The sequence below is a fragment of the Vibrio sp. 10N.286.52.F8 genome (assembly GCF_041468745.1).
GTDB lineage: Bacteria > Pseudomonadota > Gammaproteobacteria > Enterobacterales > Vibrionaceae > Vibrio > Vibrio crassostreae_C.
The window spans coordinates 115,344-173,014 of the sequence record NZ_JBFRJF010000019.1 but is presented as its reverse complement, the minus strand read 5'-3'; the positions used below and the strand labels follow the sequence as shown (position 1 = coordinate 173,014).

At 44.5% G+C, this 57,671-nt stretch carries 46 protein-coding genes and 2 pseudogenes (2 of these 48 cut by a window edge); 17 read left to right on the top strand and 31 right to left on the bottom strand.

Annotated elements, in window-relative coordinates; translation table 11 throughout:
- Positions 1–103, bottom strand: the 5' portion of a protein-coding gene (locus AB4133_RS11570) for an isoprenylcysteine carboxylmethyltransferase family protein (RefSeq protein WP_017066183.1). Its footprint begins 359 nt before the window's first position; 103 of the gene's 462 nt are visible here — the first part of the coding sequence; its start codon is at positions 101–103; the stop codon falls past the left edge of the window.
- A gap of 66 nt (positions 104–169) precedes the next feature.
- Positions 170–3,205 (bottom strand): FAD-binding and (Fe-S)-binding domain-containing protein, encoded by a 3,036-nt coding sequence (locus AB4133_RS11565; RefSeq protein ID WP_372224511.1) that lies wholly within the window; start codon positions 3,203–3,205, stop codon positions 170–172.
- 222 nt (positions 3,206–3,427) lie between these two features.
- Here AB4133_RS11565 and AB4133_RS11560 point away from each other — a divergent pair, with 222 nt between their 5' ends.
- From AB4133_RS11560 to AB4133_RS11530, 7 genes and pseudogenes are all read left to right on the top strand, one after another.
- Complete coding sequence (locus AB4133_RS11560) at positions 3,428–4,111, top strand: DUF3334 family protein (protein ID WP_017059770.1); 684 nt, start codon at positions 3,428–3,430, stop codon at positions 4,109–4,111.
- Between the two features lie 209 nt (positions 4,112–4,320).
- Positions 4,321–5,010: a DUF2786 domain-containing protein gene (locus AB4133_RS11555; protein WP_017059769.1), complete on the top strand. Its 690-nt coding sequence runs from the start codon at positions 4,321–4,323 to the stop codon at positions 5,008–5,010.
- Between the two features lie 118 nt (positions 5,011–5,128).
- A pseudogene (locus tag AB4133_RS11550) lies at positions 5,129–5,696 on the top strand (tetratricopeptide repeat protein); the annotation flags it as partial.
- 80 nt (positions 5,697–5,776) lie between these two features.
- Positions 5,777–6,214, top strand: a pseudogene (locus AB4133_RS11545) (hypothetical protein); the annotation flags it as partial.
- 165 nt (positions 6,215–6,379) lie between these two features.
- Positions 6,380–6,568, top strand: a complete 189-nt coding sequence (locus AB4133_RS11540) for a hypothetical protein (RefSeq protein ID WP_017059767.1) — start codon at positions 6,380–6,382, stop codon at positions 6,566–6,568.
- 350 nt (positions 6,569–6,918) lie between these two features.
- Positions 6,919–7,326 (top strand): SulA-like leucine-rich domain-containing protein, encoded by a 408-nt coding sequence (locus tag AB4133_RS11535; RefSeq protein ID WP_017055178.1) that lies wholly within the window; start codon positions 6,919–6,921, stop codon positions 7,324–7,326.
- 311 nt (positions 7,327–7,637) lie between these two features.
- The gene (locus tag AB4133_RS11530; protein WP_017055177.1) at positions 7,638–8,741 is read left to right on the top strand and encodes a phosphoribosylaminoimidazolesuccinocarboxamide synthase; all 1,104 of its coding nucleotides are present in this window, start codon (positions 7,638–7,640) and stop codon (positions 8,739–8,741) included.
- A gap of 143 nt (positions 8,742–8,884) precedes the next feature.
- Here AB4133_RS11530 and AB4133_RS11525 read toward each other — a convergent pair whose 3' ends face one another.
- Together AB4133_RS11525 and AB4133_RS11520 are read right to left on the bottom strand one after the other, a co-directional pair.
- Positions 8,885–9,262 (bottom strand): hypothetical protein, encoded by a 378-nt coding sequence (locus AB4133_RS11525; RefSeq protein WP_017059766.1) that lies wholly within the window; start codon positions 9,260–9,262, stop codon positions 8,885–8,887.
- A 203-nt stretch (positions 9,263–9,465) separates the two neighbouring features.
- The gene (locus tag AB4133_RS11520; protein ID WP_372224510.1) at positions 9,466–11,844 is read right to left on the bottom strand and encodes a helicase-related protein; all 2,379 of its coding nucleotides are present in this window, start codon (positions 11,842–11,844) and stop codon (positions 9,466–9,468) included.
- Between the two features lie 183 nt (positions 11,845–12,027).
- Between AB4133_RS11520 and AB4133_RS11515 the strand changes: the two genes are divergently transcribed.
- The 3 genes from AB4133_RS11515 to AB4133_RS11505 all read left to right on the top strand — a co-directional run bounded on the left by AB4133_RS11515 (position 12,028) and on the right by AB4133_RS11505 (position 16,256).
- Entirely contained in the window at positions 12,028–13,716 is a 1,689-nt protein-coding gene (locus AB4133_RS11515) for an NAD-dependent malic enzyme (protein ID WP_017059764.1), read from the top strand.
- Between the two features lie 172 nt (positions 13,717–13,888).
- Entirely contained in the window at positions 13,889–14,689 is an 801-nt protein-coding gene (locus tag AB4133_RS11510; protein ID WP_017063589.1) for a vancomycin high temperature exclusion protein, read from the top strand.
- A gap of 196 nt (positions 14,690–14,885) precedes the next feature.
- Positions 14,886–16,256 carry a DASS family sodium-coupled anion symporter gene (locus AB4133_RS11505; RefSeq protein WP_017059762.1) on the top strand — a complete coding sequence of 457 codons (1,371 nt, stop codon included), beginning with the start codon at positions 14,886–14,888 and terminating at the stop codon, positions 16,254–16,256.
- 254 nt (positions 16,257–16,510) lie between these two features.
- On the opposite strand, the gene AB4133_RS11500 is transcribed toward AB4133_RS11505, so the two are convergent.
- A complete protein-coding gene (locus AB4133_RS11500) occupies positions 16,511–17,806 on the bottom strand; it encodes a GGDEF domain-containing protein (RefSeq protein WP_372224508.1) in 1,296 nt (431 codons plus the stop codon).
- Positions 17,807–18,109: 303 nt separating this feature from the next.
- Here AB4133_RS11500 and AB4133_RS11495 point away from each other — a divergent pair, with 303 nt between their 5' ends.
- Positions 18,110–18,934 (top strand): DUF2797 domain-containing protein, encoded by an 825-nt coding sequence (locus tag AB4133_RS11495; RefSeq protein ID WP_029235797.1) that lies wholly within the window; start codon positions 18,110–18,112, stop codon positions 18,932–18,934.
- 132 nt (positions 18,935–19,066) lie between these two features.
- Here AB4133_RS11495 and AB4133_RS11490 read toward each other — a convergent pair whose 3' ends face one another.
- Positions 19,067–20,317 carry a sensor domain-containing diguanylate cyclase gene (locus AB4133_RS11490; protein WP_017059759.1) on the bottom strand — a complete coding sequence of 417 codons (1,251 nt, stop codon included), beginning with the start codon at positions 20,315–20,317 and terminating at the stop codon, positions 19,067–19,069.
- Positions 20,318–20,663: 346 nt separating this feature from the next.
- On the bottom strand, positions 20,664–21,548 hold the full coding sequence (locus AB4133_RS11485; protein WP_065585184.1) for a LysR family transcriptional regulator: 885 nt from the start codon (positions 21,546–21,548) through the stop codon (positions 20,664–20,666).
- Between the two features lie 213 nt (positions 21,549–21,761).
- On the opposite strand from AB4133_RS11485, the gene AB4133_RS11480 reads away from it, so the two are divergent.
- Entirely contained in the window at positions 21,762–22,433 is a 672-nt protein-coding gene (locus AB4133_RS11480; protein WP_372224505.1) for a type 1 glutamine amidotransferase domain-containing protein, read from the top strand.
- Between the two features lie 193 nt (positions 22,434–22,626).
- Here AB4133_RS11480 and AB4133_RS11475 read toward each other — a convergent pair whose 3' ends face one another.
- The 3 genes from AB4133_RS11475 to AB4133_RS11465 all read right to left on the bottom strand — a co-directional run bounded on the left by AB4133_RS11475 (position 22,627) and on the right by AB4133_RS11465 (position 26,953).
- Positions 22,627–23,862, bottom strand: coding sequence for a cysteine desulfurase-like protein (locus AB4133_RS11475; protein ID WP_372224503.1), 1,236 nt, complete (start codon positions 23,860–23,862; stop codon positions 22,627–22,629).
- Positions 23,846–24,502, bottom strand: a complete 657-nt coding sequence (locus AB4133_RS11470; protein ID WP_372073733.1) for a 2OG-Fe dioxygenase family protein — start codon at positions 24,500–24,502, stop codon at positions 23,846–23,848. The genes AB4133_RS11475 and AB4133_RS11470 overlap by 17 nt, the downstream gene beginning before the upstream one ends.
- A 783-nt stretch (positions 24,503–25,285) precedes the next feature.
- The gene (locus AB4133_RS11465; protein ID WP_017059753.1) at positions 25,286–26,953 is read right to left on the bottom strand and encodes a diguanylate cyclase; all 1,668 of its coding nucleotides are present in this window, start codon (positions 26,951–26,953) and stop codon (positions 25,286–25,288) included.
- 529 nt (positions 26,954–27,482) lie between these two features.
- Between AB4133_RS11465 and trxB the strand changes: the two genes are divergently transcribed.
- The 4 genes from trxB (at position 27,483) to azu (ending at position 32,829) form a co-directional block, all read left to right on the top strand.
- On the top strand, positions 27,483–28,442 hold the full coding sequence (gene trxB / locus AB4133_RS11460; protein ID WP_332410552.1) for a thioredoxin-disulfide reductase: 960 nt from the start codon (positions 27,483–27,485) through the stop codon (positions 28,440–28,442).
- Positions 28,443–28,603: 161 nt separating this feature from the next.
- A complete protein-coding gene (gene cydD, locus AB4133_RS11455; protein ID WP_372224501.1) occupies positions 28,604–30,388 on the top strand; it encodes a heme ABC transporter permease/ATP-binding protein CydD in 1,785 nt (594 codons plus the stop codon).
- On the top strand, positions 30,381–32,102 hold the full coding sequence (gene cydC / locus AB4133_RS11450) for a heme ABC transporter ATP-binding protein/permease CydC (RefSeq protein WP_017072487.1): 1,722 nt from the start codon (positions 30,381–30,383) through the stop codon (positions 32,100–32,102). The genes cydD and cydC overlap by 8 nt, the downstream gene beginning before the upstream one ends.
- 274 nt (positions 32,103–32,376) lie before the next feature.
- Complete coding sequence (gene azu / locus AB4133_RS11445; protein ID WP_372224499.1) at positions 32,377–32,829, top strand: azurin; 453 nt, start codon at positions 32,377–32,379, stop codon at positions 32,827–32,829.
- Positions 32,830–32,900: 71 nt separating this feature from the next.
- On the opposite strand, the gene AB4133_RS11440 is transcribed toward azu, so the two are convergent.
- The 8 genes from AB4133_RS11440 to AB4133_RS11405 all read right to left on the bottom strand — a co-directional run bounded on the left by AB4133_RS11440 (position 32,901) and on the right by AB4133_RS11405 (position 43,255).
- Positions 32,901–34,784, bottom strand: coding sequence for a methyl-accepting chemotaxis protein (locus AB4133_RS11440; protein WP_017066828.1), 1,884 nt, complete (start codon positions 34,782–34,784; stop codon positions 32,901–32,903).
- Between the two features lie 322 nt (positions 34,785–35,106).
- Complete coding sequence (locus AB4133_RS11435; protein WP_017060963.1) at positions 35,107–36,678, bottom strand: BCCT family transporter; 1,572 nt, start codon at positions 36,676–36,678, stop codon at positions 35,107–35,109.
- A 409-nt stretch (positions 36,679–37,087) separates the two neighbouring features.
- A complete protein-coding gene (locus AB4133_RS11430) occupies positions 37,088–37,726 on the bottom strand; it encodes a response regulator transcription factor (protein WP_136973607.1) in 639 nt (212 codons plus the stop codon).
- Complete coding sequence (locus AB4133_RS11425) at positions 37,719–39,074, bottom strand: cache domain-containing protein (protein WP_017063573.1); 1,356 nt, start codon at positions 39,072–39,074, stop codon at positions 37,719–37,721. Before AB4133_RS11425 ends, AB4133_RS11430 begins: the two co-directional genes overlap by 8 nt.
- A gap of 104 nt (positions 39,075–39,178) precedes the next feature.
- Positions 39,179–40,462: a TRAP transporter large permease subunit gene (locus tag AB4133_RS11420; protein WP_029235146.1), complete on the bottom strand. Its 1,284-nt coding sequence runs from the start codon at positions 40,460–40,462 to the stop codon at positions 39,179–39,181.
- Positions 40,463–40,471: 9 nt separating this feature from the next.
- Positions 40,472–41,017, bottom strand: coding sequence for a TRAP transporter small permease subunit (locus tag AB4133_RS11415; protein ID WP_017060958.1), 546 nt, complete (start codon positions 41,015–41,017; stop codon positions 40,472–40,474).
- Positions 41,018–41,214: 197 nt separating this feature from the next.
- Positions 41,215–42,309 carry a TRAP transporter substrate-binding protein gene (locus AB4133_RS11410; RefSeq protein WP_017060957.1) on the bottom strand — a complete coding sequence of 365 codons (1,095 nt, stop codon included), beginning with the start codon at positions 42,307–42,309 and terminating at the stop codon, positions 41,215–41,217.
- 553 nt (positions 42,310–42,862) lie between these two features.
- Positions 42,863–43,255 carry a hypothetical protein gene (locus AB4133_RS11405; protein ID WP_017060956.1) on the bottom strand — a complete coding sequence of 131 codons (393 nt, stop codon included), beginning with the start codon at positions 43,253–43,255 and terminating at the stop codon, positions 42,863–42,865.
- A 220-nt stretch (positions 43,256–43,475) separates the two neighbouring features.
- Between AB4133_RS11405 and AB4133_RS11400 the strand changes: the two genes are divergently transcribed.
- The gene (locus AB4133_RS11400; protein ID WP_372224496.1) at positions 43,476–44,291 is read left to right on the top strand and encodes a DUF2982 domain-containing protein; all 816 of its coding nucleotides are present in this window, start codon (positions 43,476–43,478) and stop codon (positions 44,289–44,291) included.
- A 119-nt stretch (positions 44,292–44,410) separates the two neighbouring features.
- Here the strand turns inward: AB4133_RS11400 and AB4133_RS11395 are convergent, their stop codons facing one another.
- The 13 genes from AB4133_RS11395 to nrfD form a co-directional block, all read right to left on the bottom strand.
- Positions 44,411–45,064 carry an MBL fold metallo-hydrolase gene (locus tag AB4133_RS11395; protein WP_004733386.1) on the bottom strand — a complete coding sequence of 218 codons (654 nt, stop codon included), beginning with the start codon at positions 45,062–45,064 and terminating at the stop codon, positions 44,411–44,413.
- Positions 45,065–45,164: 100 nt separating this feature from the next.
- Positions 45,165–45,713, bottom strand: a complete 549-nt coding sequence (locus AB4133_RS11390) for a YcbK family protein (protein WP_004733385.1) — start codon at positions 45,711–45,713, stop codon at positions 45,165–45,167.
- Between the two features lie 199 nt (positions 45,714–45,912).
- Positions 45,913–47,451 carry a murein L,D-transpeptidase gene (locus tag AB4133_RS11385; protein ID WP_372224494.1) on the bottom strand — a complete coding sequence of 513 codons (1,539 nt, stop codon included), beginning with the start codon at positions 47,449–47,451 and terminating at the stop codon, positions 45,913–45,915.
- 80 nt (positions 47,452–47,531) lie between these two features.
- Positions 47,532–48,620 (bottom strand): DUF1513 domain-containing protein, encoded by a 1,089-nt coding sequence (locus AB4133_RS11380; RefSeq protein WP_372224492.1) that lies wholly within the window; start codon positions 48,618–48,620, stop codon positions 47,532–47,534.
- The gene (locus AB4133_RS11375; RefSeq protein WP_372148540.1) at positions 48,610–49,671 is read right to left on the bottom strand and encodes an imelysin family protein; all 1,062 of its coding nucleotides are present in this window, start codon (positions 49,669–49,671) and stop codon (positions 48,610–48,612) included. The genes AB4133_RS11380 and AB4133_RS11375 overlap by 11 nt, the downstream gene beginning before the upstream one ends.
- 142 nt (positions 49,672–49,813) lie before the next feature.
- Positions 49,814–51,202: a di-heme oxidoredictase family protein gene (locus AB4133_RS11370; RefSeq protein ID WP_372148541.1), complete on the bottom strand. Its 1,389-nt coding sequence runs from the start codon at positions 51,200–51,202 to the stop codon at positions 49,814–49,816.
- A gap of 111 nt (positions 51,203–51,313) precedes the next feature.
- Positions 51,314–52,573: an imelysin family protein gene (locus AB4133_RS11365; RefSeq protein ID WP_372148542.1), complete on the bottom strand. Its 1,260-nt coding sequence runs from the start codon at positions 52,571–52,573 to the stop codon at positions 51,314–51,316.
- Positions 52,574–52,749: 176 nt separating this feature from the next.
- Positions 52,750–53,346: a GTP cyclohydrolase II gene (gene ribA / locus AB4133_RS11360; RefSeq protein ID WP_009848836.1), complete on the bottom strand. Its 597-nt coding sequence runs from the start codon at positions 53,344–53,346 to the stop codon at positions 52,750–52,752.
- A gap of 249 nt (positions 53,347–53,595) precedes the next feature.
- Positions 53,596–53,772: a hypothetical protein gene (locus AB4133_RS11355; protein ID WP_017060980.1), complete on the bottom strand. Its 177-nt coding sequence runs from the start codon at positions 53,770–53,772 to the stop codon at positions 53,596–53,598.
- An 89-nt stretch (positions 53,773–53,861) separates the two neighbouring features.
- Positions 53,862–54,302, bottom strand: a complete 441-nt coding sequence (gene nrfF, locus AB4133_RS11350; protein WP_372138460.1) for a heme lyase NrfEFG subunit NrfF — start codon at positions 54,300–54,302, stop codon at positions 53,862–53,864.
- Positions 54,299–54,853, bottom strand: coding sequence for a DsbE family thiol:disulfide interchange protein (locus AB4133_RS11345; protein ID WP_017063563.1), 555 nt, complete (start codon positions 54,851–54,853; stop codon positions 54,299–54,301). The genes nrfF and AB4133_RS11345 overlap by 4 nt, the downstream gene beginning before the upstream one ends.
- Positions 54,834–56,750, bottom strand: coding sequence for a heme lyase CcmF/NrfE family subunit (locus AB4133_RS11340; RefSeq protein WP_372224489.1), 1,917 nt, complete (start codon positions 56,748–56,750; stop codon positions 54,834–54,836). The genes AB4133_RS11345 and AB4133_RS11340 overlap by 20 nt, the downstream gene beginning before the upstream one ends.
- A gap of 128 nt (positions 56,751–56,878) precedes the next feature.
- Positions 56,879–57,671, bottom strand: the 3' portion of a protein-coding gene (gene nrfD, locus AB4133_RS11335) for a cytochrome c nitrite reductase subunit NrfD (protein ID WP_372224487.1). 182 nt of this gene lie beyond the right edge of the window; only the last 793 of its 975 coding nucleotides appear in the window; its start codon lies off the right edge, out of view; its stop codon occupies positions 56,879–56,881.

Below are 57,671 nucleotides of genomic sequence, written 5' to 3'. Positions count from 1 at the left end.
ATGCCAGTGTCCCTTGGCTCAACTGTTGAGCGCAGAAGTATGATGCTACGAATACAATAATGAACAGTGCAACTGGTGGTACTTTTAATTCTAGAAATTTCATACTTTTCCTTATTAACATTCCTTTGTTAGTTTAGAAAAAAGCCCAGCAATTGCTGGGCTAAATGTATTAGAGAATTTTTGCTAGCGCCTGTAATGGGTGAGCAAGCTTCTCACCTTCAAAACGCTTCACTTGGCTGCGGCAAGAATAGCCCGTCACCAAGCAACGATCTTTTGGTAAGTCCTGCATTTGAGGCTTCCAGCTTAAACCATATATGTCTTTCGACATTTGTAGCTTATCGACTTCGTGGCCGAAAGTTCCCGCCATACCACAACAGCCGACAGGAACGCTGGTTAACGCCGCCCCAAAGTGTTTGAAGATAGTACCCCACTCTTTTTCAGCGTTCGGCATTTTGGTTTTCTCAGTACAGTGAGCAAACAAGTACCACATATCTTCACTTGCTGAGCGTGCTTCGAACTCACCTAGCGATGGCATTAACCATTCATGCACAGTAAGTACATCAAAGTCGCCGCGCTTGTCACCTAAGATCTCGACGTATTCATCGCGGTAACAAAGCACAAGAGCAGGATCAACACCGACCAAAGGAATTCCGATATCCGCCACCATCGACAAGAAATCCGAAGTCGATTTCGCCTCACGTGCAAAACGATTTAAGAAGCCCTTGATGTGCAACGCTTTACCATTCGGTTTGAACGGCAGCAGTACCGGAGTTTTGCCAAGTTTTTGAGCCAGAGTGACGAAGTCTTCAATCACCTCGGCATCATAGAAGCTGGTAAACGGGTCTTGAACGATCAGCACATGCTGTTTCTTCTGTTCAGAAGACAAGCCTTCTAAATACTGTAAATCGAAGAGTTGCAGCTCTTTACTCGCTAGACGATTTTTGAGCGTAGGCACCGACATCAATGGTGCATCAACATAACCGACCGTTTTAGCTGTTGCCGTTTGGATCCACTTTTGACCCAATGCAGCGTTGACTACTTTTGGCACTTTCGCCATCAGCGGCAGCATGGTTTCAATGTTGGCAACTAGATAATCTTTTGCAGGGCGCTGGTAACGCGAGTAGTAGATGTTCAAGAATCGAGAACGGAAACTTGGTACATCGACTTTGATCGGACATTGACTCGCACACGCTTTACACGCCAAACAACCGTTCATCGCCTCATGAACTTCATGCGAGAAATCGTACTCATGGCGTTTGTTCATCGTATTGCGAACACGCTCAATCATAGTCTTAACGGGTGTGTTGTCTTTCAACGCTTCTTGCTCAAGGTCGAGAATATCAACGCCTTGTTCAGTCAGTTGACGCAACCACTCTCTTACCAAGCCTGCGCGGCCTTTGGGTGAGTGACGTCGGTCAGCCGTAACTTTCATTGAAGGACACATTGGCGAGCTAGTATCGTAGTTGAAACACAAGCCGTTACCGTTACATTCCATTGCTTGCTTGAAGCTGTCACGAACTTGTACGTCGATCTGACGGTCGTAGAAACCACGCTTGGTATCGGTGACTTTCACCAATTCAGCGTCACTTTCTAAAGGCGTACAGATCTTGCCTGGGTTCATCTTGTTGTGCGGGTCGAATGCTGCTTTAATACGTCTTAATTCGGTAAACAGCTCTTCACCAAAGAAGTCTGGGCCATACTCAGAACGGAAACCTTTACCGTGCTCGCCCCACATTAAACCGCCGTATTTCGCCACCAGCTTAACCACTTCATCAGAGACTTCATGCATCAATGCTTCTTGCATCGGGTCACACAGATCCAATGCTGGACGAACGTGTAATACGCCCGCGTCAACGTGACCAAACATGCCGTAATTCAACTCTTTTGAATCGAGTAACACTCTAAATTCAGAGATGAAATCCGCGAGGTTTTCTGGTGGTACACAAGTATCTTCAGCAAAAGCGACTGGCTTAGCTCGGCCTTTCGCCGCACCTAACAGACCCACTGCTTTCTTACGCATGTTGTAGATTCGGCCAATGCTCGCCAAATCGCTACAAACTTGAAAACCAATCACGCCGGCTTCTTCGCTTTCAACCATGGTTTCAAGGCGTGCAGTCAGCGCTTGAACTTGCTGTTCAACTTCCGCTTCATCTTGGCCTGCAAACTCAACCATGTTGATGCCAAGCATCTCTTTGTTCGGAACATCAGTCAGCAAATCGCTCACGGTGTGCCAAACGATGTCTTGCTTCGCTAGGTTCAATACTCTTGAATCTACCGTTTCAACAGACAGTGCTTTCGCTTCCACCATGAACGGCGCATTACGCAGCGCAGAATCAAACGTGTTGTATTTCACGTTAACCAGTGTGCGCGCTTTTGGAATCTTGGTTAGGTTTAACTTTGCTTCCGTGATGAATGCTAAAGAACCTTCAGCGCCACATAGAACGCGAGTTAGGTCAAAGCTGTCATCTTGTTCGTTGATTGCATTCTTTAGGTCATAGCCTGTTAAGAAGCGATTCAGCGGAGGGAATTTATCTAAGATTTGAGCGCGTTTGTCTCGACAAACCGCCTCTGTCACCGCAAGTGCATGGTGAGCGAATTCACCCTCTACAGGTAAGCCGCGTGATAAATCAGATTCTAGACATGAACCATCTGCGAACACCGCTTGCAGCGACAATACATGGTCAGACGTTTTGCCGTACTTCAATGACCCTTGGCCCGAAGCATCGGTATTGATCATGCCACCCAAGGTTGCTCGGTTACTGGTTGATAGATCAGGAGAGAAAAAGTAACCATAAGGGCGAACAGCGTCGTTCAATTGATCTTTAACGACACCAGACTGAACTCTTACCCAGCCCTCTTTCTCGTTAATCTCAAGAACCTTATTCATGTATCGCGACAGGTCAACCACGACACCTTTTGTTAAAGATTGTCCGTTGGTTCCGGTACCGCCGCCACGAGGGGAAAAAGTCACGCGTTCGTAAGCGGATTTAGAAACCACTTTACCGATAAGCACAACGTCTTGCGTTGTTTTAGGAAGGATGACCGCCTGCGGCAATTGCTGATAGACACTATTATCAGTCGCCACAGCCAAACGGCTAGAATATTGAGATTCAATGTCGCCAGTAAAGCCCGCTGTTTTTAGTTCATCTAAAAAGCGTACGACAACTGGATCGACATCAGCATTGAGTTGAAGTCTTGGTAACATTTGCTTCCTGCCCCTACTTCGCTGATCCTATCAGCATTGGGTTATCTGAGATTTATAATAATTTTCTTTGAATTTCGTCACTTTACTACTATTAAGATCATATAAAAAGGTGATCAAATCAGAATCTCAGTGCAAGAATGGAGAAATAGTCACTTTCGTCTTAATTCAGTAACAATATACTGAATAACATTTTGTTTAAGACATCTCCACGAGCACATCACAATGAAAAAAAACAAAACAGTCACAACTGAAGATATCCTTCTTAAACTATGCCAATCAGTCTCAAGCGTACTGACTTCAGCGACGGCTTCTCAGGTGTCCTATTCAGCCATGGTTCAAAAGATCAACAAGACAAGCCTAAAGCCAGATTTTGGTTGCTTCGTTCTGTTTGACGGCGGCTTTTCTGGTCTCGTTGTTATTAATTTTACGTCCAAAGCAGCGCTAGAGATCTACACCAATTACATGCGCAATATGGGCATGCCTGAAAACGAGCTTGCTGTGCTTCATACTTCAGACGAAGTGGGTGATGTATTGGGTGAGTTGATGAACCAATTAGTTGGCGATTTCACCAATAAAATCCGCAAAGAGCTGCAAACCAACATCACACAAAACCAACCGAAAATGCTGGCTCTGAACAAGCAAGTTAACCTTTCTGTTGATACCAATCTCGACCGTCCACAAGCTCGTCGTGTGACCTTCTCTACCGCTAATAACAACATCTTCTACCTTGAGCTTGCGATGGATAAGACTGAGTTCATTCAATTAGAAGAATTTGAAATCGCAGAAGACGAATGTCCAGATAGCATTCTTGAGGCGACTCAGAAAAAAATGCAAGAAGCGAACAAGCCAGCTCAAAGCTCTGGCAATGATTCTGCGGCAGATCTACTCGATGAACTGGGTATCTAGTTTACGAATGCTCTAGACATATTGAAAAAACGTGTCACTAACGCCATCAATACGCTTGATGGCGTTTTTGTTTTTACCGCCAACTGGGCTCATGCAGTTCAATGTTCACCGCCTTCCTTGTTCATCAAACCAGTTTTGCCTTTCTGTTACCCGCGAAAACATGTAAAATGTTGGACTTTTAAAAATTTGCGGTACTGATTAAATTGTCGATGGATAAGAAAAAAGCCCTAAAGAAAATTGCCAAGTGTCTTGAGCTTGGAAATTCTGCGAACGTCAATGAAGCTGCCAATGCGATAAAAATGGCGCATAACTTGATGCTGAAATATGGTCTCGAAAAAGACGATATTGAATTTATCAAGATGGGGAAAACTCAGTCCAGTCACCTGTTACCTGCAAATATCAGTTCTACACTGCTGCGTGTTATTCGCGGTATCAACACCAAATTTGGCGTAGAAGCCGTATTGCTGAATCATAAAGGCCTCAAGCGTGTTGAGTTCATTGGTGAAGCCGACCGCGCGATCTTCGCAGCGTTCGCTTTCGATATCATTTATCGTGAACTGAATGAACACACCGGCCAATTCAGAAATAGCTTTGCTGGCTCTGGCACAGGGTCCTTAGAAGTGACACGCCGCGTGAACTCGTTTGTTTCAGGCTGGGTTGAAGGTGCGCTTGAAAAGCTACCAACCATTACTCCCGACGACGAATCAAACAACAAGATCAATAACTACATTGATAAAGAATTCAAAAATATCGACCGTGAAACGTTCAAGCAGCAACTGAGAGAAGCGATGAAAAACCTCACCGCCGATTATGAAGTTGGTTTGAAGAAAGGTCGTAAACTGTCTGTTAATCGACCAGTTGGCGGTACCCAGGCAGCTAAAAAGATAACTAAATCATAGAGCCGATGCACATTGGCTTAGGGTATTGATAGTGATTACTTTAGTCGTATCACTCGCCGAAGAAGATACGACTTAATTGACAACCACATATCGTATTAGACTTAACTATGAGGTCCCATTGTTTATCGTGTCCAATTTTCCCCCCTCATCATTTCTTAGAGCTCTATTTCTAGCCCTCATCTTTTCCACGATACCGTTGTCCACCACACATTTCGTGCACGCAGCAAGCAGTGATGAATTTTCACTAGAATCACAACCTCAAGATCCAGTTTCTCAATACCAATTGGCTCAAGCTTATGAATCGGGTGTCGACGTTCCTGTTAGCACCAGTGAAGCATTGTATTGGTACACGCAGTCAGCAGAAAACGGCAACCCAAACGCGCAATTTAGACTGGGTGAATGGTACTTGGCAGGTACAGGTGTTGAACAAAGTAACAAGCTTGCTTTGGAATGGTTTATTAAAGCGGCGTTGCAAGGTAACCAGCGCGCACCTATCGAGGTAGCAAAACTCTACGAATCCTCGCTAGAACAAGACCTCCTTCAACCATTAGATAAAGCGCAGCTATGGTATGAAGCAGCCTTAAAAGATAATCCACAAGCAGAAGAGGGCTACAACCGCATTTTGGAAGCACAATTCAACCAGCAACGTGCAAAACAGATCTCTTCAATAGAACAGCTCGATGACAGCATCGACTCTGAAATAGACACCAGTCAGGGGGTATCTAAGCACGTTCAATCTAACCAAGCATCACGCTCTAACCTCTCCAGTTCTAACCTAACTAGCTCTGACTATATGATTGGTGCTGCGTTGGCCGTGTTGATTTCAATCATCAGCATTATTGCGACGCTCGTTATCTCAAGAAAAAGACAAGCTCTAAAGTCGGGTGATTCGCGACAGCAACAACAATCACTTGAAGCGCAGCTTAGCTCGAAGGACCTTACGATTAAGCAGCAAAAACGCCAGCTGAACACTATGTTCCACGAATTGAAGAAGCAGAAAAACAGCAAAGGTCTGAGTAATTTGCAGGTGGCCTGCGCGCTATTTGGCTACACACCTAGCTCAATCCCCGACCAGAAAAGCATCAAGATCCGATACAAACAGCTATCAAAGATCTACCATCCAGATGGTCACGGATGTGACGAAGAAATGAAACGTTTGAACAATGCGCTAAAAACCATTTTACAAAATGTTACGAAACCGTAAACAAACACACATCTTCATTTTCCTAGATCTCAAAGATATCGATTTTATTGGTGTTGCAATCGATCCCCCTCTCAAAAACGGGTAACAAACTATTAACTAATGGGTCTTACTTGTGTCATAATTTGCGCCGAAAATACACCTGACTTAAACAGGTGAGGAGAGAATATGTTCACAATAGAAGGCGTTTGTGATTGGTGCAAAAAGCCAAGCCTAGTTAAAAAGCACGACTACCTAGATGGTAAGTGTCATCATGCATGTAACGAGTGCAATGATATTGCAACCATTGATGTTCGCCAGTTCAATATTGGTGAAATGGAAATGAGAGCAAAACTCTCCCAAGCGACATTGAGATAAGCAACACCGTGAAATATAAGAAAGCGCCTAAGGCGCTTTTTTTGTGCCTGTGGTTTTAGATCTTCTTTCTTCTTTCTTCTTTCTTCTTTGTTCTCTCTTCTATACAGGTATATACAGTACTTTTCTGCAAAAACCAGTGTATACACCTGTATAAAGCTCACATTTATTCAACTTATGATACAAAACAGCAGATTCATTCAAATTTAATTTATCGAATACTTTCAATGATTTAATCATTTACCATCCATAACCTCAGACGAAATCGTCCAATAATCCCGCAAAAAACGCTTGATCTTATAAGCAACTAAAACTACTGTATACACATACAGCATGTATATAAGGACAGCAAAATGATTCAAGCACACGTTAAAGCACAACACTCTAGCCCGCTAGTTCACTGCGCATTTACATCAGTTTCTCGTAAAAGCAAAAATTCAAACGAGGAAGCGTTGTTTGCAAGAATGGCGTTGCTGTCCAATCAACATCAGTGGTTACTGTTTACGGCTCAAACACCAAGACCATCGGCTAAGCAGCTTAAGCAACATAATGTTTGCTGCGACCGCGTTATTCATATGAAAGCCTCTCATCAAATGACTGAGGTAGAGACTGTCGAGAAAGCAATCCGCTCTAAGAATGCGAGCGCGATTGTTGCAAGTGCATCGATTGATCAGTTCAGCCAACAGTACCTAAGAACATTAGGGTTACGCTTTCAATGTGAAGTCTTCTTTATGGATGCAAATTCAGAGCGTATTCACTAAGCCACCTTACTTAATAACATGTTGGCTCAAAAACATGGTCCACAAACATAGCTTAATCTTTTAGCTAACAAACTTAATTTAACTTAAGAAACAATTCGCCAAAACACAGTCCAAACATACTGCCTTCCCCTGCCCTACAATTCGCCCATTTTTTAGCGGATTGTTAGGCGGGGGTTTTTATTTAAACAACAGATTTAGCAATCGTTTGCTTTTTCTCTGGAAGCAAATAGTAGATTGGGTATAATGCCCGTCTAATCATGTGCACACCGCACTTCTCTGTATGACGTTTGATAAAAGATAGGAATGTCTAAATGAGCCTTGCTGATCAAGTTCTTGCCGTAAATGATGACCTACCAATCCGTACTGATAAACCTGTCCACAGTGGCAAGGTTCGTTCGGTCTACTGGTTAACTGAAGAAGATAGCCAACGACTAATTAAAGAGAAAGGCTACGATGTAGCACCAGATGCGCCTTTAGCAATCATGGTGATCAGTGACCGTATCTCTGCATTTGATTGTATCTGGCGTGGTGAAGGGAATCTTAAAGGTGTTCCAGGTAAGGGAGCGGCTCTGAATGCTATCTCTAACCACTGGTTCAAATTGTTTAAAGACAACGGACTTGCTGACAGTCATATTCTTGATATCCCTCACCCGTTCGTATGGATTGTACAAAAAGCTCGCCCAGTCATGATCGAAGCGATTTGTCGTCAATACATCACTGGTTCAATGTGGCGTGCATACGCAAACGGCGAACGTGAATTCTGTGGTATCGAGATGCCTGAAGGCCTTGAGAAAGACAAGAAGTTGCCTGAGCTACTGATCACGCCTTCAACAAAAGGGATTCTGAAAGGTATTCCTGGCGTTCCAGAAGCTGACGATGTGAACATCACACGCAACAACATCGAAGATAACTTCGCAGCATTCAACTTTACTCAAGCAAGCGACATCGCGCATTACGAAAAACTTCTTAAAGAAGGCTTCAACGTAATCAGCCAAGCGCTAGCAAAAGTAGACCAAACCTTTGTTGATACCAAATTTGAGTTTGGCTACGTCAACGATGCTCAAGGCAAAGAAAAGCTTATCTACATGGACGAAGTCGGTACTCCAGATTCATCTCGCATTTGGGATACTCAGGAATATAACAACGGCAACATCGTTGAGAATTCAAAAGAAGGCTTCCGTCAGTTCTTGCTTAACTACTTCCCTGATGCCGACATTCTTTTGAATAAAGAGCGTATGCCAGAACGTGAAGCATTGGCTCGTGACAATGAACTTCCACTGGATTCTCTAATGTCTCTGTCTCGCACTTACCTTGATATCGCAGCGAAAATCACAGGTGCGGAGATCGTACTGAGCGAAAATCCTAAGCAAGAGATCATCGATGTACTGCGCGCTGACTATGGTCTAATCGACTAGTCGCTTAATCTCAAAATAAAAAGCTCGAAAGCTAATAAGCTCGTAGACTCAAGTTTTAGATACTAAAAGGGCCTCAATATTTGAGGCCCTTTTTACGTGTACGTTTTTACTATTCCTCGAGAGAGATTATAGGCGAGCTGAAGTTACAGCTTAATCGTGAACTCTTCTCCAGAATTACCCGCAATCACTAAATGACTGCGCGATTCAATATACTCGATCTGCTCTTCTTCAAGTGAATATGGCATCACCACTTTGAGCTCATTGATCCCTTCCAGCTTAGCGAGCTTGAGTAAGGTAACAATGTTCGACTCATCACTTTTACGCGTCGACATTGATTTCAATGCCATCTGCCATAAACGATCCTCTGGGGTGCCCAACTCTTTAATGCTATCTCGCCAGACGGTACTGAACACTGGCGCAATTGTGGTGAGTGCTTCCAGAAAAGTCCATTTTTTACTGCATGAGGCGCCAAGAAATGTTGTGTAATCGAACTCTACACGCGTCTCTTCCTGTTTATCCATGATGTCCCCCGACACTTTGGCAACACAATATACTCAATATCTATCAACTCTTTCTTTATAGCAATAGGATATAGAAGAATAGTCTTTTATGACCTTTTGATTGGTTAAAAAGGAATATAAAAATCAAACTTGTAACAAAATAAGCACTGAAAAATCATATATGCATCTATTTGATTAATATTTTAGAGATAAAACTTATCCATCTATTTGATATCAATTATTCGACTCGCTTTTTTGAACTGAATACGCCAACCAGACCATGTCGGTAGCTCCCAACGTTTTGGCGATAACTTTCGGCTACCCGACTGATAATGGACGTAAATCAGCTTTCTTGCGGGCAAGTATTCAACATCGAGTTGCAAGTCGGCAAGGCTCAATACAAACGGGTATTTTTCCGAAAATTCTGAGTAGAGCCAAGTTGGAATGCCATCGAACGGTATGTCTGCATGATCGAACATTTCCAATTCGCTGACATCAGTAACACCTAGTACTTCAAGCTGCTCTATAAACCATAGCTCAAAGTTAATGTCCTCAATTTCTGGTGTGTATTTAGTTTGTTCATCGAGACCAAGTTTCACATACAACTGCCAGTGTTTGATTTCTTGAGTGCGAGCCTTTGCAAAACCGGGAAGCTGCTCTCCATTTAACACAAGGTCGACGATAGGTTTTAACGATAGTTGCCCTTCAGCGGCGACGAGTTTGGTTGTAATCGTGCGGCCTGCGTACACCAATGCCATCTCGGTAAAAACACCATCATCATTCACAACGGTTTCGCCTTGATCCCACTCTCCTAGTTCAGCATCAATGAGAAGCTCAAGAGGAATGGGTGTCGTGACCGTCGCTAAGGTCAGTGTTTGCTTAACGCCTCTTCCCGGCAAGCTGTGAGTATCCAACACCAACATCGCTTGTGCATTATCAGGGAAACGGTTCTGACGACCGAGCACCACTTCTAAAACACCATTGGCAAAGGCTTCTTTCCTTTTCAGTCGGCGCACAAACACCAGTTCAGGATGCAGATTCACAATGGTCTTGAGCAATTCAATGCGTTGGAAACGTGACGCGACTTCTAGCTGAGGAAGTTCAAATACCTCCCGCATTTGCTTCGCCAATCCTTGAGCTTCATTCAGAGCCTGTTGGTCGATGTCTAAATGCGGATATTCTCGACCGCGCACAATCTGAATCAACAGGCTTAAATCACACCCTTCCTTCTCTTGTTGCGCGAGCGCTTCAAGATGTTCTGCATTGTTTGGTAACTGATACAAGCGAGCAGGAACGGACAGCGCCGCAGTGAGATCAACCATCGCCTCTTTTAATGCTTTGGTTTTGATTCGAGTAACGATATCGGCATACAAAGCATCAATCGGCAACGGATACAGCTTTTTACCATGCTCGGTAACTTGATGGTCGGCGTTAATCGCTTCCATCGTCAGCAAGGTTTGAGTTGCACTGTTGAGTGATTTCTCTGGAATAGGGTCAAGGAAGGACAAGCTCTCAAGCGGAGATCCACAACATGCTGCGGCCAACATAGGTTCAGTCAGCTCTTCACGCTGCAATTCAGGCGGTGTGACTAACTCTAACGCCGCATGTTCACCATATAGACGCACGCAAACGCCGTCCATTACCCTACCCGCGCGGCCAGCTCGTTGTTTGGCACTCGCTCGTGATATGGATTTAAGCATCAGTGTGGTTCTGCCATTACGCTGAACGGTGCGTCTCTCTAATCCTGAATCTATCACCACGCCAATGTCAGGAATGGTTAATGAGGTTTCTGCAACGTTGGTCGCAAGGATGACCTTTCTCAAACCATTACCTTCAGTATGGATATTCCGACCCGATAACGCTGAATCTCGCTCTGTATCACTGACCGACGCATGCAATTTAACAACTTGGATATCTGGATTTTTCGCTAAGGCTTGTTCGCATTGCACGATCTCTTTTTTACCCGGTAGAAAAACCAACATATCGCCAGAAGAAGCGATCAACTGATGATTAACTTCTTCCACGATACGCTGCTCTAGATGTCGGATATCAGGCAGTGTTCTGGATTCATTCGCTCTGTGCTCAATCTCAACTTGATAGGTTCGCCCTTCACAGCTTATGCGATTCGCATCCAAATAATGAGCAAGGCGTTCACCCTCAATGGTTGCTGAAGTGATCACCAAACGATGGCTCGCTTTTTGTTTCAGAATCGCCACCAGCAGATCAATGTCCCAGCGCCTCTCGTGAAACTCATCCACCACGATCACATCAAAACTAGCTAATCCATCTTCTGATAACCAACGCAGCGCGATACCGGGCGTCACAAAAACAACGTTAGTTTGCTCGTTGTATTCCGACTCAAGCTTAATCGCATAGCCCACTTTGCTACCCAACTTCTCGCCTGATCGCTGCGCGAGATATTTAGCCAGTGATGTACACGCGATGCGTCTTGGCTCCACCACTAACACTCGTCCATGTTGAGAGGCCCAAAGTGGCAGGCGCGTTGATTTACCTGATCCGGTTTCCGCCTCTACGACAAGGTGAGAATTAGCGATTTGTTCGTGGAATACGTTTTGATAAGCATCGATGGGAAGTAATGACATAAAATGGCGAGTAGCGAAAAAGTGTGAGCAAAGTATAACGAATTATCGTGTTGAAATTCGATAAGTGTGGGACAGAGGTAAGAATATCATTTTGTTTGCTCAGATCGCGGAGAAACTATTTACAATTGAATAACTAAACCGTTATCATTTTTTAGTTACCCTTTCTCCCATATTAGGCATCCAATGAACAACGATAAACGCCCTCTATATATCCCTTATGCTGGTCCTGCTCTACTAAGTACACCTCTTCTAAACAAAGGCAGCGCATTCTCTGCTGAAGAGCGCAGTTCTTTCAACCTTGAAGGTTTGTTACCGGAAACAACCGAAACAATCCAAGAGCAAGTAGGACGTGCATACAAACAATATTGTAACTTCGAAAGTGATATGGATAAGCATATCTACCTTCGTAACATCCAAGACACTAATGAAACGCTTTTTTATCGTTTAGTTCAAAACCACATCTCTGAAATGATGCCTATCATTTATACGCCAACAGTTGGCGCAGCATGTGAGAACTTCTCAAATATTTACCGTCGTGGCCGTGGTCTGTTTATCTCATACCCGAACCGCGATCGTATCGATGACCTACTGAATAATGCGACAAACCACAACGTTAAAGTTATCGTGGTTACGGATGGTGAGCGTATTCTTGGTTTGGGAGACCAAGGCATCGGTGGTATGGGTATTCCAATTGGTAAGCTAGCACTTTATACAGCTTGTGGCGGTATCAGCCCAGCTTACATGCTACCAATCGTGCTCGATGTGGGTACTAACAACCCTCAACGTCTTGCTGACCCAATGTACATGGGCTGGCGTCATCCTCGTATTACGGGTGCTGACTACGATGCATTCGTTGAAGAGTTCATCCAAGCGGTTCAACGCCGTTGGCCTGATGCATTAGTTCAGTTCGAAGATTTCGCACAAAAGAACGCAATGCCACTGCTTGAGCGCTACAAAGATCGCATCTGTTGTTTCAACGATGATATCCAAGGCACAGCAGCCGTAACGGTTGGTTCTCTACTTGCAGCATGTAAAGCAGCAAACAGCAAACTTTCAGATCAACGCATCACCTTCTTAGGTGCGGGTTCTGCAGGTTGTGGTATTGCTGAAGCTATCATTGCCCAAATGGTGTCTGAAGGTATCAGCGATGCACAAGCTCGCTCTCAAGTTTACATGGTTGACCGTTGGGGTCTGCTACAAGAAGGCATGCAAAACCTGCTTGATTTCCAACAGCGTCTGGTTCAAACCAACGAAAACACCAAAGACTGGGAAAGCGATGGCACTGGTTTCTCTCTACTAGACGTAGTTCGCCACGCGAAACCAACCGTATTGGTTGGTGTGTCTGGTGCTCCAGGTCTATTCAGCAAAGAAGTCATCAAAGAGATGAACCTACACAGTGAACGCCCTATCGTGTTCCCACTGTCGAACCCAACAAGCCGTGTTGAAGCGACGCCAAACGACATTATTCGTTGGACTGATGGCCAAGCACTTGTTGCGACAGGTAGCCCATTTGAGCCAGTCGTTCACAACGGCACAACTTACCCAATCGCTCAGTGTAACAACAGCTACATCTTCCCAGGTATTGGCCTTGGTGTATTGGCTGTGAATGCTTCACGCATCACTGACGAAATGCTAATGGAATCAAGCCGTGCACTTGCTACGTGTTCTCCACTAGCAATCAATGGCACAGGTGCTCTACTTCCACCATTGGAAGAGATCCACACGGTATCTAAGAAAATTGCTCTTGCGGTAGGTAAAAAGGCGATTGAACAGGGCGTTGCTCTAGAGATCACTGAAGAAGCACTGCAACAAGCGATTGACCAGCACTTCTGGCAGCCAGTTTACCGTCGCTACAAGCGCACGGCATTCTAATAAAGCGTACTGCGCTTGGAATAAAGAGCGTTAACGACTCTTATATGAGCCTCTGCAATTGCAGGGGCTTTTTTCTTTAAACTGTCTTGTCTTTTTAACTGATTTTTCTCATTTTTATTTGGTATTATCGAGCACTCAAAAATTAATGCTCAGTGAAAGGACCATACCGAGAGTGAAATTTGATTCTCACATTATCCGTAGCTACATAAAAAAAGCTTACAAAAAACTGCAAGGTTTTCTGTTTGGCGCTTTCCTCGTGTTCTTAGTAGGCAGCGCTGCGGTTATTGCGATCGATTATTGGGTTTCATGGCAAGCGGAAGATCGCATCATCTACGATATAGATGAAGTGCCCGAGCTTGAGGTCGCCGTTGTGCTTGGCACGAGCAAATATTTGGGTCGAACACTCAACGACTATTATAAGCACCGAATCGAAGCCGCGATTGAGCTGTTCGACCGTGAAAAAGTCGACCAGTTTCTGTTAAGTGGTGATAACGCTCATCGCTCTTACAATGAGCCGTGGACGATGAAACGCGACTTGCTGAAAGCGGGTGTACCCGATGAACGCATTAACCTCGATTACGCAGGCTTTAGAACCTTAGACTCGATTGTTCGCGCTAAAAAGATCTTCGACACCGACAACTTCCTGATCATTACTCAGAAATTCCACTGTGAAAGAGCACTATTTATCGCTAATTCTTACGATATTCATGCACAATGTTTAGCGGTTTCAGGCCCTACTCATCATTCAGGCACCTCTATCCGTTTGCGTGAAGTTTTTGCGCGTACCAAAGCCTTCTTAGATTTGTATATTATGGGGACAACGCCAAAGTTCCTTGGACCTAAAGAGCCCATTCAATCGAGTCCAAAACCGGAATCATTTCCGATTCCAAACCCTATGACTGACCCCTCTGTAAACCCTGTTGTAGATCCTACAACAAACCCTATTGCAGACCCAGCAGAGACAGATGTGTAGAAAACTACACATTTTGAATTTGTTGCCTCACATTTCCCCACTGTTACACAAAAACACACCAACACACCTTTATTAACTTAAGTAACATTCTCCCAACAAAGTCTGACCCTACATCAAGCTATATACCTCGAAAATAATAAGCACGACTCAATGAAGTCGTGCACCAATAAAACGAGGATAACAAAAGGAGCGTCTTATGACGGCACTTGTTACTACACTGAAACACTGGTTGTTCACCCGCAACAGCATGATATTAATTGGTAATTTCACGCTATTCGCACTCTTGCTCAACACCCTTCCTTTCGAATCACAAGTCAATACTGGTTTGAGTATTCTCGTGTTCGTTGCGGTTCTATGGTTAACCGAAGCTATTCATGTCAGCATCACCGCTCTGCTCGTTCCACTCTTGGCTGTCTTGTTTGGTGTGTTCAATACGCCCGCTGCATTAGCGAACTTCTCGAACCCAATCATCTTCCTATTCATGGGTGGTTTTGCCCTTGCTGCTGCGCTCAACAAGCAAGAGCTCGATAAGGCGATTGCCGACAAAGTTCTGCTGATTGCAAAAGGCAGAATGTCGGTGGCGGTGTTCATGCTATTCGGTGTGAGTGCAGGCTTGTCGATGTGGATTTCGAACACAGCAACGACTGCAATGATGCTTCCCCTTGTTCTTGGCATCATGAACAAGGTTGACCAAAGTGAAGACCGCAACACCTACGTGTTCGTGCTACTGGGTATTGCTTACTGTGCTTCAATCGGTGGCATCGCAACCTTAGTTGGTAGCCCACCAAACGCAATTGCGGCGGCAGAAGTTGGCTTAAGCTTCACAGAGTGGATGGCACTTGGCCTACCTATCTCAATGATCTTACTTCCAATCGCGATGATTATTCTTTACGTGATGACTAAGCCGAAGCTTGACCACAAATTCGAGCTAGACCATGCCCCAGTTGAGTGGACAAACAGCAAGAAAATCACACTGTCTATCTTCCTTCTAACCGTAACGCTTTGGATATTCGGTAAACCAATCAACGCAATGATTGGCGGATTCTCTAAATTTGATAGCTTAGTAGCGATTGGCGCAATTGTACTGCTTGGCGCTTCTAGAGCGGTGGAATGGAAAGACGTTGAGAAGACAACGGACTGGGGTGTGCTTATCCTATTCGGTGGTGGTATCTGCTTAAGTAACATTCTAAAAGCGACAGGAACCAGCGTATTCTTAGCACACTCACTAAGCGGATTTTTAGAAACAGCTGGCGTACTGCTTACGATTCTAGCCGTGGTAGCGTTCGTGGTATTCCTAACGGAATTTGCGAGTAACACAGCGAGTGCAGCACTTCTGGTGCCAGTATTCGCAACCATCGCTGAAGCACTTGGTATGTCGCCAGTTATTTTGTCTGCACTGATCGCTGTTGCTGCGTCTTGTGCCTTCATGCTTCCTGTTGCAACACCACCAAACGCAATCGTGTTTGGCTCGGGTCACATCAAGCAGAAAGAGATGATGCGAATCGGTATGGTGTTGAACCTAGTTTGTATCCTAGTTCTGACTCTGTTCGCTTGGATCTTCTGGTAAACACTAACGTTCTATAAGCGCATGCTTACAGGAATGCTCCCCTAAACTGGTTGAACTTCCCCCGGTTTAACCAAGACAAAAATGCCCGTTCAGCGTAAGCAAGCACTGAACGGGCATATAAAAACAAGAAACGCTTTCCCTTTTGGTGGCCCCGCGCCACCTTTTTTGTTTTGGCTTTTGGGAGAAGAACCATAAAAACGCCACACGTCACATATGCACGTGTGGCTTATAAACTCATCAAAACAATTTTCAGATTAGTGACTCAAGATCACCTGGTTTCGACCTGAATGCTTTGCTTGATATAAAGCTTCATCAGCGCGAGCAATGGTCTCTGTCACTCGCTCTTGCTTCATCTCGGCAACACCGATACTGCATGTCAGCGGATCGCCATGAACCCAAAGGTGCTGGCTAACCAATAATCGAATGCGTTCAGCTTTTATCTGCGCCTCTCCGGCTTCGGTCTCAGGGCAAAAAACAATGAACTCTTCACCACCCCATCTCACCAACTTGTCGGTAGCGCTGATCGAACTGCCCACCACCATGCTGAACTCGCGTAAAATATGGTCACCCATTTGATGTCCGTACTTGTCATTTACACTCTTGAAGTAGTCGATATCGAGATACAACATACCCAGCTTGCCATGTCCTTGCTTCACATGTTGTGACTGCATTTTCAACCAATCACGAATCGCGTGGCGGTTTAGTATTCCGGTTAACTCATCACGATGGGCCATCTCTGAAAATTCAAAATTCTGTTCTCTCAGTGCGCGATTGACGTTCTTTAAGTGGTGATGTCTTTTCTCTGCGATCACCATGCGTTTTCTTGAACGGTTTAACTCTGACAGCAAGAATACGGTGCCCGTCCCCACCCACACAAACAGTAGGATCATGAACAAGCTTTCTGCGGTGATATACGAACCTTCGAACTCAATACTGCGGATGACGATTCTGTGGTGACCGAGTTTCGCTCCAGACGCAGTAGCAAACTCAACCATATTCACATTCGAAAATTCAGGGGCCGAATGCTCTAACGCAATGTCGTTGTCAGCCAGCCACCATGTCATCACCTGTAGATTGGCGATTGGGATTTCAATCACACCGCCATCGATTCCTGGAGAAAACTCCATGCCGTTGTACTTGTGCGTGTACTCGTCATCAGGAGCTGAATAAGCAGGGTTGTAGTTACGTAGATAGGTTCTCAAACGGCCACTAGAGTCAGCCTCCGCATGGTAATCAATGTTCACTCTAAAGGTGTGGTACTGAGAAAGGTCAAGGCCCGAGGTGATGTCAGGGTTGATACGAATCGACAGCCCACAGTAAGGCCACGGATACTCCGACTCTTTAAGTTCACAGTCGAGAATATACTGCCCATTTTCGTAGGATAACTGGGACGTACTGACTCCCCTATCAACTTGATCACTGGTCGCGATAAATTCATATTTATCAGGGGTAATTGCCGTTATCACACGATTTCCGCTCACACGGTAATACTGCACAATGGCAAGTGTTGCGATAACTAAAAAGATAACAATCTTATGGATCCACTTCACGTCTAAGCTTCCTGCTTAATATCCCTATAGTTGGGATTTCACGATAAAAAACAAGTTAGATAAATTAGTGATCTTAATACCAATAAATCACTAAAAAACGTTATATCACGCCCGAACAAAATGTCATACTATATTTTAATGCATGTATTTGCTGTTGATTATTCACGGCGAGAATCAAGTAATATTGCGTATAAAAACAGGCTCTATTTGTTATACTCATCGCATAATCATCGTTAACCGTACTGCCTGCTCACAGCGCAATCGAGTCGACGAAATAATAATCAAAATACAACGAGTAATGTCATGTCTTTATTAGCAAAAGGAACACTCAAAAAGATGAGTGCTTCCCTTGATGGCGCGGTTACCTACCGTTTGCCTGTAGGCGAAGAGTTTGTAGAGCTAAACCCTCTGATTGGTAAAACCATCAACCTTACCCATACCGGCAATATTTTTTGTTGTTCGTGTGGTAAGAAAACCAAGAAAAGCTACTCTCAAGGCCACTGCTTTGTGTGCATGAAAAAGCTAGCAAGCTGCGACATGTGCATCATGAAGCCAGAGACTTGTCACTACGATGAAGGCACGTGTCGCGAGCCTCAATGGGGTGAAGAGAACTGCATGGTTGATCACTTCGTTTACCTATCGAACACGTCTAGCCTTAAGGTTGGTATCACGCGTCACACTCAAATCCCAACACGTTGGATTGACCAAGGTGCGACTCAAGGCCTACCTATATTGAAAGTAAAAACTCGTCAGATTTCTGGCCTGATTGAAGTTGAATTGGCAAAACATATCGCCGACAAAACCAACTGGCGCACGCTGCTAAAAGGCGATGGCGACGATATGGAGTTGGTAGAAAAAGCCAAAGAACTATTGCCATTGGTTGAAGATAAGATCCAAGAGATCAGAGCGAAGTTTGGTGACGATGCAATCGAGATTCTGAGCGAAAACATCACTTCACTGAGCTACCCGGTTGAGCAGCACCCAGTGAAGATTGTGTCGCACAACTTTGACAAGAACCCTGAAGTATCTGGTGTGCTGCAAGGTATTAAAGGCCAATACCTAATCTTAGATACGGGCGTGATTAACATCCGTAAATTTGGCTCTTACGAAGTGGAAGTGTCTGCATAACTTGTAGAACTTAAACGTTTCTTATAGTTGGAAGCGCTTAGTGAATAGCCAAAAAATAAAATGCCCTCAAGTGATGACTTGAGGGCATTTTTCGTTGTCGATCCTATTCGCTTTCGATGACGATTTTAGGCGTTAGAGCGCAACCACATCTCCGTCTACACAATTCTTGCCGTTGGCTTTCGCGCGATAGAGAGATTGATCGGTTAAATTCACGAGTGCATCAATCGTGACACCGTCTTCACAGGCTTGGCTATCACTGATTCCGATACTGACACTCGAATTAAATCGTAACTGTTCATCAATCTTAAATTCGGTTTGATTAAACTGCTCTCGGATCTGATCAGACACTTGACGCGAAATCTGAGGCGACGCATTAGGGATAAATACAATGAACTCTTCACCGCCCCATCGACCTGCGACACCGCCCACAGCCTCAACATTACGCTTAGTAATATCAGCCAATGCGCAAATTACCTCGTCACCCACCATGTGCCCGTAGGTATCATTGATCGATTTGAAGTCATCGATATCAAGCAGCATACACACTAAGTGAGTCTCAGAGACAAGGTGCTCTCTCAGCCACTCATAAATCGCCCTACGGTTAAGCAAATCCGTCATTTCATCGTAATTCGCTTGGTGTACCAACTGCTTTTCCAGCATCACCTTTTGAGTCACATCTTCGAGCACAACCTGAACGGCTGGCTGACCTTTCCAAGTAATCGCATTGTCGTAAATATTGAAGAACCGATGAACGCCGTCAAAGCCAATGTTTTCAACCACGGTACTAGTACCTGACAACTCCCCTGATACGATCGCGTGATAGTGCTTGCTGATGCCATCGGCATTCTGTTTTGGTACCAGTTCAAGGATAGAGTCCAGCTCTAATACTTGCTCGATGGAAGCCGCGCCTTGCATGTTGACCCAAGATTGATTAACCATCAGCGGCTTGAAATCTCGGTGAACCAAGATGCCCTGCCCAGATTGCATGATCATGTCGTGATACATCTTATCTTGCTCACGCACCGCATTTTGCAGCTGAATCGCAGGGGAAAGATCGATCACTGTGACTTGCAGTGCAGGTCTTCCCTGCCACTCCGTCACATGGTCGATAGAAAACACGGTGAACTCTCTGCCATTGCGATCAACATTGGTATAGGTGTGAACCTGAGGGTCGCGTTGACCACTGACCGTTTCAAGGTAATTTTGATAGGCGAGAACATGATAATCTTCTGAGATTAGATCTAGAAAGCTATCGATATTAGAAAGTAGTTCTTCGGGCGATTGGTATCCATAGATGCGAGCATAGTTAGCGTCAACACTCACTACATTCATATCTTGAATAGTTATTACACCGTACGTGGATTCGAAATTTATTGAAGACATTGCCAACTCCGCACTCTAGCTACACTTCATAAACTGGAGCATAACAACACATCCTGCCAACGCTTCCACACAATCTATCACGCGCTAGGGACATTAATATGCCATCTAGTATATCGTACTGTTGCGACCTTCTCTACAACTCAATTGCTAACACGAGTTAGTAAAAGTAGACAAGCATCTCAATCCCATTATTCGCGTCAAAAAACAGAAATAGATAACCTATACCAATGTAACCATTATCTTTTTCTACTTTTGGCCTTGAACTGATGAAAGAATCCGCTCCCAACCACTTCAAATCCTGTTCGCTATTCTTTTAAACCTGCGCACTATTCTTTAAACCTACGAACTATTCATTCCAATCAGAGAAATATGAGACTAAGAAGTCGATAGCTAACCGTGCTCTCTGTGGAAGAAAACGACGGTTCTGATAAACAATCCAACTGCTTGTGCCCGCTCCCCAATACTCTTCTAACACAGGGACGAGTTTTCCATTGCTAAGACTGCCATTGAAACTGCTTTTAGGAAGATAAACGATGCCAAGCCCCTCTTCACATGCTTTCAGTACTGCGCTCGAATTGTTACTGCGCCAGCGTCCATGTATTCGTACTGCATTTAACGATTTTCCCTCTTTCTCAAATAACCACTGATCACTGTTAGCGATAATACAGCTATGCATTTTCAACTGCTCTGGATGAGTAGGCGAACCAAATTGCTCTATATAGTCTTTACTGGCTGCAGCCGCCATTGGACGATCGACCAACTTTCTTGCCACCAGCCCTGAATCGTCTAATCGACCATAACGAATGGCAAAGTCGATACCATCTTCGATGAAGTTCACCATCTTAGTATTGAAGTTCATTTCTATGGTGAGTTCAGGATGATCTTTGGCAAATTCCATCAGCGCTGTCGCAACATGATTTTCTGCAAATGCACCCGCAGCACTAACACGTAATGTACCGCTAAGCTGAGTTTGTTGAGACGTGACTTGTTCATTCGCTTGTTGCAGCCCAATCACCAAGTCTTTGCACTGCTGATAATAGGTATGACCCGATTCGGTCAGGCTCACCATCCGTGTTGAACGCGCAAGCAACGCCACGCCAACTCTCTCTTCCAACCTTGAAACTTGGCGACTGACATGACTGGTACTGCAACCCAACTGTTTTGCTGCTGCAGAAAAGCCGTGACACTCGGCTACCGCAACAAACTCATTAATACCTTCAAAGCTGTCCATACTTAATCTACCCGTATCTTATCTTTGCTATATAGCAACAATGTTTTGCCTGTTTAGTATATTATCACCTAATTGGTTTGGAACTAGTATTAGATACAACAAGACGGCGATAGCTAAGTAACAACACGATACCTAGCGCTTAACGAAAAGCGTCAGCATCTAATTACAGGCATCGTTTCTAAATAAAAAAACAGCAGCTCAAAGGGATGAATCATGAAAAAAATACTAATTCCAGTAACTAACCACGCAACACTTGGCGATACAGATCAAGCGAATGGTACTTATGCGCCTGAACTGACTCATGCTCTCAAAGAGATCATTGCTGCGGGTTTTGAGTACGACATCGCTTCTATCAAGGGTGGTAAAGGCCCGTTGTATGGAACCGATATTGAAGGGGATTCAGTAAACGCGGAGATCTTGGCTGATGATGACTTCCAAAACCGCATCAACAATACGATTCCTGTAAACCAAATTAATGCAGAAAGCTACGATGCTATCTTCTACCCAGGTGGTTTCGGTTTGCTTTCAGACCTAGCAACCAACGAGCAATTCGCTGCTATTGCGGCTAAGCATTACGAAGATGGTGGTATTGTCGCGGCAGTATGTCACGGCCCTGCGGCGCTGCTTCCGATTGTTTTAAGCAACGGCGAGAAGCTATTGAGTTCTAAATCGGTGACTGGCTTTACTCGTGAAGAAGAGATCGACTTTGGCACCATCAACGACATTCCATTCCTATTGGAAGAGTCTCTTGCTCGCAGCGCAGCGCGTTTCAACAAGGTTCAACCTTGGCAAGAGCTTGTGATTGTTGATGAGCGAGTGATTACTGGCCAAAACCCAACCAGCGCGCACGCAGTAGGTGCAACTCTGGTTAAGCAGCTGTCTTAGTTAAATCAGAAACTTAACCGAGCAACGGTTTTAGTCTTAGTAACCGTCCTAATAGAATAACTGTCCTTAAGCAGATATAAGCTCAATCAAATAAAAAGAGCATGCTTCCTACTCAATATTCTTGAGAGAAGCATGCTCTTTTCTAATTCTGTAGCTATTAATGTGCTAGTGACTTCTTGCTAGTCGCTTCTTACTAGTTACTTCGCAAGATCCCTTCAAGCACATTGAACAGCAAGTCGATCTCTTCAATCGAGTTGTAATGCATACAACCAATACGCACCACGCCCTGCTCTTCAATACCCAACTGTTTCACCAAACCTAATGCGTAGAAATGTCCGTTCCACACACAGATATTATGTTCACCCAACTTCTTGGCGATGAACTCTGGAGAGTGATTATCAAAGGTAATCGCAAACGTTGGGGTTCTTAGGTTCGAATCAAATTCGGTTTTCCCGTAAAGCTTTGCCCCTTCAAGATCGGACAAGCGTTTAAGGAAGTACTCACTGAGTTGGCTTTCATGCTTATTATAAAGCGCGTAGCTTTGCTCTAAACGAGAACGTAATGAATCGGCGGGATCACCCAACTGCGCCAAGTAATCCACCGCCGCAATCACACCGGCAAGGCCTTCAAAACTTTGCGTTCCTGTCTCAAAACGACCTGGGCCGATATTAGTCGCAGGCTCAACCTTGTAAGGCTTTAAAGTATGCAGCCATTGAGGCGCAACATAAGCAATGCCCACATGCGGGCCGAAGAACTTATACGCTGAACACGCTAAGAAATCACAATTCAGTTGCTGAACATCGATCAAGTGATGCGGTGCGTAATGAACGGCATCGACATAAACCTGCGCGCCATGCTGATGTGCAAGCTCAATGACTTTCGCCATATCAACAATCGAACCTGTGGTGTTCGAAGCAAACGTCACCGCGACAAGCTTAGTCTTCTCATTTAACAGAGACTCAAAGTGCGCCATGTCTAGGCTGCAATCCGATTCGTCGACACGTACTTGGTGAACAATCGCGCCTTTGTCGTCGGCCGCTTGCTGCCAGCTTGATACATTTGAGTAATGGTCTAACGCAGTGACGATAACTTCATCGCCCTCTTTCCAATCGCGGCTGATCGCTCGGCTCAGTTGGAAGGTCAGCGAAGTCATGTTCGCACCGAACACAACGTTGCCAGAAGACTCAGCATTGAGTAGCGCTTGTGCTGCTTCTCTTGCTTGCTGCATTAAGCTCGTGGTCTTTTGGCTAGAAAAATAGTGGCCACCTAGGTTTGAATTGAAATGCCCTAGGTATTCGGTCATTGAAGCTAAAACATTCTCAGGCACCTGAGATCCGCCTGGCCCATCAAAAAAGGTCACAGGCTTACCGTTATGGTATTGGCCTAACGCGCTAAACTGTTGGCGTACATCATTAAGAGTGAAGGACATTACGCGCATCCTTAGCCGTTAGCACAAACAAATCCATGTAACCCATCTCATCGTGGTCTATAGTGCGAATTGGTTGTGCGTTGTGCCACAACTTGCTGTCTGCAAGCATCGTAACATCGCCGTTTTCAAGCACTTTTCTAAAGAATGGCGCTTCATGAGAATCTTGGTATAGCATGATTTCGCCACCCACAATGTTATGACGGTTCACACCAATTAACGCGATGTGGTCGAAGCCATCTTGGTGCACGCCTTCTGGCGCAACCTGCGTCTCTTCATAAATGGCAGCGATACGAATTTGGTGGATTTCGATTTCTTGTCCGTCTTCAAGCCCGTTGGTTTCAATAAACAGTTCACACATCTCTTGCATGCCTTGGCTGCTTAGAATTGGTGCTTCAATCGGCTCGAATTGGCGAACAACGTCACCTTGAAAGTGATTAATGTTTTCAGACTGAACAAAGTTATGTTTGTCTAGCTCAACGACTTGTCCATTACTGAATTGAACCACCGAGTACCTTCTCAATCGAAACTGGCCATCCGCATGCTCTGTACTTGGTAGCTTAGAGAATGAAGGTGACAACTCCTCAACTGCGTGGTTACTGAGGTGGGTAATATGTAGGGTATTTTCGTGAGCATGTAACATCATCGACTCCTTAATGATTGTTAATTTACTTTCGATATTTAACGTTTTGTTTACATAAAGGATACTTGAAGATCTTGTCAAATCAACATTAAACAATCATTTATCCCGTCAGAAATAATAATTCAGATAGTAAAACTAACTTTAAATTCAAAAGCAGTGCATAACACCAGAATAAAAGATGACCAACTCTTAAAACTAGCACACTCCACTAGCTAGTTATAAATCCCTGCAAATTTAAATTTAACGATATTATAAACTAGCAAGCTATGTTTCATATTGTGTCAGCCCTTTCCCTTTAATACGCCAGCCTCCTTGCCTGAGTTCAGGCATCACACTCGCCATCATTCATTTCTATGCTTTTGCACCGCGAAATACGACCTACCTATCAATTGCCAAACTATTGATTATTTACACAACAAACTGAAATTGGTTAATTTATGAGTACGCCAGAAACCAAACGCCTTTGCTTGCGCGTCTGGAACAGGTCGAGTTCGGGGGGAACTCGGCCGCCCTCAAATAGAGTGCTTTCTAATAAAACCTACAATTATAAATGATGCGTTTATTTGGAATATGATGGTCTGCCTTTATGTCCTAACTTAGAATTCGTTAAAAATAGGCGACTATAAAGATTGGGAATGTTCTACACAAAACAGATGAGAGGGTAAGCAAGCTTGAAAGGTTGGTTGCTAAAAGAGCCACCTTTGGTGACATTTACACCAAAAGTCAAAACGAAAATAAGTTAACTAGACTTAAAACGATTCACTTAGAAAATAGGGAATTTAGCTAACACTCAATTTCACTGGACTGATTTTTAAAACCGTTCTTCGAGCGCTTCTGCTGGTACATTCGCTGGTCAGCTAAGCTCAAACACTCAGAAAAATTGACACATTCAAAACTAGATGCGCTTCCAAAACTGAGGCCAGACTGAGGCCAATCAGCACTGCGAATTTGCTCTTCCACCTGAGTCACTCTAAGCTCAATCTGAGAATAGAGAGCCTCAACTTGTTTCTCTTTATCCACTTTCAACAACCAGATAAATTCGTCGCCACCAGCTCGATAAACCATTCCAAGGTCTGTAAATTTTTCTCGCATCATGCGGCTGGTGTATTCTAAAAAGCGATCCCCTTCATCATGACCATAAGTATCATTAATCGATTTAAGGCCATCACAATCGATGAAGACGATACAATAGGAATGATGTACTAATTGTTTACTCGCATCATTAAAATCCAGCCGGTTTCCAAGCCCCGTTAAACTATCCACCCTCGACTGGATATAGGTTTTCTGATGTTGATGTTGTTGAATCCGCAACCATTCAGTCAGTGACAATAAAATGCAGGTACAATCTATTGCTAATGCAACAACAACGATGACTTCTGTCGATCTCTGAGTCGGCAATGGTGCAAAATGCGCAAAAATGTAATATACCAAAGCCGTGCCATAACAAAGACCACCGATCAAATAATATTTAGCGACAAAGTTTCGTTGATAAACCATCAATACGCCAGTCACTATCATTGTCGGCACCCAGATTGCCGCAATTAAATGGGACATAACAAAAGTCAACGAAAACGGGGCAAAGACATTAATAAACCCGATAATGACACACAGCCAACTAAAGGCCTGAAAGGTAAGATTAATACGAATAAAATGCTGCGGAAATCCAAACAATAATCTTGTGTAATAGCAAGAAAAAGCAACCGCAAACGGAAACAATACCATTCCAAAATAAACTGGGTTCCAGCTTTGGCTTGATAATAAGTACCCCCAAGCGCCTGAAGCGGCGAACCATCCCAGGCCATGTAGCCCAACATAACCAGCACAAGCCAGTGTGACTGGATGTTTAGTTTGAAAGTAACAAAAAAGAGCGAAAACTCCCAACGTTAGCATGACAGTAATAGAAGCTAATGTGAGCGTATTGTTGCGGAAAACGTGAATATAAAATGGATATTCAGGTTGAAGAGTGAAGTTAACTGCCTTTGGAAATTTCTTTGCTTCCAAGTAGAGCCAAAGTGTTCCAGATTCCTCCGCATTCAATATTAACGGGAAGCTTTGCCTATGCAGATGCAAGATACTCTTGTTACTTAATTGGCCAAAATCAAGTATTCGCCTTACTTGACCATTTGTTGATTGCCAGTACCCCCAACCTTGATCCAAATAGTTTGCACGGAGTGTAACTATTTGTTGTGACGACTTGATATCGGAGTTGGCCAAATCAACTCTCAACCCAAACGCCCCTTCACCACCAAATATCGTTTCAATCCTTGGAGAGGATTCAATGTGTTTTTTTAATATGGGAAAATCGACTGGATCAGATAACAAAGGCATTTCATACCATCTTACAGCTTCATTAGCTAACACAGATTGTTCCCCGCTGACCTGCAGCGGAGAAGCAAAAACCGAATTCAGGCACACAATAAACACATTGATAAAAAGGATTAGAATCTGCATAGAGTTCAAATGATTCCGCGCAATATATAAATATCAATAATAACACATACAAAAAAATAACAACTGAGAAACACTCAACAGTTCAAGTATTAACCAACATTACACCTGTTTGTAATCATGCCGTTCATACTAAAAGTGCGTCTTGTGGTCGCTTATCTGCACGCTAATTTTGATGAATTCTTGCAGCGTCTTTTAACGCAAACTTTTTAAAATAAAACATAGGATTCAGGTTCTCTTGTTTTTCTACTCATCAATGTATACGCAAAAAAGTAAATACTGCTATAGAAACACCATGATCAAGAAGGCCCTAAAAGTGAGCAATATGCATAGCTGTTTGCAAGAGCACTTTCCTTGACTTATCGCTATTGATCTAAGACACAGGATTACAAGACCATCATTTAGTTCGGTTATGTTCTAACGTATAACGATTAATTACACTTCAGCCCTTGTTTAACCTTTTATTGCCTCCATATTTTCCATACAATCCTAAGCGATTATAAATAAAAACAATTTCAATTTCGGAGTCCTCATGAGCGACGTAAAGCACTGTAATTTATTGATTCTTGGTTCTGGCCCTGCTGGCTATACAGCTGCAGTTTACGCTGCTCGTGCAAACCTAAACCCAGTACTTGTTACGGGTATGCAGCAAGGTGGTCAGCTTACAACCACAACAGAAGTGGAAAACTGGCCGGGTGATGCTGAAGGTTTAACGGGTCCAGCTCTAATGGATCGCATGAAAGAGCACGCAGAGCGCTTTGAAACAGAGATCCTGTTCGACCACATTAACGAAGTCGACCTTTCTAACCGCCCTTTCCGTCTTAAAGGCGATTCTGGCGAGTACACGTGTGATGCATTGATCATCTCAACAGGCGCATCGGCTAAGTACCTAGGTTTAGAGTCTGAAGAAGCATTCAAAGGCCGCGGCGTTTCTGCTTGTGCAACGTGTGATGGTTTCTTCTACCGCAACCAGAAAGTTGCAGTTGTGGGTGGTGGTAACACGGCTGTTGAAGAAGCACTTTACCTATCTAACATCGCGTCTGAAGTTCACCTGATTCACCGTCGTGACACGTTCCGCGCTGAAAAGATTCTAGTGAAGCGTTTAATGGACAAAGTAGAGAACGGCAACATTGTTCTTCACACTGACCGCACGCTAGACGAAGTTCTAGGCGACGACATGGGCGTAACGGGCGTTCGCATTAAAGATACTCAGTCTGATAAGACAGAAGACATCGAAGTAATGGGCGCATTCATTGCTATCGGTCACCAACCAAACACTGAAATCTTCAAAGGCCAAGTCGACATGAAAGATGACTACATCATCGTTCAGTCTGGTCTTGAAGGTAACGCAACACAAACCAGCATCCCAGGCGTGTTCGCTGCTGGTGATGTCATGGACCACAACTACCGCCAAGCAATCACTTCTGCTGGTACAGGTTGTATGGCTGCACTGGATGCTGAACGCTTCCTAGATGGCCTTAACGATAAGTAAATCTGAGATTGCAGATTTAAATATCGAAGCCCTCACCTCAGTAGATGCAGGGCGTCATCACATTTTGTTGTAAATCCCTAGAGCCCAGTGGTATATCCACTGGGCTTTCTTTTGTATACTAGCCGCCCTCAACAAATAATAATTATCATTAAGCCTTCATAATGGATAAGAAAAAACAACGCAGCTTGAACAAGTGGCTTAAGCAACAGAGTAAGTTAGCGAAACGCTGGCTTATGATTGCGATTAGCCTTGGCGTACTTTCAAGCGTGTTCTTAATTGCTCAAGCAGCTCTTCTCGCCTCTATTCTTCACCAGCTGATCATCGAGAATGTCGATAAATCTGAACTGGTTGGTCATTTCGCAGGCTTGGCATTATCGGTCGTTGGCCGTGCTGGCTGTACATGGGGACGTGAAATCGCAGGTTATCGCTGTGGTGAACAGATCCGGGTCTACATAAGGCAACTCATCCTAGATAAATTACGTGAGTTAGGCCCTGCTTACATTAAAGGTAAACCTGCCGGTACGTGGGCAACGCTGTTGCTAGAACAAGTAGAAGACATGCAAGACTTCTTCTCTCGTTACTTACCTCAGATGTCTTTATCGGTAATGATTCCATTCATTATTTTAGTTGTGGTGTTCCCAGTCAACTGGGCAGCAGGACTGATCTTCTTGATTACTGCTCCACTGGTACCGATGTTCATGGCACTTGTGGGTATGAAAGCGGCCGATGCGAACCGTAAAAACTTCAAAGCGCTGCAGCGTCTTTCTGGTCACTTTTACGACCGTTTGCAGTCAATGACAACCATCCGTCTATTTGACCGCACCAACGCTGAAACAGAAGTATTGAAAGGTGCATCTGAAGTGTTCAGAACGCGCACCATGGATGTGTTGAAAATCGCTTTCTTGTCTTCTGCGGTACTTGAGTTCTTCACGTCGATCTCTATCGCGATGACGGCGGTTTACTTTGGTTTCACCTACATCGGTGAACTTAACTTCGGCCACTACGGTGCAGGCATTACGCTATTCGCTGGTTTGTTTATCCTTATCTTAGCGCCAGAGTTTTACCAACCTCTGCGTGATTTAGGTACTTTCTACCATGCGAAACAACAAGCGGTTGGCGCAGCGGAAAGTATTGTCGAGTTCCTAGAAACAGACATCACTAAAGTTAAATCAGGCGACACTCAGTTAGACCCGGCTCAAGGCATCAATATTGAAGCTCAAGATCTGAAAGTATTGAGCCCTGAAGGTGTTCAACTGGTTGGTCCTATCTCGTTCGCGCTTAACACTCGCCAATCGACTGCGTTAGTTGGCCCAAGTGGTGCAGGTAAAACAAGTTTGATCAACGCTATTCTTGGTTTCATGCCTTATGAAGGAAGCTTGAAAATCAATGGCATTGAATTGCGTGACCTCGACTTAACCTCTTGGCGTAAAACCATTAGCTGGGTTGGTCAAAATCCGTTGCTACTGCACGGCAGCATTCGTGACAACGTCACTCTAGGTAAGCATGATATCGCTGACCAAGTTGTCGAGAATGCACTTGAGCAATCATTTGCTAGCGAGTTTGTAAACGAGCACGGCTTGGATTACATGATTTCTGATCGCTCTGGCGGCCTGTCTGTTGGTCAATCTCAGCGTTTGGCTCTGGCTCGCGCAATGATTCAAGACGGTCAGTTCTGGTTGTTAGATGAACCAACAGCCAGCCTAGATACTCGTAGCGAACAGTTGGTAATGAAAGGCATCAATAGCAACATTGAAAGCCGCACTGCCCTGCTTGTGACGCACCAACTCGCTCCTCTTAAATCAGTCGATAATATTCTGGTTATGCGCGATGGTGGTCTGGTTGAACAAGGTCATTACTCTCAGCTTTCGACTGCGGGTGGTTTGTTTGAAGAGATGCTGAACGCGAACTTAGCTCAACAAGATAATAAGGGTAATTTAGATGCGTGATTTACTGCCTTACCTGAAACTCTATAAAAAGCATTGGTTTGGCCTATCGCTAGGCATGCTATTGGCTTTTGCTACTCTGTCGGCTTCTATTGGCTTGTTAACGCTATCAGGCTGGTTCATTTCAGCTTCTGCGGTTGCAGGCCTTACGATTGCACGTGAAACCTTCAACTACATGCTACCGGGTGGTGGTGTACGTGGTTTGGCAATGAGCCGTACTGCGGGTCGTTGGGGTGAACGTGTTGTCAGCCACAATGCAACATTCAAATTGTTAACTGATCTGCGTATCTTCTTCTTCAAGAAGCTGGCTCCGCTGATCCCAGGTCGTATTTCAAACCTTCGTGATGCTGATCTTCTGAACCGCTTGGTTGCTGATGTCGACGCGATGGATCACGTGTACTTGCGCTTAGTAAGCCCTGTGACGGTGGGTGTATTTGGGATTTTCTTCCTGACTCTGTTCTTAATGTGGTTCGATAGCTCACTAGGTTTAATCTTAGGTTCTATCCTTCTGATCATGCTGTTGGTTTGGCCAATCTTGTTCTACAAATTGGGTAAACGTAACGGTGGTGAGCTGACACAGAACAAAGCGGATCTTCGTGTGACAACGCTAGATTGGATTGAAGGCTACAGCGAGCTAACTCTGTTCGGTGCTGAAGAGCGTTACCGTAATGCTATTCTAGAAACGCAACGAAAGCTGATGGCGAATCAGTTTGTGAATGCTAACCTAACCGGTATGGCTTCAGCTGCGCTAATGCTGTTCAACGGTTTAACGTTGGTTCTTATGCTTTGGCTTGCGGCTGACGGTGTGGGTGGTAATGCACCAGACCCGTTCATCGCGCTAATGGCGTTCGCAACCATGGCAAGTTTTGAACTGCTGATGCCTATCGCAGGCGCGTTCCAGCATTTAGGTCAAACTCTGTCTTCTGCTCGTCGCTTGAATGAAGTTATTCTGTCAGAGCCTGAAGTTCAGTTTGCTGAAGAGAAACTCGACATCAACAAGCCGCTTGATATTACGTTCTCAAACGTGACGTTCAACTACCCTGACTCTGAGCGCAGTGTTCTGAACGCTGTTGACCTAACGATCCCTGCCACGCACAAGGTTGCGATTGTTGGTCAAACGGGTTCTGGTAAATCGACTCTGATCCAGCTTCTGACTCGCTACTGGGATCCTAAAAAGGGCTACATATCAATCGCGGGTATTGAACTGACGCAGTGGAACGAATCGCAGCTTCGTGAATCAATCAGTGTAGTAAGCCAACGTGTCGACATTCTAAATGGTACTTTGCGTGACAACTTGTTGATTGCAAGACCAGAAGCGACCGATGATCACTTAGCGAATATCCTAAAAGACGTTGGTCTAGAAAAGCTGCTTGAGAATAACGCACTTGATAGCTGGTTAGGTGACGGTGGTCGTCAACTATCTGGTGGTGAGAAGCGCCGTATTGGTATTGCACGTGCGATTCTTCATGATGCCCCTATCCTGCTTCTCGATGAGCCAACAGAAGGCTTAGATAAGCAAACAGAACACAGCATCATGACGCTGTTCGAGAAGCACTTTGAAGGCAAGACGGTTATCTTCATCACCCACCGTTTGATTGGTCTAGAGTCGATGGATTCTATCGTTCTGATTGAACAAGGCGAGATTGTTGAAAACGGCTCTCACGAGAAGCTGTTAAACGAAGAAGGACGTTACTTCCAACTTCGTCAGGCAATCTAGCTTCCCCTTAAGCTATAAAGAAAACTATTCAAGGCCCGAGTTTATACTCGGGCTTTTTGTTGTCTGCGATTCTAGTCTCGAGCAACCATTCCCCCCTAAACGGTTGTTCATGCGCTGATTAGTTTTGCCCTTTCCTACAAAAACTTACCATTTACAAAGCAACGAGTTGCACACAATTCAAGTCGTAGCACATTACTATGATCATCTTTCTAGGATAATACGTATCAATCAACCTCATGGAATAACCTCCCCCTAAAATAATGGAGAACAGTGTATGTCTTTACGATTAATCGCAACAACGATAGCGCTTGTAGGTGCTAGCTTTACCGCTCAAGCGAGCTCGGAATGTGAAGTATCGATTGATGCTAGTGATCAAATGAAATTTTCAACTGAAACATTAAGCGTTCCAGCGAGCTGTAAAGAAGTGAAGCTGACGCTAAACCATACTGGTTCTATGCCAGCCCAATCAATGGGTCACAACGTCGTTATAACAGACACTGCGTCGCTACAAGCAGTAGGCATCGATGGTATGTCGGCAGGTATCGACAATAACTACGTAAAACCTGACGACAGCCGCGTTTACGCCTTCACTCGTGTTATCGGTGGTGGCGAGTCAACCTCAATCACTTTCAGCACAGAGAAAATGACAGCCGGTGGCGACTACTCTTTCCTATGTTCATTCCCGGGCCACTGGGCAATCATGAAGGGCAAGTTTGAGTTTAAATAACTCGTTAGTCTAGATTGTACAGATACATCAAAGCCCCAACCTAAGTCGGGGCTTTGTTATATTGGCTTCGATTACAGCTTGAAGCGGCTGATTTCGCTTTCTAGCTCGTGAGACAGTTCAGAAAGCTGCGCAGCTTGCTCTGCAGCTTGGTGTGCTTCGTCTGCTAGCTCGTTAGATACGTCACGGATTCCTTCAGTGTTACGAGTAATCTCAGACGTTACTGACGCTTGCTCTTCTGCAGCAGAAGCAATCTGTGTTGCCATGTCGCTGATGCGTTCAACAGCAGCATGGATTTGCGTTAGGCTTGCAGCCGCTGAGTTCGCGTCATCAACACTGGTTTCAGCAAGTGTACGGCTATCGTTCATGATGTTAACCGCTTTGCCTGTTGTACCTTGCAGCAACTCAATCGTTTGTTGAATTTCTTGCGTTGAACCGTGTGTACGTTGGCTCAGAACTCGAACTTCATCCGCTACTACTGCGAAACCACGACCTTGCTCACCGGCACGTGCTGCTTCAATAGCGGCGTTAAGTGCAAGTAGGTTTGTTTGTTCTGCAATACCTTGAATGTTAGACAAGATAGCGTTGATGCTGTTGCCGTGCTCTTCAAGTTCTAGAATCACGTTGGTTGCGATTTGAACTTCTTGAGCCAGGTTTTGGATAGAGCTTTGAGTCTGTGTCACTTGACCAGTACCGTGCTCACACGCGCCAACCGCTTCAGATGAGTTCTGTGCAGTATGGTCTGCGTTACCTGCGATCTCTTGTGTTGCTGCAGCCATTTCGTTAACGGCTGTTGCTACCATGTTGATCTCGTCTTGTTGCATTTGGATACGAGCACTACGTTCTTCAGCTTGAGAAGCCGTTTGACGCGCTTGGTTGCCCAGCGCAGCAGATACTTCGCTTAGCTTGATCACCATGGTGTGCATGTTGCCCACAAAACGGTTGAAGTTTGCTGCAAGCTGACCAATTTCGTCGTCGCTCTTAGGCTCAAGGCGTTGAGTAAGATCGCCCTCACCTGAAGCAATTTCTTCAAGTGCTGCTGAAACGCGGTTTAGGTCGCGGAATAGGAAGCTTACTAACCAAGACACAAGTACGATTACGATGAGCGTAATAATGACAGCAGTGATGATCAGCTGAGTAAGTAGCGTTGAGTGGTTCGCTTCTTCTGTTGCTTTGTCCATCTGAACCGCGAAGATCCAGTTAGTGTTAGGCACCTTCGTGAAGTAAAGCAGCTTGTCTGCGCCGCGCTCTTTGATGATCTCGATGCTACCCGTACGCACTGCGTTTTCGATGATAGGCATAGAGATATCGTTTGAAAGTTGGCTTACCGGCTTCAAGCTTAGTGCTGAATCTGGGTGTGCTAGGAATGTGCCGTCAGAGGCATCAATTAGCATTGCGTAAGCGTTGTCACCAACATCAAGGCTGATTACATCGTTAACCAACTGGTCGATCAGTACGTCTGCACCAACAACACCAACAAGTTGGCCGTTGTGGCGAACAGGTTCTGCGATCGTTACTAGAAGTGCTTTGGTGATTGCATCTTGGTAAGCCGTAGTAATGATTTGCTTACCTGCAGCGTTTGCTTCTTGGTACCAAGGACGTTGACGAGGATCGTAATCTGCACGATTACGTTCAGGATGTGAACGGTACATTCCACCTTCTGGAGTACCTAAAAAGATATCGTCAAAGCCACCCGCTACACGAGCTTGTCTAAGGAAAGGAACAACATCATCCTCTCGTGAAAAGTCATTAAATGCTGATGCGATATCAGTACGGATATCAATCCAGTTTTTAATACCTTCAGATGCTGCTTCAGATACGCTTTCAGCTCGTAGGTATACGCCATTACGAGTCTGTTCAAATAATTGGTTTGCTGACAACCAAGTCAACGCTGTAGCCATAACGACAACAGCAGATAGGCTAGCGCCTATCAACTTCTGCTTTAGTGTTAGTTTCATGTCAAAGTTTCACGAGTGGTGGGAAATCCCGCGCATACTACCCAATATCAGTATTAAATTCGAGCAATTTTATAATTTAATATCGGAATATAATTTTAAGCAAACCATAAGCTTACCTAATGTCAATTCCTTGGCTTGTCGCCAAATTTAAGGCGGCATTATCTCTACGGTTATTAGTATTTTTATCGCACTTCACATGTTAAAAAGAGACAAGAAAACACGGTAAAGAAGAAACAAAAAAGGCAGAAGAGTTTCCTCTTCTGCCTTCATATTATTTACCACTCTACTGCGTATAAATTGCAGTAGATTTCAGCTTAAAAGCCTAGCGCTTTTCTGTACGCATACCCATTAGCAAGCTCACACACATCAGTAATAGAATGATGGTGAATGGCAATGCTGTAGAGATTGCACCCGCTTGTAGAGCTTGTACTGCTTCAGTACCACCAACCCACAATAGAGCAACAGCAATAGCACCTTCAAGGAACGCCCAGAACACACGTTGAGGCACAGGCGTATCAACTTTACCACCCGCGGTGATGCTGTCGATTACTAGAGAGCCTGAGTCAGACGATGTAATGAAGAATACTAGAACCAATACAACCGCAATGATTGAAAGCAGAGTCCCGAACGGCAGTGCATCAAACATTTGGAACATTGCTAGTGATACATCTGTTAGGCCGTCTTGACCAAGAATACCAACGTTATTCACGATTTGGTCAATCGCCATGCCACCGAATACTGACATCCAAATGATAGTCACTGTAGTCGGTACAATCAGTACTGCTGTGATGAACTCACGAACGGTACGACCTTTAGAAACACGTGCGATAAACATACCTACGAATGGAGACCATGAGATCCACCAAGCCCAGTAGAATACAGTCCAACCGTGCATCCACGTTTCATCTTCACGACCGTGAGGGTTACTCAACGGAATGATGTTTTCAATGTATGCCATCAATGTCGTTGGGATAGAACCTAAAGTCACCGCGTAGCCGATTAGAGCCACTAAGATAAGCAGTAGGAAAGCCACCAACATGTTGATGTTACTGATAACTTTAACGCCACCATCAATACCACGAAGTACTGATACTACCGCCAATAAAGTCACCGCTGTAATCACAATAACTTGCAGACCTAAGCCCGCTTCAATGCCGAATACATGCTGAATACCACTTGCCGCTTGTTGTGCACCAAGACCTAACGATGTCGCCAGACCAAATAGCGTTGCAAGTACAGCAAGAATATCAACAATGTGACCTGCCCAGCCCCAAGCTCTATCACCTAAAATTGGGTAAAAGATAGAACGGATAGAAAGAGGCAATCCCTTGTTGTAAGAGAAAAACGCAAGTGACAGTGCTACTACGCCATAAATCGCCCAAGGGTGTAGACCCCAGTGATACATGGTTGCGCCCAATGCCAGTTTTGCAGCTTCTGGTGTGTTTGGTTCAACACCTAACGGAGTTTCAAACCAACCCGTGAAGTAAGCCGCTGGCTCTGCCACACTCCAGAACATCAAGCCGATACCCATACCTGCGGCAAACAGCATCGATAGCCAAGAGAAGAATGAGTAATCTGCCGTCGCATCAACACCACCAAGGCGGATTTTGCCGTACGGAGAAACAATCAAACCTAAGCAGAAAATTACGAAAATATTACCCGACCAGATGAAAAGCCAATCAAACGAATTGATAATCTGGCCTTTAACGCCATCTAGCGCAGCCTTTGCTGAAGCGGTATCTGTAATAAGAACACCGATCAGGAACAAAGCGATAAGTCCCGCACTAATACCAAATACTGGGTTATGAACATCAAAACCCCATTTTTGGACGTTATCTTGACCGACAGTGTAATCCGTACTGTCGATACTGTATTTATCTATACCTTTAGTCATTATCCCTCTCTACGGAATACTACTAATATCCCTTACTTACCTGTGACCTAATCACAAACCCGAACCTACAATCCAAGTAGCACAAGCTGTTGTCACATTAATTCAAATATTTGGATGTCTGAAGTTTAGCAGGTTAACTTATTGTTTTCAGTAAACCTGAAGCGGTTCGTTTGGTTTTCATCCAATATTCACGTAAATACTCAAATTAATGTCGAAAAAAAAGCCGAACATGTCGGCCTTTAATTCAATATTACTTTCAACTCAAAGCATTTCGGTGTTTAACCAATTGATTTTCTGTTCGTAAACCTAGCAATAAGCTTAGGCACATAAGCAATCATAATCACCTAACCTATGCACCATTAAGACTCATAGGCTTGCTTTGAGCTGACTATTTACTTCAAAGGAAAGATCAATCCACAAGCCCACAATTGACAGCGTACTTGGCAAGCTCTGCGGTAGAGTGAATATCGAGCTTATGCTTAATATTTTGCCTATGGGTTTCTACCGTTCGATAGCTGATATTCAGCGCCTTTGCGACCTCTTTACTGCTCTCCCCTTTTGCGACTAATTTCAGCACAGCCTCTTCACGTCTGCTCAATGGATTCTTGACAGATGGCGTGGGAGTAATCGGCTGAGTAAACAAATTCTGCGTGACTTTTTCACAGAAATAGGTCGATCCTTGATTGACCGTTTTGATTGCCTGTACCATTTTTTCAGCCGAAATCTCTTTCAACATGTAACCGACAGCACCCGACTGCATCACCTTCATGATGTATTCACGGTTGTTATGCATGGTCAGCATCAGGACCTTGGCTTCTGGGTCTTCTTCTTTAATCAGATGGGTGGCATCAATGCCATTCATGATAGGCATGCTGATATCCATCAACACCACATCAGGGCGCAGAGACTTAACGACCTCTACCGCTTCTAGTCCATTGCTGGCCGTACCTATCACGCTAATATCTGGCTCGAGTTCCAATCTCGCCATAAAGCCATCCAGTACCACTTGGTGATCATCAGCAATCACAACTCGAATAACTTCACTCATTCATTAATCCCTCTAGTGTCAGTAACACTGTAATTTCCGTTCCGAGGCCAATCTCACTCATCAATTCAAAGTCACCACCGATGAACTCCACTCGCTCTCTCATGTTACGCAGCCCGATCCCTCGTTTTTCCATCGCTTTATAGGTGTTGAAACCGACACCGTTATCTTGAATCAGTAGTTGCAACACATTACCAATTTGCTGAGCGATAACCGTTACTTTGGTCGCTTGTGCATGTTTTTCTATATTATTCAGCGACTCTTGCACGACTCGATATAGGGTCGTCGCCGCCTCTGATTTTAACTTACCAGGTTGAGTAGCAAACATGGTCTCGACTTCTATGCCCGAGTGCGCCTGAAAATCTAACAGTAATGAAGACAATGCCGCTTCTAAGCCTATGTCATCCAATGAACTTGGACGAAGTTGATGCGAGATGTGCCTCACTTCTTCGATCGCTCGCATCAGTGAATGCTGCGACTTATTCAAATGTGCTTTAAGGTCTTCATTTTGTAGCTTATTACCGAGCAGTTCCAAATGGCAACGACTCGACACTAATAATTGGTTAATACCATCATGCAACTCACGCGCTAGATGCTTCTTCTCGTCTTCTTGGAACATCACCGTCTTATGCGCCAGCTCCTTTAAGTTGTTATCAGCAATCCGATGTTCATGCATGTTAATAGCCAAGGTCAGCACGATGATGACCGCGACCGTTACGCTCAAAATCACCACAATCGAAAAGAACGTGGTTTCAATATTCTTATTTATCGCAGCCTGCATCGAAGCCACTTCTTGGTGTACGTCTTCAATATACAAGCCGGTGCCAATCATCCAGTCCCAACGCTCTAACCAAGCGGCGTAGCTCAGCTTAGACACCACCTCACCCGTCGACGGTTTTTGCCACAAATACTGGTGAAACCCGCCTCCGGTTTGCGCTTCTCTTAACAGAGCCTCTATCAGAAAATCGCCATCTTCATCTTGCAGTTGGAGTAGGTTTTGGCCTATCAATTCTGGCTGAATTGGATGAACCAAGTTGGTCCCGAGGCGATCGTATGCGAAGAAGTACCCATCAGAGCCATATCTAAGTTTAGACAATATGGTTCGAACTTTTTTTTTGGCTTGGGCTTCTTGGATATTTGGATCGTTATAGACGTGTTCTATGGCGTCGAACGCGAGATCAACCGTGTCTTTGAGGGCGTTTTCACGCGACTTGATTAGGCTGTCTCTAAAGATCTCGACTTCTTTAGCGCCTAACGTCTTAGTCTGGTGCAGCGAGATCCAACTAATACTCGCCGTTACCAGCAGCAACGGGAGCAACGTCAGCAAAATCAGCTTGGCTTTTAGAGGCATTCCTTTCCCTCACAAAAAACGGCTTACTGAACATCAATAAGCCGTTTTACTTTAGCAATTTATAGATAGCCGTTGAAACATATCATTCACATTCTTGGCTTCACTCACATTCCATAGAAAGATGGGAAAGCGAGAAGTGATCCAAGTACGAGGATTTGAATCAGAATGAACGGCATCACACCTCGGTAGATGTCCTTAGTCGTCACGCCTTTAGGTGCTACGCCTTTTAAATAGAACAAACTAAAACCAAATGGCGGCGTTAAGAAGGAAGTTTGTAGGTTCATCGCAATAAGGATAGCGAACCATGTCATGTTGATGCCCATCAGTTCAGCAACTGGCGCAATGATCGGCACGATGATGAAACAGATCTCTACGAAGTCGATGAAGAAACCCAGAATCAGAATCACCAGCATGGTAATGATCAGGAAGCCCCATTTTTCACCTGGCAGTTGTAGCATCCACTCTTCAACCAGATAGTCGCCACCAGTGTAGGTAAACGCCATTGAGAATGCCGTTGCACCCAACAAGATAGCAAATACCATCGCCGTTACTTTCACCGTCTCTTTCGACGCCTCGTACACCATCGACCAACTAAATTGACCGTAAAGCAGTGCAAGTATCATCGCACCCGCGCCACCTAATGCGGCTGACTCTGTTGGCGTAGCAACACCTGCGAAGATAGAGCCCAGTACAACAATGATTAACGCTAGAGGCGGAAGAATCGCTTTCAGTGCATTAAACACTTCCTGCTTACGGCTGATGGAGTCATCACGTTCAATAGGTTGAGCCGCTTCAGGGTGTAGCTTTGCGTATATCAAGATATAAACGATGTACGCGCCGACCAGCATCACGCCCGGCCAAATCGCCGCTTGGAACAAGTCGCCTACAGGAACACCTAGAACATCACCCAATAGAATCAATACGATGGAGGGTGGAATGATCTGCCCTAGCGTACCAGACGCACAAATAGTGCCGCAGGCTAAGCCTTTGTCGTAATTGTACTTGAGCATTACAGGTAGGGAGATAAGTCCCATAGCAACAACAGAAGCACCAACCACGCCAGTAGAAGCCGCAAGTAGTGAACCTACTAATACGGTTGAAATCGCGATACCACCACGAACGCCGCCAAACAGTCGCCCCATAGACTCAAGCAACTGCTCAGCAAGCTTGGTCTTTTGTAGAACGAGCCCCATAAAAACAAACAATGGAACGGCCATCAGAACCGTGTTTTCCATAATGGATTGAATTCGATATGGCATGAAGGCAAACATTTCAATGCCCTCAGCCCAAACACCAAAGATTAACGCGATACCACCAAAGGTAAACGCCACTGGGAAGCCAAGTAAAAGCGCAAACAAGGCTACGAAAAACATTACTATTCCAATCATGTTCAGCCTCTACTTGTTTTTTGTATGAATATTGTTTGCATGGATAAGATGCGGATTAAAAATCTTATTCAGTGAATGCAGGATCAAACCTACGCCACTGAGTGCCATCAAAAAGAATGACAGCGGGATCATAGCTTTGATGATCCAGCGATACGGCAGGCCACCCGGGTCACCTGAGGTTTCACCCAGTTCATAACTCTCTTTGGCAACATCGATACCAAACCAAGCCACCAGCAGGCAAAACGGAAGTAGAAAGATAAGCGTGCCAAGCAGGTCAATAATCGCTTGTGCTTTAAAGCTCAGTTGCTCATAGAACACGTCAACTCGAACATGGCCACCAGCCTTGATGGCATAAGGAACACCGAGTAGGAAAACGGCGGAGAAAAGGTGCCATTCCATCTCTTGGAAGGCGATAGAGACATCGTTGAAGGCATATCTCATGACAACGTCATACACGACGTTGGCGATAAGTAAAATAAACAACATACTGGAAAGCCATCCCAGTGCGTCACCGATACGATTAAACAGGCGTTCAATATAAATTAGACTTCGCATTCCCGACTCCATGGAATTTGAAAAGACATCGCGCAGCTGAGGTAACGAGCTGTAGGACGTAGAAAAGGTTCTTGAGCGTAATACAGGATTTATCCTGCTTAGTTATTATGTTTTAAATGAACCCTCGGCTTATTCACTCTTAAATACTCAATAAGAAAAGCTTCGGGTTCATTTAGATTCAGTTCAACAACTGTCGATTATTTCGCTTGGCTATTTAGATAAGCTCTATGTGAAATATCCGTCCATGAACGTACTTGCTCTAGGTAGCTTGCTTGTGAAGCTTGAATCTCTTTTGCTAGCTCATCTTTCTCAGCATGTGCAGCCAGTAGGCGATCGTTCGCTTCTTTCAGAGCAGACATAACCTCTGGTGGGAAATCTTTCACTTGTACATCTGGGTATTCTGTCTTCATTGAAACCCAGTTCTTACCACTTTCGTGCGTTGCTTGTGTGTACATGTCGTAAGCCGCAGTACGCATTGCAACACGTAAGATTTCTTGTAGGTCTTCAGGCAGCTTGTTCCATGTACGCTTGTTCACTAGGAATTGAAGCTCTGAACCCGGCTCGTGCCAACCTGTGTAGTAGTAAGGCGCGATTTTGTGGAAGCCCATTCGTAAATCCAGCGATGGACCTACCCACTCTAGTGCATCAATCGTGCGACGCTCTAGAGACGTGTAAAGTTCACCTGGGGCAATGTTCGTCGGTTTAGCACCTAGCTCAGCAAGAATCTCGCCTGCAAAGCCCGGGATTCGCATTTTCAGACCTTGTAGATCTTCAACGCTGTTGATCTCTTTTTGAAACCAACCCCCCATCTGGATATCCGTGTTACCACCAGGGAAAGACATCAAGTTATGTGGAGAGTAAACCTGCTCCATTAACTCCATACCACCACCGTGATAGAACCACGCGTATTGTTCTGCTGGCGTCATACCGAAAGGCATAGAAGTGAAGTAAAGAGTGTTTGGAACTTTACCTTTCCAGTAGTAAGAGCCTGAGTGACCCATGTCGTATTGACCAGACTTAACCATGTCAAAAACGCCAAGAGGTGCTTTGTGTTTGTTTGCTGAATCGATTCTGATTTGCAGTCGACCATTCGACATCTTCTCAGCCATCGCCGCCATGTTTTTGGTTGCATCACCGAAAACTGGGAAGTTTGGTCCCCAAGTTTCCGCAAGTTTTAAACGGTAAACCTTATCAGCGGCTGTAGCACCAGTAGCGACCAAAGCTAAACAAGCCGCAGCAGTTACTGCAACGTTTTTAAAAACTCGTGTGAGGGAGTTAGAAATGAGACTCATGTTCACGTCCTTTGTTGGGTTAACACTCTTTCTATGAGCATTTTTTATGATTCAACATAAGAGTGCACCGTGATGAGGCAACAAGATATCAGGGAGAGCACGCACGCATGGCGTTAACAAAGTTACGTATTAGACCAAAGGATTAAGTAGAACTACGTAGGAGATGATTGAATAGTGTCGATTTCAAAGGAGTTTGGATATTCACCAAGGCAATGCGTATTGATAAATACCTAAGTATTAATAATTAAATACTCTTAACAATTGATTGCCATTTCGTGATGAAGCTCTATTCATTGCTGTATTTTAGGGGAAAAAATCAAGGCTTTGCTCTCTTGATCTACCTAGCTAACGCCCTAATTTAGTGCTTGCTGATTCGAAGCTCTGACACGAGACAACACTAATCAGTTAAGCCGTATATCGAATTGGAATTGAGATTATAGAGCCTAGGTTTAGGCTTGGATTTGGGCTCGGACTTGGCATAATGTGCCAGATTCAAAAAAGCCTCGAAAATCGAGGCTTAAAAACTTAACGAAGCGAATGTAATCCCACAGGATTAGATAGCTTTGTAGATAACCTTGTTACCTGCTAGCTGCTCTTTCGCTACTAGGTTTTCTTCAAGAAGTTTTTTCAATGCGCCTGTTGCCCATGAAGCTGCTTTCGCGTCTTCTTGACCAGCTTCTAGGCCGATACCTTTAGGGTTAATGCCTTCAGCATTGCTAACAACGATGTCTAGAACTTGTTGTTGCTTAGGAGTCAGTGCTACTGCAACTTCTTTAGTTGCTGCTACTGCTTTCTCTACCGCTGGTTTTGCTGCTACAGTTTTTTCTGCTACAACTTTCTCTGCGACAGGCTTCGCTTTTTTCGGCGTTGCCACTGCTTTAACTACAGCCGCTTTAGTGCGTTTCTGCAGTTTAGCCTGCACCTTACGCTTATGAGCAAGTCTCATTGAATATTTCTCCAGTTCACTGCTCTTTTCGCAGTGGTGAAAATTTGAAGCGCGATTTATACCAAAAAACAGGAGCTATTTGTAGAGTGAAGCGCCGAAAGTCGACGAAAAATACCGATATTGTCTACTAGCGTCTATTATTTAATCATCGACTTATCAATTCAGGGTCATATACACTGGTTATCCATCCAGACAAAAATATGAAAACTTGGTGTTGCCTATGGACACTCGTCACCTTACAAATTTCTCTTTGCCTTCGTTCACACGTTCGTACCGTATTCTGGCCGTTGTTTTAGGCTTCGTTTGCTTGATCGTTGCTCTGCACAGTGACAATCCAAAGTTACTGATCGTGGGTGCATTTTGCATTATTGCCCTACTCGGAACTGGCTATTATTTAATGTTGCGCAGCAGAGTGATGTTCACTCTCACACCGACTCATTTTCAGCAGCATTTTTATAAAGGTGGGTGGGTTTTAAAGTGGAGCAATATTGAAAAGATTGGCCTATGTACTTACGAACAAGATGGGTGGCATCAACCTCTTCCTTGGGTTGGTATCAAGGTTAAAGATTACTCGCCCTACCTCGATTCAATTTGCCCTAAAATCACTTGCGAGTTATTGCTGAGCCAGCGAGCACTTTTGTATCTGGGCGCCAAGCAAGCAGGTAAAGAGTCAAACTTTGAAGATATGGTTCTCGACTCATCGCATTACCATGCGCGCTGCACTGAGAGCGGTTGTGTGGAACTGAACAGATATAAAGAGTCACAAAATACTGACGAGGTTATCTTCAACGATAGCCAAACACAGACTAGCCCAGGTTCATCCCATGAATCGAAATCCCATAAATCGAATGCGCAAAACGAAGTGATTAAAGACTATTCAGGATTGCAGGCGATGCTTGCGAACAGGATGAAATATCAGAGGGGTTTCCACGGTTACGATATTTTCATATCAACTCAAGATTTGAATATGAGTGGAGAAGAGTTTATTGGACTTGCTCGACGCTACTTGGCGGCTGCCGAGCGTCTTTCTGATTAAAATTAAACAGGTTTAAAAATAAACTCGCACGCTAATCCACGATGAACCATAAAAAAAGCTTAGCTTTCATAGGAAAAGCTAAGCTTCATTTTCAATCGTTCTTCTATTAAATCAGAGACCTAGTACAGAGGCATTTCATCCGCTACGAATGGGTTTGATGCGCGCTCACGGCCAAATGTAGACTCAGGGCCATGACCCGGAACGAATGTTACGTCGCTTCCTAGTGGCCAAAGCTTAGTCTTGATTGAAGCAATCAGCGTGTTGAAATCGCCTTGTGGGAAATCCGTACGACCAATAGCACCGTTAAATAAAACATCACCAACAAACGCCATGCGCGCTTGCTCGCTGAACAGTACAACGTGACCTGGCGTATGACCCGGAGTATGAATCACATCAATCACTTGGTTACCAAAAGTCACTTTGTCGCCCTCTTCCAACCATGTGTTTGGTTCAAAAGCTTTGCACAGTGGGAAACCAAACATCTGGCTTTGGTTCTCTAAGCCTTGAAGCCAAAAGTTATCGGCTTTATGCGGGCCAACAATATTCACGTTCAAGATCTCAGCAAGCGGTACAGTGCCGCCCACATGGTCTAGGTGACCGTGCGTCAGTACCAAGTTCACCACTTTAACACCTAGCTCTTCAATGATCGCAGCCAACTGTTGAACGTCACCGCCCGGATCGACAACGATGCCTTCCATTGTCTCATCACACCACACAATTGAGCAGTTTTGAGAGAAAGAGGTAACAGGGACAACTTGATACTTGAGAGACATATACAAACCTTAAAGGGCAAACTGAAATTTGGGCAAACTATGACATTGGATGTCTACTTTGACAAGTCCCTACCGTTTCGCTCGCAATCTAAGCCTAGCGCTACCAGCTGCGAACTGGGCCAGTATCGATATGGATAAAGTTGCTACGTGCATAATAACCTACACCACCCGCGTTCAGGCTTTTGGCTACGTCTCTTAATTCTTTTAGGTTGACGCCATCAATACGGAAATCAATCGCTTTACCCAACATGTGGTAGCTCTTCTTAGCTACGCCACTCGACTTAGAGCGCAATGCTTCATTGGTCGCAGGAGAACGGTAACCAGAGATGATTTGAACTTCTTTTTGAATACCTAAGACATTTTGAATCTGAGTGATCTGATCAAACAGGTTCTTATCCATTGGGTGAATTTCATTGCGGCGGAAATCGCGACATAATTTGCTGAGGCGTGCCATCTCGTCACCAACATAGTTAGTGCCATCGAAATAACAGGTCTCTAATCGTTCACCAGTGTGAAGATTGTTCATGCTAATCGTTCTTGGTTGATCAGGGTATGAAGCAAAAGCGATAGAAGGAGTAATTGAGGCGACAACAGCGGTACCACCAGCGTAAGTCAGAAACTGACGGCGTGAAAATAAACTTTGAGACATACAGCAAAAAAACCAATTAGATCGAACGAAAAATGCACGATACATAATGGTAATTGCTGCGTCAACGTACAAAAACCGCCCAAAAGGTTAGTATTTGTAACCTTTGCACGGTTAGTTATTGATCCACATTATAATTTTATCAATAGAAGCTTAGTTGTCATTTTTTGGTCAAGATCACCCTTATTGGCTTCATTGATAATTAACCACCCTCTTTATCATATTGATAGATGTCACCACGATATTGTATGCCCCCTTCTTCAAACAATACGGTTTGATAAATGATATGTACGGGGATTCGCTTCTTGAGACGAACCTTAGTATTGGGCGCAAGTTCATCATCCTGATTCGGCACTTTCTTTACCTTAGTCGCAAATAACAACTCCGCGAGTTCCTCGGCATGCTCAACACGAATACAACCAGAGCTATAGGCGCGGAAGTCATCGTTAAACAAGCTTTTACTTGGGGTGTCATGGAGATAAATGGCTCGCTTGTTGGGCGTATTGAACTTATACAAACCCAATGCGTTACTAGAGCCTGCTTGCTGGCGCATTCGATAAGGAAAAGAGTTAAAGTTAATCGTTTGCCAATCTATCTCGGTAGTATCGACAGTTTCCATCGAACGCCAACCATCGATCACTTGAAAATTGTGTGTTTCAAGATAACTCTCGTCGGCTTTTACTTTAGGCAAGATATCTTTAACCATGATTTTCCATGGCACGTTCCAAGTCGGATTTAAGATAACCGAATCAAGCTTTATCTCTAAGAGTGGTGTTTTTCTCGATTTTCTCCCAACCACAACTTTAGATTCAAAAACCTCTTCCCCATCTTCCCAATACTTCATATCAAAACTAGGTACATTCACCACAATCAGTGAGTCTCTATTTCTTGGCCATAAGCGGGCACGCTCGGCGTTCAATGCCAGGGAAGTAAGTCGATCATCAAAGCCCATATTGATCCATTTGATCGTGTCTGGCCCGATGACCCCATCATCCGTAAGACCGTGCATGCGTTGGAAAGATTTAATCGCCTTTTGCAGATCTCGATCGAACTTGGGAAAATCGACCGCGATCATCGAGGTATCAACACCAACCAAAGCAATGCGCTCAACAAGAACCGTCTTGTCTGAAAGCTCGTCACCCAAGCGCTTCAAACCTTTCTGTCTATATCGTTCAATATTGAGTTCAGAGGCGGTTTCTAACACCGAATAGGTTGCTTTGAATTGGTCAAAATCCCCAACAGGCGGCGCGTAAGACAACACCATCTCCAATAAGTAATCATTGGCAACGCTGCTTTTTAAGCTCATCAGAATATGCGGAGAAGGCGCAGGTAATTTGGAATGCAACTTGCCCGAGAAGTACCAATCTTTACCGGCAAGCGGCGCATTTTCAACGTAGCTCAGGTAGTAGATAAAAGTATCGGTAAGTAATATGTCCAACTCTTGCCATTGAGCATGGGATTGATAGTGACGGATTTGCTTGAGTTGTCGCTCGAAGAGTGGTGCCATTTGCGCTTGTTCAAGAAGCGACAATTGGAACTCAAACGCTTTAACCAGCTCAGGAGAATCCCAAAGGATAGGCAGAGAAGTGTCTTGATAGATACTCTGTGTGAGCTCTGGATATATAAGCATGAAAGAGAGTTCTGATTCCGCCGGAATGAAACGGCTCTCGTCAGAACTCGCATAGCTCCATGCGTGCACAGAAACTAGAACTAATAATCCACAGAAGTATTTTGCGAACATGCTTAACTCCATCACCAACCATCTCATAAGTATGGCAAAGAAATCGGAGTAAGCATGTTATTTTTAAGAGGCTTTATAAATCAGATTGAACTCCAATGGTTATCCCACTGGACCGATGATTGCTGAGTTGATTTCTCATAAGGCTTGCGCTGGCTAACCACACTGCCCGCCCCAGAGCTTAATCGAAACTCACCATCAAACAGCACAGCACCAGAAGCGTCAGATAATGCAGACAGTTCTACTAATTCTTTGGTCTCTTTCGACCAAATACCGTAGCAATTGCCTCTTGGCGAAGTCGCAATAATCCAATCGTCTGACGCCGCAATACTGGCGATATAGTGATTGAACCTTGCCCATTGCTCAGGCTCTGCGTTCAGTGATTCAAACTGGCCACCTTTAGTGTGCATCGCCAACAGCGAAGGATACTCGTCTGGCTCACCGCGATATTGCTGACCACAAAGCACGGTTTCAGCACCATCATGGGCTAAGTGTCGAATACTCAGCTTCTTGTCTAGCAGTTCAACCTGATCAAGCAACACACCTTCAGGGGAAACATAACTCAAGCTCGGCAGCATCGAATCGAGGTTTTTCGGTGTTCTACCATCAGTATGAACGCCACCAACGCCGATCGCGAGATTATCATCCGGCATGATGATCACTTCATGTGGGCCGATACCGAAACCAGTGAACTCTTCGACCTTACGATAGCCTTGCGCGACATCGTAAACGCCAATCACGCCTTGGCTGGTGTCCGTTTTCCCTTCGGTGGCATACAGTAACTTGCCATCTAATGAGTAAACCCCATGACCATAGAAGTGGCGGTTGTTACCTTTGACGACCATTTTGATCTGCTGACCGTTTTTATAGTCAAACACCATAAAATAGTCACCAGGACGACGAGCAAAAACCACCGCATGCGATGAGGTTGGGCAAATCGCGACGCCATGGCCACGATTGGGGATGGGAAGTTGGCTCAGTGGCATGCCAAATTCGTCAGCCACAACTGCAGAATATTGACCACGACCATTAAGCGCACAGCCAATCAGTTGGGGATCGTTCGACGCACTCACCCCATCCTTTCGAGTCGCACACCCAAACGGAAGCAATGGAACAGCTGCACAACCCAGTGCAGCCTTGAGTAACGATCTTCTCGTATTATCAGTCACCATCGGTAGCATTAAATCCTATTACCACGCCAAGCTCTATCGCTACTTCTTCATGAATCAGGTACTTCAAACGTTCTAGTTTGTTGTATTGAGTCAGCACCTCTCGGTAGCCCTCTTTGCTCTGTAATAGAGTAAACAAGCTAGAGTCTGTAGGCCAAGTATCTAAGGTTAGCGTGAACTGGGCAGCTACACGATCGGCAAGGTCATTTAAGCCCTTTTCTCTCAATAAACCATCAAGACCATTACCATCTGCTAAGTACAATTTCTCTAGCGCCGCTACGTTCGATTTCAGCTGAGTCATTGAGGTTTGAGCGCGCCATGATTCCGAGAAGTAAGGGCGTGGATGACCAATTTTAGCCATCGGACGACTCAGTTTTTTCATGCTGTAATCAAGTTGATTGGTCAACAAAGCGATGTACTCCGATTCCCAACGCATCTCGTCCAGTGCTAACCACGGGTTAACCTGCCAAGCTTCAGCAATAGAGGCCGATTTCATCGCCAGGTTTTGTGCGATAGCTTGTGAAGATAGACAACCTGAAGCTTTGTCTTGAAGCAATGGAGATTGCTCGTCGTACAGAGACCACTCCAAGGCGCCAAGCCCTTGAACAGTCACACTCTGCTGTGCGATTTCATCTTGTGACCAAGCTTTATCTTGCTGAGTCAGTTGACGCATTTTTAGACCTGTAGTGTTCTTTTTGTCTGGCCAAAACTGAACATTCCAGCTCTGTTCCAATGCCGCTGTTGGGCCTCTTTCTTGACCTTGTAGTGCCATCCAACTGTTCATTGTAAGCTGCCACTGAGCTTTCAACGTATCAAGCTCAACACTATTGGTTTGGCAGTAACCCTGCATCAAGACTTCTAGTTCACTGGCTTGCTTGGCAAATAGAACTGCAGAATCAAACTCTTGTTGATAGACACTGCGACTAATATGACTTGCCGTGTCGGCTTGATAGGACACACCGTTAACCTCAGATGAAGCAGTCTGCTCACCCGATGATTGACAGCCTGTCATGATTAATACCGACAAAGGCATTAACAAAAATTTATGTGTCATGCTGTTACCTTACTTCCTAATTTTTCTTTTAATTATATGAGTTCACTAAATATGAAACGACCGCTGAGCTCGTATTCCTACAAGTTCAGCGGTTGTGTTCTTTAGGTTAACTGAGTAGTTAAACCGCTAAATCTCAGTCCGACTACAGCGAGTTCAAAAACGCCAGCAGTGCTTCACGCTCAGTCGCATTCAAAGACAGTACGTTTTGTTTTGCCATTTCTGCTTCACCACCATGCCAAAGTACCGCTTCCATAACGTTTCTTGCGCGACCGTCATGAAGTAAGAACGTATGACCGTTCACTTCTTTGGTATAACCTAATCCCCAAAGTGGTGTGGTACGCCACTCTTGACCATTGGCAAGATACTCAGGGCGATTGTCCGCTAAGCCTTCACCCATGTCGTGTAGCAACATGTCGGTATATGGGCTAATTAACTGATTAGATAATGCAGACAGACCTTCTCGCTCTGCCGTGCGAATTTCAGCTTGGTGACAGCTTTGACAACCAATCTCTTTGAACAGATTTTTACCTTGAACAACCGCTGGGTTATCGACATTACGACGAACAGGTACCGCGAGATGCTGCGAATAGAACTCAACAAAATCTAAGATGTTGTCACTGACTTCTGGCTCGCCACCATTTGGAAAATCATCACAGGTTGATTGCGCTGATGTGCAGTTTTCATTCGGAAATAAGCTGCTTGTCAGGCCTAAGTCACCGTTAAATGCCGCCGCGTTTTGCTGCATTAAGTTTGGCTGCCCGGCTTTCCAACCGAAACGACCTAGCGCCATTTCATTGGTTTGAACATCAAGAACATAGTTGGCTTTACCCGACACGCCCTGTTTGTCTGCCAATTGCTGCTCTGCAAATCCAAGAATCGTTTCTTGTGGGATACTTTCAAGCAAACCAAGACCAATCATTGGCGGCGCCACTCGAGCTGAAAACTCGGTCTTAGGATGCATCTCGCCGAAAGCAAGTTCAGTAATATTTAAAGTGGGTTTACGCAGAGTAACGACGGTGCCGTCTTTGAATTCAACAGGAACATCCGTGTAGCTAATGTTCACTTTGCCCTCTGGTTTTACACCTTGAAGCGCAAAATCTTGTAGCTGACCGCCGTACGTCGGCTCTGGAATTCCACCATCTCGAATGAAGGCTTGTCGCTGCTCAGGCGTTTCAGCCGGAATGCTTAAACGAACCAACATGGATACTGCGTTCTCATCTCCTTCTTCTGGCGCGTGACCACGACCATCTTTGATGTGGCAGTTTTGACAGCCGTTAGTATTAAATAGTGGTCCTAACCCATCACGAGCATCGGTTGATGACGGTGCAGGAACCCAAGGGTTTCTAAAGAAGCTATTACCTACGCTGAAATCCAAGCGCTTACTCATTGGTAGATTGGCTGCGGGAAGGGAAAAAGCGTTCGCTCCTTCTTTCTTCACGGTCGTTTTGCCGCCAGAGTAGGTTTCATGAGCGTGTAATGGAGATACGAAAAACAGTGCGGTTAATAGTGAGGCTGAGAGATACGACTTCATACATTGCCTTGCTGTGTTTTTGATTTTAGTTTTTATGTGGGTGTGGCTTTCTTGAGGATCAAACAATTAAGGGCTCAATCAGAGCCCTTACATTTGTGTCGGCTCGGGTTCTTAGAACTCGTGATCCGCTGTGTCTGGGTTTAGGCTATCAATGCCAATCACACCCGCAGCACGCTCAATAGCCGCTGTTTGAGACACTAGCGCAACAATTGTTTTGTTTACTAGTGCATTACCCGCAGCGTTGTCAGCAGCGATTAGCTGATCGAAGTGCTGGTTGTTTTTCTCTGCAGACGTTACTAATTCGCCTACTTGTGCACGTGCTAGGTCAAACTGCTTTTGAATCTCTTTCGCAGCTTGCTCATTTTTTTGCTCTACTAGGTCGAACAAGCTTGGGCCGGAAAGCAGAGTACCGTCTTCACGCTTGTATAGACCCGTGTAAACGTTGTAGATGCCTTGCTCGTTGTAGTAGTGAGAGTTGTGCGTGTTATCAGAGAAACAATCGTGCTCGTCTTCAGTAGAGTTTGCTTCTAGTGCAACCTTCATACGCTCACCCGCTAGCTCACCTAGAGACAGTGAACCCATGCCAAACAGCATTTTACGAAGACCATTCTCGCTAGATTCAGAAAGAAGCTCTTGACGGTAGTTGCCTTTCTCGCCTTCAGCCCACTGCTTTTCCATCCATTCTAGGTCTTGGATAAGTAGCTCAGCAGATGCTTTTAGGTATGCGCCACGACGGTCACAGTTGCCGTTAGTACACTCAGCGCCAACAACGAAATCAGTGTAAGCACGCTCACCTGCACCGCTGTTTGTACCGTTTAAATCTTGGCCCCAAAGTAGGAATTCAATTGCGTGGTAGCCAGACGCTACGTTCGCTTCAGAACCACCGATCTCGTTCAAGTCTGCGATTAGCTCAGGGGTGATGTTGGTTGCATCAACGGTAGTCTGACCAATTTGGAAAGTCTTGTTAGCCACGATGTTTGCGCTAGCGCCTTCGTTACCAAGTTCATATTGGTAATCAGTCGAAACATAATCAATCAGGCCTTCATCTAGTGGCCATGCGTTCAGTTGGCCTTCCCAATCATCAACAACAGCGTTGCCGAAGCGGAAAACTTCTGACTGTTGGTATGGTACGCGAGACTCAAGCCAAGCTTGTTTTACTTGTTCGAAGTTGCCAGCAGAAGGAGAAGCTAAGAAGGTATCAATAGAAGAGTTCAACGCTTTTGCTGTAATTACTGAATCTGCAAACACTGCATGCGCAATATCTGCGTAATGTTCTACAACTTGATCTTGAGTTACTGCTGCGAAAGAAGAAGCAGAGGCAAAAATGAGTGACGAAGTTACGGCTTTTGTCACTAAAGATTTAATGGTCATGAAGCATCCTTGTTGAGCTTTAAATTATTATTCGTAGTAATAGTGCAAACCATTATCATTTGCACTACGGATTGAAATAATACAAACTTACAATTTTATTGCAAGATAAATACAAAAAAACCTCACATATGTGAGGTCTTTAAACATTTTTATGTTAAGCGTAACAAAGAGGCTAATCAGATATCCAGATTATGCTTACCGTGTGAGACTTTTGCCTTCAGGTAGCTTTCATTACCCGATTTGATATGAGCAGAGGTATTCACCACTTCTTCAATCTCAATACCAAAAGATTTTAGCTCATTGATCTTCTTAGGGTTGTTGGTGACTAAGCGGATTTTTGTAGTACCTAAGGCGCGTAGCATTTCAGCAGCTTCAGTAAAATCGCGTAGGTCATCGCCAAAACCTAGGTGGTTGTTGGCTTCATAGGTGTTCATGCCTTCGCTTTGCAGACGGTACGCATCGATTTTGTTGTACAAGCCAATACCACGACCTTCTTGGCGAAGATAAAGGATCACCCCACCCGTCTCACCCATAATTCTAATGGTTTCGTCTAACTGCTCGCCACAGTCACAGCGAGAAGAATGGAAAACATCACCAGTCAGGCACTCAGAGTGCATACGAACAAGAGGTATGTCTTGTGTCTTGTCTGCTGATTTAAATATCACAGCAACATGCTCTTTATCTGTTTTCAATCCATGAAAAGACAGAAGTTCAGCATCTATACTGCTTGTTACCCCTACTTTGAAATCTATTCTGGCACGCACTTCCGCCATAGCTATACTCACTTGAAAATTCGATGTATTTAACGACGCTACATTATATGTCTAGGCAATATTTTGTAGCTAACTATCTAATGATAGACACTATGAGGCTGTTAACAATTTTTTTCAAGGTCGACCTTGTACAAATTGTTATAATATAACAATTATTTTTCAAGTAAGAAAAAACCCCACATTGGGATGACCAACATGGGGTTATAAATTAAACAGTTGCGGCTAAAACTACACTTTTTTACAGAACGCTCAACTTACTTGAGTTTGCTTCCAGATGACAAGTTGCACCCAAGCATTCTCTAATTCGGTTAGCTCTTCTTGCGTAAGCGTAGAAATGCTCGACTTAGCACTGTATCTCTCTGCCCATTTATCTGACTGGACATGAGTATGGAACTCTTTCTTTAAATTTGAGATTACGTTATCCACAGATACATCCTTATATAGCAGTGCTTAGCCTTTATAATCGGTTAATGTTACAAAATACAGGTCAGTTGGTAAACAGTAATACACAATTTTTATGAGCTCTTCCTAACACTTTTTACTGATAAATATATAAATAAGAGAAGTAATAGGCTCGGTAGCAACCAAAGTAATAGATTTGAAGCCGTCATTGCCGGTTTATAAAGTACAAACTCACCAAATCTTTCCGTCATATATTGAGTAATTTCACTATTACTCTTCCCTGCTTTCACCATATTGAACACAACAAGACGTAAGTCTTTTGCTATTGGTGAGTTGGATTCAATCAGATTTTGGTTTTGACATTGTGGGCAGCGTAACGTTTTCGCCAAGCTGATAGCACGTTGCTGTTGTTCTGGATTATCAAACTCAAACAGTTCAACTTGAATACTCGTCTCTGTATTACTGGCAGTAAACAGATCTTCAGCCATGGTTGAAAGGCTAATCACTAAAAGCGCTGACAGCATAAACAAGGTTTGTATTAGAGACTTCATCATCCATTCACACCATCAAAATACATCGCAAGCTCATCTTTCCATACCATTTCATTAATCACGCCCAATAGCTTTTTAATGATCTGGCCATTGGCATCAACCAAATACGTTTCAGGTGTGCCGATTACGCCCAACTCTAATGCTAACTTGCCTTGAGGGTCACTGATCACGGTTGAGTACGGGTTGCCATCGTTCGATAACACGTTAATCGCAGCCCCAGAGTTATCTCGATAATTAAGCCCAACGATGGGAATGCCTTTATCGTGAAGTTGAAGCAAAAATGAATGTTCGGTTTTACATATCCCGCACCAAGATGCCCATACATTAACCAGTTGATAAGGGTGCTGCGTGACATCAGTAAGCGTAATTTTCTGCTGACCATTGACGCCTTCACTATTCACTAACGCAGTCGATGTAAATTCTGGAAATGCCCTTTGTTGTTCAGACACAATGGTCGACTGCTGCTTATTATCAAGCGCAAAGACAAATCCCAGCACCACAATCAATGCTAAGGCAATTAGAGTAATTAGCTTGTTACGAACGCTGGTATGCATACTGTGACGCCTTAACGGTTTTCTTTTTACGATGAGTCAATGAGAGCAAAGCGCCGATAATGGAGAACAGCCCACCAAACCAGATCCAGCGCGCATACGCCTTATACTGAACACGAAATGCGTAAGCGGTGGAATCGACTTTCTCGCCCATGGTGATATAAACATCGCCATGCCAGAACCACTTCATTGCAGGCTCACTCATGTTCATAACACGAACTTGGTAGTGTCTTCTTTCTGGCGCGATGGAAAAGCTTTGCTCGCTAGCATCTAATTCGAGTATCGCTTTTTCTGCAGTAAAGTTGGAGGCGACATAGAGCTCGGTATCACGATGAGAGAGCGTCCAGCCCATAAACTCAACCTCTTCACCTGGGCTCAATTTGTAACTTCGCTCAAATGAATGGTAACTGTTCATCGCGGCACCTATCGCTAATACTGCGACACCCACATGCGCCAACGTCATCACCCATACTTTGCGTTGAAACTTAGAGTTGCGCGTTACCGCTAAGCCGTAAACATGAGTCAGGGCTACCCAAAACGCAAGTGACCATGTCATTAGCACCATCACTTGGATCGCTTCAACTTGCAAAACATAAGTTACAAAGCCAAGACAGAGAGACAATAAGGCAATAATTCCAATCACACCTTTCGACGCTTGAGGTTTGATACTGAGCAATGGCGCTAACCCTATCACTCCCATCGCAAGCAGAGCCAATGGCGCAATAAGAAGATTAAAGTAAGGTGCGCCCACAGAGATATTTCCAAGGCCAAGTAATTCAAAAACCATTGGGTAGAAGGTACCAAACACCACCACCGCCGTACCCAGTACAAATATAAGTACCGCCACTAAACTCAAAAAACTTTTACTCGCAAAGCTAGTGATTGGATTCGACTCGAAAGATTCACCACGAACAATAAGAAGAGAAAACGAACTCACTAACACCAAAACCAGTATCAGCAACAGCGCGATACCTTTGGTTGGGTCAACAGCAAAAGCATGAACGGAAGTGAGGACGCCAGATCGAACAATAAAAGTACCGAGGATACTTAAACAAAACGTAATGAAAGCAAGGCTAAGTGACCACTTCAGCAACTGTTGCTTGCCTTTAGCAACACCCAAACTGTGCAATAGAGCGGTTGATGTTAGCCAAGGTAATAGGCTGGCATTTTCTACCGGGTCCCAGAACCACCAACCACCCCACCCTAACTCGTAGTATGCCCACCAAGAACCAAGAATGATCCCTGCGGTTAAAAAGATCCAAGCGACCAAACAACAACTGCGACAATGAGCGACCCAATCGAACTCAATCGGATCCACCAGCAAAGCGGCCACAGCAAATGCCAAGACCACAGAGAAACCAACATAACCCAAATACAACAGAGGCGGATGGAATATCAAACCAACGTCTTGCAGCATTGGGTTAAGGTCGCGCCCTTCTAGCTGTAATGTCGCGTTCATTTCAAATGGGTTTGATGCGAATAAGGTGAACCAAGCAAATATCGCGAGCAGTAGATTCATTACCCACAACACACGACTTTGGTATTCATCCGAATAGTGTTTTTGTAAGGCGATAACGCCAGACCAGACGCTGATCGTCAGTACCCAAAATAACAAGGAACCTTCATGACCTGCCCATACGGCTGCGAGCTTAAAAAATGAGGGTAATTGAGTATTTGAATGATCAGCGACGTATAAGATAGAGAAGTCATCACTGACAAAGGCATAGCCAAGCAATGCGACAGAAGTGAGAGAAAACAGCGCACTTAAAAGAGAGAAACTGCGGATTAAACCTAGATTTTGCGTCCGTTTATTTAGCATTTGGTAAAACGAATGCACACCAATAACGCTGCTGAGTACAGCAACAAAAACCAAACTAAACAGCCCCAAAGAACCGACCATATCACCTCAATAAGGCTCTACCTGAGCAGAGCCGATCTAAACACGCATCTCATGTTTATTAAGAACATGTTCATTAATAAGCAGATATTTAGTATCCAACATCTGCTCACTAATAAACTTGAGCGAAATTAAGCTATCGTTAACTGCCCTGCATAAAGGACAAAAGTTCGCAGCATTAATACGCCCATCAGACTCAATGAAGTAACAGAGAAAATATACACAGTACTATGGCGAACCGATGCTGGTGTCACGGCGTTAAGCAACAAGGGTAAAACCATACCCACACCAATTACGCCATACCAGAACCAACTTGCCCAGAAACCACCGCCAATCGCGTTCCATACTGCCTGCTCACTTTGACCACCAGCAAATATCAACCCAGTGAAGAAAGTAACAAGGACAAACAGTTCAAACATAACAACAGGACGTTCGAAGCCGTGGATCCAAGAAATACTCGCACTATGCGGAGACTCCTTAAAGACCAACACACCAAATAAAATACATGCCGCCGCTCCCGAGGATAAACTCGAGAATAAGAACAATATCGGCAACACTGGGTTATTCAGCATTGGGAAGGTATTTAGCGCAGAGAGTAAGAAGCCAGTGTAAGCCGCAAGTAATAGCGCAAGCACAGCTAAGAATATTTCAAAAACATTCTCAAAAGATTCTAATTTGCCAATCCAGTTACTGACAAAATCGAGTCGCCCTTTTAACCATGCTTGATCACTCAAGAATACGGCAATCTGATTTCGGAATATAATGCCGATCCAAACAAATAGGATCACCATATACACTTGGAATAAGATCACACCCATCGACATCACTGACGTCGGATTATAAAAGATCATGATCTTCCAAAATGATAGTGGTTTCGTCAGGTGGAAAACCAAGATCAATAAACCTGAGATGATCCCGAATGGT

What these genes read in the sequence shown, in the direction of transcription:
- trxB (WP_332410552.1), top strand. Translation starts at nt 27,483, where the DNA reads ATGAGCGACGTAAAGCACTGTAATTTATTGATTCTTGGTTCTGGCCCT.
- AB4133_RS11475 (WP_372224503.1), bottom strand. Translation starts at nt 23,862, where the DNA reads ATGTCCTTCACTCTTAATGATGTACGCCAACAGTTTAGCGCGTTAGGC.
- AB4133_RS11465 (WP_017059753.1), bottom strand. Translation starts at nt 26,953, where the DNA reads ATGCAGATTCTAATCCTTTTTATCAATGTGTTTATTGTGTGCCTGAAT.
- AB4133_RS11425 (WP_017063573.1), bottom strand. Translation starts at nt 39,074, where the DNA reads ATGCCTCTAAAAGCCAAGCTGATTTTGCTGACGTTGCTCCCGTTGCTG.
- AB4133_RS11415 (WP_017060958.1), bottom strand. Translation starts at nt 41,017, where the DNA reads ATGCGAAGTCTAATTTATATTGAACGCCTGTTTAATCGTATCGGTGAC.
- AB4133_RS11395 (WP_004733386.1), bottom strand. Translation starts at nt 45,064, where the DNA reads ATGTCTCTCAAGTATCAAGTTGTCCCTGTTACCTCTTTCTCTCAAAAC.
- AB4133_RS11365 (WP_372148542.1), bottom strand. Translation starts at nt 52,573, where the DNA reads ATGACCATTAAATCTTTAGTGACAAAAGCCGTAACTTCGTCACTCATT.
- AB4133_RS11370 (WP_372148541.1), bottom strand. Translation starts at nt 51,202, where the DNA reads ATGAAGTCGTATCTCTCAGCCTCACTATTAACCGCACTGTTTTTCGTA.
- azu (WP_372224499.1), top strand. Translation starts at nt 32,377, where the DNA reads ATGTCTTTACGATTAATCGCAACAACGATAGCGCTTGTAGGTGCTAGC.
- AB4133_RS11385 (WP_372224494.1), bottom strand. Translation starts at nt 47,451, where the DNA reads ATGTTCGCAAAATACTTCTGTGGATTATTAGTTCTAGTTTCTGTGCAC.
- AB4133_RS11430 (WP_136973607.1), bottom strand. Translation starts at nt 37,726, where the DNA reads ATGAGTGAAGTTATTCGAGTTGTGATTGCTGATGATCACCAAGTGGTA.
- AB4133_RS11505 (WP_017059762.1), top strand. Translation starts at nt 14,886, where the DNA reads ATGACGGCACTTGTTACTACACTGAAACACTGGTTGTTCACCCGCAAC.
- AB4133_RS11380 (WP_372224492.1), bottom strand. Translation starts at nt 48,620, where the DNA reads ATGGTGACTGATAATACGAGAAGATCGTTACTCAAGGCTGCACTGGGT.
- AB4133_RS11520 (WP_372224510.1), bottom strand. Translation starts at nt 11,844, where the DNA reads ATGTCATTACTTCCCATCGATGCTTATCAAAACGTATTCCACGAACAA.
- AB4133_RS11535 (WP_017055178.1), top strand. Translation starts at nt 6,919, where the DNA reads ATGATTCAAGCACACGTTAAAGCACAACACTCTAGCCCGCTAGTTCAC.
- AB4133_RS11390 (WP_004733385.1), bottom strand. Translation starts at nt 45,713, where the DNA reads ATGTCTCAAAGTTTATTTTCACGCCGTCAGTTTCTGACTTACGCTGGT.
- AB4133_RS11340 (WP_372224489.1), bottom strand. Translation starts at nt 56,750, where the DNA reads ATGGTCGGTTCTTTGGGGCTGTTTAGTTTGGTTTTTGTTGCTGTACTC.
- AB4133_RS11485 (WP_065585184.1), bottom strand. Translation starts at nt 21,548, where the DNA reads ATGGACAGCTTTGAAGGTATTAATGAGTTTGTTGCGGTAGCCGAGTGT.
- AB4133_RS11420 (WP_029235146.1), bottom strand. Translation starts at nt 40,462, where the DNA reads ATGATTGGAATAGTAATGTTTTTCGTAGCCTTGTTTGCGCTTTTACTT.
- AB4133_RS11480 (WP_372224505.1), top strand. Translation starts at nt 21,762, where the DNA reads ATGAAAAAAATACTAATTCCAGTAACTAACCACGCAACACTTGGCGAT.
- AB4133_RS11495 (WP_029235797.1), top strand. Translation starts at nt 18,110, where the DNA reads ATGTCTTTATTAGCAAAAGGAACACTCAAAAAGATGAGTGCTTCCCTT.
- AB4133_RS11555 (WP_017059769.1), top strand. Translation starts at nt 4,321, where the DNA reads ATGGATAAGAAAAAAGCCCTAAAGAAAATTGCCAAGTGTCTTGAGCTT.
- AB4133_RS11525 (WP_017059766.1), bottom strand. Translation starts at nt 9,262, where the DNA reads ATGGATAAACAGGAAGAGACGCGTGTAGAGTTCGATTACACAACATTT.
- AB4133_RS11565 (WP_372224511.1), bottom strand. Translation starts at nt 3,205, where the DNA reads ATGTTACCAAGACTTCAACTCAATGCTGATGTCGATCCAGTTGTCGTA.
- cydC (WP_017072487.1), top strand. Translation starts at nt 30,381, where the DNA reads ATGCGTGATTTACTGCCTTACCTGAAACTCTATAAAAAGCATTGGTTT.
- AB4133_RS11530 (WP_017055177.1), top strand. Translation starts at nt 7,638, where the DNA reads ATGAGCCTTGCTGATCAAGTTCTTGCCGTAAATGATGACCTACCAATC.
- AB4133_RS11405 (WP_017060956.1), bottom strand. Translation starts at nt 43,255, where the DNA reads ATGAGACTTGCTCATAAGCGTAAGGTGCAGGCTAAACTGCAGAAACGC.
- AB4133_RS11345 (WP_017063563.1), bottom strand. Translation starts at nt 54,853, where the DNA reads ATGCATACCAGCGTTCGTAACAAGCTAATTACTCTAATTGCCTTAGCA.
- AB4133_RS11560 (WP_017059770.1), top strand. Translation starts at nt 3,428, where the DNA reads ATGAAAAAAAACAAAACAGTCACAACTGAAGATATCCTTCTTAAACTA.
- AB4133_RS11490 (WP_017059759.1), bottom strand. Translation starts at nt 20,317, where the DNA reads ATGTCTTCAATAAATTTCGAATCCACGTACGGTGTAATAACTATTCAA.
- AB4133_RS11435 (WP_017060963.1), bottom strand. Translation starts at nt 36,678, where the DNA reads ATGACTAAAGGTATAGATAAATACAGTATCGACAGTACGGATTACACT.
- nrfF (WP_372138460.1), bottom strand. Translation starts at nt 54,302, where the DNA reads ATGATGAAGTCTCTAATACAAACCTTGTTTATGCTGTCAGCGCTTTTA.
- AB4133_RS11515 (WP_017059764.1), top strand. Translation starts at nt 12,028, where the DNA reads ATGAACAACGATAAACGCCCTCTATATATCCCTTATGCTGGTCCTGCT.
- AB4133_RS11440 (WP_017066828.1), bottom strand. Translation starts at nt 34,784, where the DNA reads ATGAAACTAACACTAAAGCAGAAGTTGATAGGCGCTAGCCTATCTGCT.
- ribA (WP_009848836.1), bottom strand. Translation starts at nt 53,346, where the DNA reads ATGGCGGAAGTGCGTGCCAGAATAGATTTCAAAGTAGGGGTAACAAGC.
- AB4133_RS11470 (WP_372073733.1), bottom strand. Translation starts at nt 24,502, where the DNA reads ATGTTACATGCTCACGAAAATACCCTACATATTACCCACCTCAGTAAC.
- AB4133_RS11375 (WP_372148540.1), bottom strand. Translation starts at nt 49,671, where the DNA reads ATGACACATAAATTTTTGTTAATGCCTTTGTCGGTATTAATCATGACA.
- AB4133_RS11400 (WP_372224496.1), top strand. Translation starts at nt 43,476, where the DNA reads ATGGACACTCGTCACCTTACAAATTTCTCTTTGCCTTCGTTCACACGT.
- AB4133_RS11540 (WP_017059767.1), top strand. Translation starts at nt 6,380, where the DNA reads ATGTTCACAATAGAAGGCGTTTGTGATTGGTGCAAAAAGCCAAGCCTA.
- cydD (WP_372224501.1), top strand. Translation starts at nt 28,604, where the DNA reads ATGGATAAGAAAAAACAACGCAGCTTGAACAAGTGGCTTAAGCAACAG.
- AB4133_RS11410 (WP_017060957.1), bottom strand. Translation starts at nt 42,309, where the DNA reads ATGAGTCTCATTTCTAACTCCCTCACACGAGTTTTTAAAAACGTTGCA.